Source organism: Umezawaea sp. NPDC059074 (genome assembly GCF_042738955.1).
In the GTDB taxonomy this organism is placed as follows: Bacteria; Actinomycetota; Actinomycetes; order Mycobacteriales; family Pseudonocardiaceae; genus Umezawaea.
In genome coordinates this window covers 1-57,671 of the sequence record NZ_JBHYHC010000029.1, presented here as the reverse complement: position 1 = coordinate 57,671, position 57,671 = coordinate 1, and the positions used below count along the sequence as shown (strand labels likewise).

The window sequence follows — 57,671 nt, the reverse complement described above, 5'->3', positions numbered from 1 at the left end:
GTACTGGTCGAGCGTGGCCTGGAGCAGGCTGATCCGGCCTTCGATGGCCGTGCGCAGGTCCAGGTTGGCCTGGAGGTGGTCGCGTCCCACCTTGTTCGCGGCCAGCGCGTAGACCTCGCTCGGCCGGTCCTTGCCGGGCCCCTTGATCTTCACCAGCGGGTCGCTCTTGGTGTACGCCGTGACCAGCTCGTCGCGGATCGCGGTGTACTCCTTGATGGCGGCCTCGATGACCGCGGGCTCCACCTTCACGGCGTTCATGTGTGGCGTCCCTCCCGGACACGTCGCACGGTTGCGAACCGAGAGTGACGATACCTGGACGGACTGTCGGCTGTTGGTGGAATGGGGAAGGTGGGAAGGCCGTGGTCAGCAACTGAGGATCATTCACAAACTGCGGGAAGCGGTCGAAAGGGATGGCTACTCGCAGTAGGCGAATCGGGCGCTGGTCAGGCTTGTTCGCGGATGCTGGTCAAGGCGAGGTCTGCGGCTTCCCTGGCGACGATGCAGGGTTCGACCACGCGGGGGGCGGGTTTGGCGCCTGTGCGCATCTTGACCGTGGTGGTGAGGATCTGGGTGTCCGAGATGCCGACCACGAAGGCGCACGTGCCCTTCTTGCGGTCGTCCGTCGGGGCGTTGAGCAAGGCCGGGTAGTCCTGGAGCGGCGCTTGCAGTTCGAAGAGCTGGAAGGTGCTCTTCAGCTCGTACACGCGGTCCAGGCCGCCGTTGCCGTTGCCCGTGGTGAAGGTGAAGGTGACGTGCTGGCCGCTCGTGCCGTCCAGGTCGTCCCACGAGCAGATCGGACCGGTCGGGGTCGCTTCCTGGGCGCCGCTGGTGCCCGCCATGCCCAACGTTTTCAGCTGCGCGTCGGACAGCAGGGTGCAGGGTTTCTGGGACGCCTTCGTGGAGTCCAGCGGGGCGTGGACCCTGGGGGCGCCGTGTTGCGTGGTGTCGCCGCCGGTGCCGTTGCCCGCGGAGGCGGCCGGTGTGGTGGTGCCGCAGCCCGTCGCGACCAGGGTGGTGACGGCGAGCGCCGCGAACAGGAGTGGGGTGCGCACAGGGAGATTTCCTCACGGCTTGGGATTCGTGCCGTGGAGCAGTGTGCCTTCAATCGCACCGGGCGATCTACAAAAACTTTTCCACAGCGAGTCGGTGGGCCAATGCGGTGTGTCGTCTACCCGCGCCGACCGTGCGCACCGCCTGCCCGATCGCCTTGCGCGACCCGACCAGCACGACGAGCTTCTTGGCCCTGGTCACGGCCGTGTACAGCAGGTTCCGCTGGAGCATCATCCACGCGCTGGTGGTCAGCGGGATGACGACGCACGGGTATTCGCTGCCCTGTGAACGGTGGATCGTCATCGCGTACGCGTGGGTCAACTCGTCGAGTTCGCCGAACTCGTAGTCGACGTCCTCGTCCTCGTCGGTGCGGATCGTGAGCTTCTGCTCGACCACGTCCAACGCCGTCACGACTCCCATGGTGCCGTTGAAAACACCATTTACACCTTTGTCGTAGTTGTTGCGGATCTGCGTGACCTTGTCGCCGAGCCGGAACACCCGGCCGCCGAACCGGCGTTCCGGCAGGCCTTCACGGGCTGGCGTCAACGCCTCTTGCAGGACCGCGTTCAACGCGCCCGCGCCCGCCGGGCCGCGGTGCATCGGGGCCAGCACCTGGATGTCGCGGCGGGCGTTGAGGCCGAACTTGGCCGGGATGCGGCGGGACACCACGTCCACGGTCATCGCGGCGGCCTCCTCGGACTCCTCCACGGGGAACAGGAAGAAGTCCGGCAGTCCTTGGACTACGGGGTACTCGCCGGAGTTGATGCGGTGGGCGTTGGTGACCACGCCGGACTGCCGGGCCTGCCGGAAGATGTGCGTGAGCCGCACGTTCGGCACCGGGCTGCCCGGCGACAGCACGTCCCGCAGCACCTCGCCCGCGCCGACGGACGGCAGCTGGTCGACGTCGCCGACGAGCAGCAGGTGCGCGCCGGGGGCGACGGCCTTGATGAGCTTGTTGGCCAGCAACAGGTCCAGCATGGACGCCTCGTCGACGACCACCAGGTCCGCGTCCAACGGCCGGTCGCGGTCGAACGCCGCGTCGCCGCCCGGCTTGAGCTCCAGCAGCCGGTGGACGGTGCGGGCCTCGTGGCCGGTCAGCTCGGTGAGGCGCTTGGCGGCCCGGCCGGTCGGCGCGGCCAGCACCACCGAGGCCCCCTTCGCCACGGCCAGCCGGACGATCGACCGCACGGTGAAGCTCTTGCCGCAGCCCGGCCCGCCGGTGAGGACGGCGACCTTGCTGGTCAGCGCCAGTTTCACCGCCTCCTGCTGCTTCTCCTCCAGCGACGCGCCGAGCCACGCGAACGCGCGCGTCCAGTCCACGGACTCGAACGCGGGCATCCGCTCATCCGCTGTGGACAGCAACCTGCGGAGTTGCCCCGCCACCGAGATCTCCGCGCGGTGGAACGGGACCAGGTAGATCGCGGCCACGTCCTCGCCGTCCAGCGGCAGCACCTCGCGGACCACGCCCTCCTCGTCCACCAGCTCGGCCAGGCAGTCGATCACCAACCCGGCGTCGACCTGGAGGATCTTGATGGCCTCGCCGATCAGCGACTGGTCGGGCAGGAAGCAGTTCCCGTTGCCGGTGGCCTCCGAGAGCGTGAACTGGAGCCCCGCCTTGATCCGCTGCGGGCTGTCGTGCGGGATGCCGACGGCCTTCGCGATCACGTCGGCGGTCCGGAAGCCGATGCCCCACACGTCCGAGGCGAGCCGGTACGGCTCCTGGCGAACCACGTCGATCGACCTGTCCAGGTACTGCTTGTAGATCCGCACGGCGAGGGACGTCGACACCCCGACGCCCTGGAGGAAGATCATCACCTCCTTGATCGCCTTCTGCTCCTCCCACGCGGCGGCGATCGCCTTGGTGCGCTTGGGTCCGAGCTTCGGCACCTCGATGAGGCGTTCGGGGGTCTGCTCGATCACGTCGAGCGCGTCCACGCCGAAGTGCGTGACGATCTTGTCCGCCAGCACCGGCCCGATGCCCTTGATCAGCCCGGAGCCGAGGTAGCGGCGGATGCCCTGGATCGTCGCGGGCAGGACGGTCGTGTAGTCGTCCACGAAGAACTGCTTGCCGTACTGGGGGTGCGAGCCCCACCGGCCGCGCATCCGGATCGACTCGCCCGGCTGCGCCCCGAGCAGCGCGCCGACGACGGTCAGCAGGTCGCCGCCGCCGCGGCCGGTGTCGACCTTCGCGACCGTGTACCCGGTCTCCTCGTTGGCGAAGGTGATCCGCTCCAGCACGGCCTCCAGGACCGCTCCCTCGCCCGCCATGCGGCCAGCCTAGGCGCACACCTCCACACGACCTCCACAACTCGCCCCTGACCTCTCCACCTCGCGGGAATACAGTCGCCGCATGACTGGGGGACAACGGCGGGTGCTGGTGGTCGAGGACGACCTGGCCATCGCGGAGTCGGTGGCGGCGCGGCTGCGGGCCGAGGGGTTCGTGGTCGAGCTGGCCCACGACGGCCCGTCCGCGGTCGCGGCGGCCAAGGCCGTGACGCCGGACCTCGTGGTGCTGGACGTGATGCTGCCCGGTTTCGACGGGCTCGAGGTGTGCCGCCGGATCCAGGCGCAGCAGCCCGTCCCGGTGCTCATGCTGACCGCGCGCGGCGACGAGACGGACCTGCTGGTCGGGCTCGCCGTCGGCGCGGACGACTACCTCACCAAGCCGTTCTCCATCCGCGAGCTGGCCGCCCGCGTGCACGCGCTGCTGCGCCGGGTGGAACGGGCGTCGCTGCCCAGGGTCGAGTCCCGGATCGAGCTGGCGGACCTGGAGAGCGACCTGGCGGAACGGCGGGTGCTCCGCGCGGGCGTGGAGGCGCACCTGACGCCGACCGAGTACGAGCTGCTGGTGCACCTCGCCGAACGGCCGCGCGCGGTGCAGCCGCGGGAACGGCTGCTCAGCGAGGTGTGGGGCTGGCACGACGGCACGGGCGCGCGCACGGTCGACAGCCACGTCAAGGCGTTGCGCCGCAAGCTGGGCGCGGACCTGATCCGCACCGTCCACGGCGTCGGGTACGCGCTGGAGGTCCCTCGGTGACGGTGTTCAAGACGATCATCGCGATGCTGGTCGAGGAACTCCCCCGGCCGCTGGACCCGGTGCGGTCGTTCAAGCTCAAGATGGGCATCCTGCTGATCGCGCCCACGACGGCGGGGTGGGCGTTCTTCTGGTCGCAGATCGGCTGGCTGCCGGTCCGCAGCACGATCGGCGTGCTGCTCATCGTGCTGTTCGTGTCGCAGGTGCTGGCGCACGGCATGACCCGGCCGCTGCGCGAGATGACGGCGTCGGCGCGGGCGATGCGGTCGGGCGACTACTCGCAACGGGTCCGCGCGACCGCCAAGGACGAGATCGGCGAGCTGGCGAGCGCGTTCAACCGGATGGCGGCCGACCTCGCGGCGGCCGACCAGCAGCGCCGCGAGCTGATCGCCAACGTGTCGCACGAGCTGCGGACCCCCATCACCGCGTTGCAGGCCGTGCTGGAGAACGTGGTCGACGGCGTGGCCGCCGCCGACGGTCCCACCATGAAGACCGCGCTGGCCCAGACCGAACGCCTCGGCAGGCTGGTCTCCGAACTCCTCGACCTGTCCAAAGTGGACGCCGGGGTGCTCGCGCTCAACCGCGAGGAGTTCGAGGTGGAGCCGCTGCTCGCCGACGTGGTCGCGGAGGCGCAGGTCGCCGCGACGGCGGGCAAGCGCAGCGTGCGCTTCGCCGTCCACGTGAGCCCGCCCGGCGCCACCGCGGTCGCCGATCCCGAGCGCCTGCACCAGGTCGTGGTCAACCTGCTGGACAACGCCGCCCGGCACGGCCCCGCCAACGGCCGGGTGGACGTCCTCGCCCGGTCCTCCGCCGACGGGCTCGTGGTCGAGGTCGTGGACGAGGGTCCCGGCATCGCCCGCGAGGACCGCGAACGGATCTTCGAGCGCTTCACCCGAGGGGAACGGGCCGGTGGCGGCGGCACCGGGCTGGGGCTGAACATCGCCCGCTGGGTGGTCGACCTCCACGGCGGCTCCATCGCCGTGGTCGACGGCCCCGGCTGCCGCATCCGGGTAACGCTGCCCGCGGGCTGAACCTCCCCGTCCCCCGAACGTCCTGTTGCTGAGCCCTGCTCCTCGAAACCGGAGTTGTCCCCATGAACGACAAGCGTGTCGTCGGCATGTCCAAAAAACTGGGTCTGCGCCGCGTCGAGCACCCCGCGAAGCCCGTCCGGGCTTCCGCCGCGGCGGTGGAGGACCCCGAGACGACCGGGAATCCCGCGGCCGACGATCCCGAACCCGAGACTCCGGAACCAGGAAATCCCGAAAGCGGGAATCCCGGAAGTGGGAATCCCACATCCGGCAATCCCACATCCGACGATCCCGAGGCAGGAAATCCCAGTACCGGCGATCCCGCAGCAGGGAATCCCACCGCCGGCAGTCCCGCATCCGGGAATCCCGCGGCTGGAAATCCCGCGGCGGGCCGACCCGTCGAGGAGCGGCCGAGCCCGTCGCACCCGCCCCTGCCGCACGCCCCGGCGTTGTCGGGCCATGCGGCGGCGTGGTCGGGGCCGGTCGTCCACCAGACCAAGCCCCTGTGGCCCGCGCCGACGGCCCCCGCGTCGCGGAACGTCCTGTACGCGGGCGCGGCCGCCGGGCTCACGGCGGCGGCCGTGCTGCCGCTGGACCTGCCCGGTGTCGGCTGGGTGCTGACCGGGATCGTCGGCGTGGTCGGCGTCTTCCTCGCCACCGGCCGCCGTTCGCCCCAGAGCATCGCGTGGGCGGTCGCCGCCCTGCTGCTCCTGGGCGTCTCCACCTTCCTCACGGCCGACTGGCTGTTCAGCCTCTCCCTCCTGGCGGCGAGCGCGGCGGGGTCGCTCGCGGTCACGGACGGCCGGTCGCTGCGAGGAGTTGTGGCGGGGATGGTCGCGGTGCCGATCGCGGCCTTCCCCGCCGTCAAGTGGGCGGTCCGGGGCATGAGGGCGTCCAGGGGGCCGGTCCGCCCGGACCGGCGGCTCGGCCGGACGATCCTGATCAGCGCGGGCCTGCTGCTGGTGTTCGTGCCGCTGCTGGCGGGCGCGGACGCGGCGTTCGCCGAACTGCTGGGCAACCTGGTCCCCACGGTGGACATCGGGTCGCCGTTCGAATGGGTGTTCCTGTTCGTCACGATCGGGCTCGGCACGCTCGGCGCGTGCTACGTGCAGGCCACGACGCTGCCGCTGGACGCCGAGCCCCGTGACCGGCGCACGGTGGCGCGGCGGGAGTGGGCGGTGCCGATCGGCGTGCTGGTCGCGGTGTTCGCCGTGTTCGTCGGCGTGCAGCTCGCCAGCCTGTTCGGTGGCGACGACTACGTGCAGCGCACCGCCCAGCTGACCTACGCCGAGTACGCCCGCGGCGGGTTCTGGCAGCTCTTGGCGGTCACCGTGCTCACGCTCGTGGTGATCGGCGTCGCGACCCGGTTCGCGGCGACGGACACGGCGGCCGACCGGCTGTGGCTGCGGGTCCTGCTCGGCGGGCTGGCCGGGTTGACGCTGGTGATCGTCGCGTCGGCGCTGAGCCGCATGTGGGCCTACCAGCAGGCGTACGGGTTCACCGCGCTGCGGCTGCTGGTGTTCGCCTGCGAGGTGTGGCTGGCCGTGGTGTACCTGCTGGTCCTGGCCGCGGGCGTGCGGCTGCGGGCGGGGTGGCTGCCGCGGTCGGTGGTCGCCACCGCGGTCGCGTCGCTGCTGGTGCTGGCCGCGCTGAACCCCGACCGGTTCATCGCCGAGCACAACGTCGAGCGCTGGCAGGCGACCGGCAAGATCGACCTGCCGTACCTGGGCACGCTGTCCGTCGACGCCGTGCCCGCGTTCGACCCGCTGCCCGCCGACGTGCGCGAGTGCCTGCTCGTGCGGATGAAGTTCCAGGTGACCGACACCGACGACTGGTACGCCTGGAACCTGAGCCGCGAACTGGCCCGTCCGGTGCTCGACCGGGTGTCGTGGGAACGCGGGTGCGACCTCGACTACCCCACGACCAGGTGACGGCGAAGGCGTTCCGGATGGCGGGATGTGCTCACTCGTTCGGGCCATCGGGGGCGTCGACGACCTGTGAGAACAGCCACTGGCGGTATAGGTAGTGGGACGCCGTCCGTTACCCAGAGGTAAAGTCGCAGGTCGAAGGGCTGGCACTGCGGCCGCCCGTGAGCTGCCTGGCCGGGGATCCACCGGGTGCGGAGCAGCTCCCCACCCATCCCGGAGGATGATTTGCGCACGTGCTCTGCTGGCCTGATCCTGTGACCGTCGTGCAGGAAGACCCCATCACCACCGTTGTGCCCGCGCTGTTCGACGCGGCTTCGGCCGCTCCCGAACGGACGCTGGTCGACGTCCTCGCGGCGACCGCGCACGAGTTCCCGCAAGCGTTTGCCCTGGACGACGGCACCACCGCGCTGACCTACCGCGGCCTGCTGGCGGCGGTCGACGAGCTGCGCCAGAAGCTCGCGGCCGACGGCATCGGCATCGGCGACCGGGTCGGCGTGCGGGTGCCGTCGGGCACGGTCGACCTGTACATCTCGATCCTCGCCGTGCTGGCCGCGGGCGCCGCGTACGTGCCCGTGGACGCGGAGGACCCGGACGAGCGCGCGGACGTCGTGTTCACCGAGGCGGACGTGTGCGCGGTGCTCGGCGCGGACCGCCAGCTCACGCTGCGCGGCACCCCGTTGAACCTGGTCGGGGCACCGGACCCGACCGACGACGCGTGGATCATCTTCACGTCCGGGTCGACCGGCAAGCCCAAGGGCGTCGCCGTGACGCACCGCGCGGCGGCGGCGTTCGTGGACGCCGAGGCGCGGCTGTTCCTGGCCGAGGACCCGCTGGGCCCGGACGACCGGGTGCTCGCGGGCCTGTCGGTCGCGTTCGACGCGTCCTGCGAGGAGATGTGGCTCGCGTGGCGGCACGGGGCGTGCCTGGTGCCCGCGCCGCGCTCGCTCGTGCGCACGGGCATGGACCTGGGGCCGTGGCTGGTCGAGCAGGAGATCACCGTCGTGTCGACGGTGCCGACGCTGGCCGCGCTGTGGCCGACCGAGGCGCTGGACGACGTGCGGCTGTTGATCTTCGGCGGCGAGGCGTGCCCGCCCGAGCTGGCCGAGCGGCTGGCCGTCGAGGGGCGCGAGGTGTGGAACACCTACGGGCCCACCGAGGCGACCGTGGTGGCCTGCGCGGCCCGGCTGACCGGCGAGGGGCCCGTGCGCATCGGGCTGCCGCTGGACGGCTGGGAGCTGGCCGTCGTGGACGAGCGGGGCGAGGTCGTGCCGATGGGCGAGACCGGCCAGCTGGTCATCGGCGGCGTCGGCCTGGCCCGCTACCTGGACCCGGAGAAGGACGCCGAGAAGTACGCGCCGCTGCCCGCGCTGGGCTGGGAGCGCGCCTACCGCAGCGGCGACCTCGTGCGCGCCGAGGCCGAGGGCCTGCTGTTCCTGGGCCGCGCGGACGAGCAGATCAAGCTGGGCGGTCGCCGGATCGAGCTGGGCGAGGTGGACGCGGCGCTCCAGGCGCTGCCGAACGTCGCCGGTGCCGCCGCGGCCGTGCGCACGAACAAGGCGGGCACGCAGTTGCTCGTGGGGTACGTCGTTTCCGAGGACTTCGACCAAGCGGATGCCGTGGAACGCCTTCGGGCGGCGCTGCCCGCCGCGCTGGTGCCGCTGCTGGCCGTCGTGGACACGCTGCCGACCAAGACGTCCGGCAAGGTCGACCGCAACGCCCTGCCGTGGCCGCTGCCGTCACTGGACGCCGCGGGCCCGGTCGTGGAGATGCACGGCACGCAGGCGTGGCTGGCGGACCTGTGGGGGCAGCTGCTCGGCTCCCCCGCGACGAGCCCGGCCGACGACTTCTTCGCCTCCGGCGGCGGCAGCCTGGCCGCCGCGCAGCTCGTCTCGCTGATCCGCCTCCGCTTCCCCAGCGGCTCGGTCAGCGACATCTACTCCTACTCGACGCTGGGCGCGATGGCCGCGCGGCTGGACGAGTTCGCCGCCGAGACGGCGTCCGTGCGCGAGGTCGCCCCGACGCCCCGCTCGACGCAGCTGCTCCAGACGTTGCTGATGGTCCCGCTGTTCACGCTGGTCGGTCTGCGGTGGACGGTCGCGCTGGCCGCGATCAACAACGTGCTGGCGCTGACCGGCACGTACACCTGGGCCCCGACGATCTCGTGGGCGTGGGTCGCGGTCGGCTGGGCGCTGGTGATCAGCCCGCCGGGACGGCTGGCCATCGCCGCCGGTGGCGCGCGACTGCTGCTGCGCAACGTCCGCCCCGGCACGTACCCGCGAGGCGGCACCGTCCACACGCGGCTGTGGGCCGCCGAGCGGCTCGCGGAGCTGAGCGGCGCGACGAACCTCGCGGGCTCGTGGGTCACGCACTACGCGCGGGCCCTCGGCGCGAAGGTCGCGCCCGGCGTGGACCTGCACTCGCTGCCGCCGGTCACGGGCATGCTGAAGCTCGGCAAGAACAGCGCCATCGAGCCCGAGGTCGACCTGTCCGGCCACTGGCTGGACGGCGACCGCCTGCACATCGGCAAGATCCGGGTCGGCGCGGGCGCCACGGTCGGCGCGCGCAGCACCCTGTTCCCCGGCGCGCGGATCGGCAAGCGCGCCGAGATCGCCCCCGGCTCCGGCGTGGTCGGCTCCGTGCCGACCGGTCAGCGCTGGTCCGGCGTGCCCGCGATGAAGGACGGCAGGTCGTCGCACCGCTGGCCCAAGGCCAGGCCGCCGCGCTCCCGCCGCTGGTCGCTCGCCTACGGCGTGACCTCGTTCGGCCTGTCCGCCCTGTCGGCCGTCACGGCGCTGCCCGCGCTGCTGCTGGTCGGCTACTTCCTCAGCTCCACCACCGGTTCCGCCGACGCGCTGGGCACCGCGCTGCTGACCGTGCCGGTCGCGACGCTCGCGTGGATGGCGTCGTACGCGCTGGTCGTGCTGGTGTCGGTGCGGCTGCTGAGCATCGGCCTGCGCGAGGGCTACCACCCCGTGCACGGCCGGATCGCCTGGCAGGCGTGGACCACCGAACGCCTGATGAACATGGCCCGAGGCGGCCTGTTCCCGTTGTACGCCAGCCTGTTCACGCCGGTGTGGCTGCGCGCGCTCGGCATGAAGGTCGGCAGGCACGTCGAGGCGTCGACGGTCGTGGCGCTGCCGAAGATGACCACGGTCGGCGACGGCGCGTTCCTGGCCGACGACACCATGGTCGCCTCCTACGAGCTGGGCGGCGGCTGGCTGCGGATCGCCGCGGCCCGCATCGGCAAGCGCGCGTTCCTCGGCAACTCCGGCATGACCGCCCCTGGTCGCTCGGTGCCGAACCGCGGCTTGGTCGGCGTCCTGTCGTCCACGCCGAAGCGCGCGAAGGCGGGCAGCTCGTACCTCGGGATGCCGCCGATCAAGCTGCCGCGCACGGCCGAGACCGGCGACCAGAGCCGCACGTTCGACCCGCCGCGCAGGCTGGTGATCGCGCGGGCGCTGGTCGAGGTGTGCCGGATCGTGCCGGTGATGGCGTCGCTCGCGCTGGCCGTGCTGGCGCTGGCCGGCTTCGAGTTCCTGGCCGCGTACGGCTTCTGGGCCGCGGCGCTCGGCGGCGGCGTGCTGCTGCTCGCCGCGGGGGTCGTGGCGTGCGCGGTGGCGGCCGTGGCGAAGTGGACGCTGGTCGGGAAGTTCCGCGCGCGGGAGTACCCGCTGTGGAGCGCGTTCGTCTGGCGCAACGAGCTGGCGGACACGTTCGTCGAGGTCCTGGCCGTGCCGTGGCTCGTGGGCTCGGTCGCCGGAACGCCGCTGATGAACCTCTGGCAGCGCTCGATGGGCGCTCGCGTCGGACGTGGCGTGTGGTGCGAGACCTACTGGCTCCCGGAGGCCGACCTGGTCCGTTTGGACCAGGGGGCGACGGTGAACCGGGGGTGCGTGGTGCAGACCCACCTGTTCCATGATCGGATCTTGCGCATGGACCAGGTGACGCTCAACGCGGGCGCGACGCTCGGGCCGCACGGGATCGTGCTGCCGGGCTCGACGATCGGCTCGCACACGACGGTGGGCCCCGCATCGCTGGTGATGCGCGGCGAGGACGTGCCCACGGGCACCCGCTGGCTCGGCAACCCGATTTCGGCATGGCGCTGAAGGACTCCTACCTCCCAGCACACGGGAACACGGGATATCGGGTAGCGCACTACGACCTGGAGATCGACTACAAGCCCATCGCGGCCCGGCTGTCGGGGCGGGCGCGGCTGACCGTCGTCGCCGGTGAGGCGCTGACGTCGTTCGCGCTCGACCTCGGCACGTTCAAGGTCGACCGCGTGCTGGTGGAGGGCAAGCCGGTCCGGTACACGCACGGCGGCGGCAAGCTGCGCGTGCGCGCGGGCAAGCCGATCGCGGCGGGCACGCGGTTCACCGTGGAGGTGCGGTACGTCGGGACGCCCCGGCCGATCCGCACGCGCGCGTGGGGCGACCTGGGCTGGGACCAGCTCACCGACGGCGCGATCGTGGCCAGCCAGCCGATCGGCGCGCCGTCGTGGTTCCCGTGCAACGACACCGTGCGGGAGAAGGCGACCTACCAGATCTCGGTCACGGCTCCGTCGCCGTACACGGTGCTGGCCAACGGGGTCCTGGTCGACGGCAAGGTCGGCGGCAGCACCACGACGTGGGTGTACGTGCAGGACGTGCCGATGGCGACGTACCTCGCGACCGTCCAGATCGGGCAGTACGAGGAGCTGGAGCTGGCCGACGGCCAGCCCGCCGCCGTGCCGTCCCGGCTCGTGGCGAAGTTCGCCACGGACTTCGGCCGCCAGCCCGCGATGATGACGCTGTTCGAGCGGCTGTTCGGGCCGTACCCGTTCGGCCAGTACGCGGTGGTCGTCACGGACGACGACCTGGAGGTGCCGATCGAGGCGCAGGGCCTGTCGGTGTTCGGCGCCAACCACGTCGACGGCAGGCGCGGCTACGAACGCCTGGTGGCGCACGAGCTGGCCCACCAGTGGTTCGGCAACAGCGTCGGGCTGGCGGACTGGCGGGACATCTGGCTCAACGAGGGCTTCGCCGCGTACTCGGAGTGGCTGTGGTCGGAGGAGTCCGGCGGCCCGTCCGCGTCGGTGCTCTCCACCAGGGCGCGGGCCCTGCTGAACCGGCAGCCGCAGAACATCAAGATCGGCGACCCCGGCGTGCAGGACATGTTCGACGACCGCGTGTACAAGCGCGGGGCGTTGGCGCTGCACACGTTGCGGACCGCGCTGGGCGACGCGGCGTTCTTCTCGGCGGTCCGCGAGTGGACGCACACCTACCGGCACCGCACGGCCACCACGGACCAGTTCATCGCCGTGGCCCAGCGGCACACGGCCCGCCCGCTGGCGTCGTTCTTCCGGTCGTGGCTGTTCGAGGGCAGGCTGCCCTAGGAGTCCGGCATCCTCGCTCGGAGCACGTCGAACTCGCACCCCGGCTCGTCCGGGTCGAAGCCGTGCTCGATCAGCCAGTGCGACGCCGTGAGGCTGCGCAGCGACCACCACGCGCGGATCACGTCCCGGTCCGCGTCGCCGTAGCCGACGAGCAGGTCGTCCAGGTGTTCCTCGTGCCCGAGCGTCAGGATGGCGAGGTCGAACATCGCGTCGCCGGGAGCGGCCTCCGACCAGTCGATGATGCCGGTGACCCGGTCCTCGTCGTCCACGAACACGTGGGTGATCTGGAGGTCGCCGTGGATGAACGCCGGTGTCCACGGCCGGAGCACGGCCTCGGCGATCTCGCGGTTGCGCCGGACCACCTCGGCGGGCAGCACGTCGTTGGCGAGCAGCCACGCGCACTCGCGGTCGAGTTCCTCGGCCACGTCGTCGAGCTTCCGCCCCGGCCACGGCGGCAGCGGGGCGTCGTGCAGCCTGCGGATGGCGGCTCCCGCGGCGGCCCACGCCGCCGGTGAGGCGGGCGACGGTGCGCCGAGGACGCCGAGCGCCGTGCCGGGAACGGCGGCGATCGCGAGCACGGGCGGCTCGCACCAGAGGACCGCCGGGGTCGGGACGGGCACCATCGCCATCGCCCGCACCTCGACGTCGGCGTGCGCCGGGTCGACGTCGACCTTCAGGAACACCTCGCCGACGCGCAGCGTCGCGCGTTGGCTGTGGGCAACGACGACCTCGACCTCGTCCATTCCGGCCATCCTGGCGGGAACGGCCGCCGCTGTCGCCGGATTTTGCGGGACCTCAGATCACGTCCCACTTCGCGACCGCGCGCAGCGTGGACGGCGCGAAGCGACTGAGCACGCGGGCCGCTTTCGCCTCCGCCGTCACGGGGACGATCGGCTTGCCGGTGCGGACGGCGTGGACGATCTCCTTCGCGACGCCCTCGGGGCCGAAGCCGCGCAACGCGTACAGGCGGGAGGACCGCGCCTGCTTGCGGGCCTGTTCCCGCTCCCCCACGCCGGAGAACGTGGTGGCGGCGGTGATGCCGGTCTTCACGATGCCGGGGCAGATGGTCGAGACGGCGATGCCCGCCGGGGCGAACTCGGCGCGCACGCAGTCCGAGAGCATGAACACGGCGGCCTTGCTGGTGGCGTAAGCGGACAGGACCTTGGACGGCAGGTAGGCGGCGGCCGACGACAGGTTCACGATGTGGCCGCCCTCGCCGCGCTCCACCATCAGCTCGCCGAACGCGCGGCAGCCGTGGACGACGCCCCAGAGGTTCACGTCCATCACCCGGTGCCACTGCTCGGTCGTGGTGCTGAGGAACGAGCCGGAGTGGCCGATGCCCGCGTTGTTCACCACGACGTCCGGGACGCCGTGGACGGCGGCGACCTCCGCGGCCCACTTGCGCACGGCCTCCTCGTCGGAGACGTCGACCTGGTAGGCGTGGCCGCCGACCATCGCGGCGGTCTCCTCAGCCCGGTCGAGGTCCACATCGGACACCACGACGTCGGCTCCCTGCCTGGCGAACGCCACCGCGGTGGCGCGGCCGATACCGCTGCCGCCGCCGGTGATGACGACGAGGTCCCGTTTCGGGGCGGTGTCGTCGATGAACTCGGTGACCATCCGGGCGACGGCGGCCGGGTGGGTCAGCGGGGCCCAGTGGCCCGCGGTCAGGGTGCGGCGGCGCAGGGTCGTGACCCAGCGTTCGAGGTCGAGCGGGCGGGTGTCGACGTAGGAGTCGCGCACCGGCTGGACGACCTGCACCGGGATGTCGGTGCGGCGGGTGCGGGGGTTCCGCAGGCGGGCCCGGATGTTGGCCCGGTACAACGAGATTCCCTGGACGGCGTCGCGCTTGAGGGTCGTGGCCGGGGGGCGTTGGACGCCTTCCGCCTTCTGGAGGACTCGGCCCCAGCGGCGGGCCAGGCCGAGCTTCCACACCAGGGGCGCGAGCACCGGGAGGTGGAACGCGACGATGTACCAGGAGCGGCGGAGTTGCCGGAGGTGGTCGAGCGACGGGCGTTTCCGCAGCCAGTGGCCCAGGTGGTCGAGGCAGGGGCCGGAGAACGAGGTGAACGTGGCGATGCGCGCACCGGGTTCCGCGACGGCCTCCCACGACTGGATCGAGCCCCAGTCGTGGGCGACGAGGTGCACCGGGCGGTCCGGGCTGACGGCGTCGATCACGGCGAACAGGTCCTGCTTCAGGAGGTCCAGCCGGTAGGCGTCCTGCTCGCGGGGCCGGTCCGAGGCTCCCGCGCCGCGCACGTCGTAGGTGACGACGTGGAAGTCGGCTTCGAGGAGGGCGACGACGTCGTCCCACACGGCGTGGGTGTCGGGGTAGCCGTGCACGAGCACGACCGTGGGGGCGGTCGGGTCGCCGTGTTCCTGGACCGCCAAGCGGACGTCACCGGACAGCACGTTCACAGTTCCTCCAGGACGAGTCGGTCACCGGTGGGGCGGTCCACGCAGATCCGGACGCCGCCGACCTCGCACGTGCCGCAGAAACCCTGGCGGCAGGAGTACGGGACGGTCGGGCGCAGGTCGCGGAGCACGTCGAGCGCGGAGCGGTCGGCGGGGACGGACAACGTGACACCGCTGCGGCGCAGTTCGAGGGCGAACGGTCGTCCGTCCACAATGGGCGGTGGCGAGAAGCGTTCGAAGTGCAGGCGCTTGGAGGCGAAGTCGCGGCGGACGGCGGCGAGCATGCCCGTGGGGCCGCAGCAGTAGACCGCGCCGTCGGGGTGGGCGTCGCGGAGGAGGTCGCTGGTGCGGCCGATCCGGACGTCCGCTCCCGGCGGGAGTTCGTCGAGGAACGGCATGGAGCCCGTCGACCGGCCCGTGTAGACCAGACGCCAGTCCAGGTTCCGGCGGTGGGCCTCCAGGACCATCGGCAGGATCGCGGTGATGCCAATGCCGCCCGCGACGAACAGGACCGGGCCCTCGGCGACGAACGGGAAGGCGTTGCGCGGGCCCCGCACGGTGACCGTGCTGCCGGCTTCGAGGGCGTGGACCTCCGTCGAACCCGGTCCGACGCGGCGCACGGCGATGCGGTAGCTCGTGGAGTCGGAAGGGTTGCCGCACAACGAGTACTGCCTGCGCAGGCCGGAGGCGAGGTGCAGGTCCAGGTGGCAGCCCGGCTGCCACGCGGGCAACGGGCCGTCACCGACGAGCCTGAGGGCGACCACGTCGTCGGCGACCGTCCGGCGTTCGGCGACCGTGAGCCGCAACGCCTGGTTCGGGCGGCCCGGTCTGGCCTTTCCCATGAGCGGCAACGACTTCAGGTAGCCGTCGGTGAACCGGGCGAGGCCGCGGAGGAAGCGGTCCATCAGTGGGCGTCCCGCGCGGCGGGCGACGTGGCCAGGTACGCGACGGCCTGGCTGGTCGACCCCTCCTGCTTCGGGTGGTAGCCGCGGTGGAAGTAGCGCAGGAACGCGCGGAACAGGTCGTGGCCCGTCGGCAGCAGGCCGCGGCGGCCCGCGCGGCGGAAGTCCCGCAGCGTCAGGCGGCCCGCCGTGCGGTCGCCCGCCATGAGGAAGCGCGCGCCGTGGATCCACAGCCAGAGCAGCGGCGGGGCGCTGAGCAGCATCGCGCGGGCGCGGCGGGCGTAGCGGCGGTCGAGGTGGCGCATCAGGTCGAACGCGACGCTGCGGTGCTCGACCTCCTCGGCGGCGTGCCAGCGCAGGAGGTCCAGCATGGTCGGGTCGATGCCCGCGCGGTCGAGCGCCGTGGCGTTGAGCATCCAGTCGCCCAGGTAGGCCGTGAAGTGCTCGACGGCCGCCACGATGGCGATGCGCTCGATGAGCTGTTCCCGTTGTCGGTGGGCGGTCAGGTTCGGCCGGTCGCCGAGGATGCGGTCGAACACCCACTCGACCCGGTTCGTGAACGGCCGCGGGTCCAAGCCCTTGGCGAGCAGGTGGTCGAGCACCTCGCTGTGCGCCTCGGCGTGCATCGCCTCCTGCCCGATGAAGCCCAGCACGTCCTCGCGCAGGTCGTCGTCGGTGATCAGCGGCACGGCCTGCTGGAACGTCCGGACGAACCACCGCTCGCCCGCGGGCAGCAGGAGGTGCAGGACGTTCATCACGTGCGTGGTGACCGGCTCCTCCGGCACCCAGTGCATCGGCAGCTCGGCCCAGTCGAAGTGCACGTCCCTCGGTTGCAGCACGAGGTTGTCGGGCTCCATCGCGACCTCCGGCAATTACTACGCCTGCGTAGCTTTGTGAAAGCTACGCCACCGTAGCAATATGGTCGGGTGGGCACAACACGTCGCAAGTACGCCGCCCGACTGCCACCCGAACAGCGCAGGGACCAGCTCCTGGACAGCGCGCTGCACCTGATCGACACCGGCTTCGGCGCGCTGACCATGGAAGCCGTGGCGCGCGAGGCGGGCGTGACCAAGCCGGTCCTCTACGAGCAGTTCGCCAACCGCGGCGAGGTCATCGCCGCCCTGCTGGACCGCGAGGCGTCCCGAGCCACCGACCAGGTGCTCGCGGCCCTGCCCGTGGACTTCGCCGAACGCGGCCCGGAAGACGCCTTCGCCTACGCGGTGGAGGTGTTCGTGCGCGCGGTCATCACCTCACCGGAACGCTGGCGCTTGGTGCTGACGCCCCCGGACGGCACCCCGCCGGAGTTCCGGTCACGGGTGGAGGCGGTCCGAGCGGGCCTGCTGGACCAGGTGGCGGCGTTGGCGGCCCTTGGCCTCCAGACCCGCGGCGGCCCGTCGTCCTTGGACGCCGAGTTGTTGGGTCACGCGATGCTGGCCTTGGGCGAGATGGCGGGCCGCTTGGCGCTGGCGGACCCGACGCGCTTCACCCCGGAGCGCTTGGTGGCGTTCGTCGGCCAGATCGCTCACCTGCTGCCGAACTGAAAGACCCGTTTCGTGGGTACCCGGTGGCACATGCTCGTAACCACGTTGCTCACGTTCGCAGGCTCGGTCGCGTTCGCCCTGCTGGTGGTGGCCCTCGTGCACCGGGCCGCGGTGCGGATCGGCCGGAAGTCCACCCTGTTCGCCCAGTTGGCCCGTGACGCCCACCGCCCGGCCCAGGTGGTGGCGGTGCTGGTCGCCGTGCAGTTCTCGCTCGGCGTCGGCGTGCGCTGGGAGTGGAAGCCCGTCGCACTGCACGGGGTGGGGCTGGCGTTGATAGGGGCCGGGGCGTGGCTGCTGGCGACGCTGCTGACCGTCGCGGAGGACGCGGCGCTGTCGCGGATCCGGGTGGACGTCACGGACAACCGGCATGCCCGCAAGGTCCACACCCAGATCACCCTGGTGCGCCGCGTGACCGTGGTCGTGGTCGGCCTACTGGCGGCCGCCGCGATGCTCATGACGTTCCCCGCCGCCCGCGCCGCGGGCACCAGCCTGCTCGCCTCGGCAGGCGTGATCGGCGCCATCGCCGCCCTAGCGGCGCAATCCCTGCTGGGCAACGTGTTCGCGGGCGTGCAGATCGCGTTCAGCGACGCCGTCAGGCTCGACGACGTGCTGGTCGTGGAAAAGCAGTGGGGCCGCGTCGAGGACATCACCCTCACCTACGTCGTCGTCCACCTGTGGGACGACCGCCGCCTCGTCCTGCCCACGTCGTACTTCCTCAAGACACCGTTCGAGAACTGGACCAAGACGCAGTCCGAGTTGCTCGGGACGGTGGAGTTGGACGTGGACTGGACGGTGCCGGTCGAGGAGATGCGGCAGGAGTTGCGGCGGGCGGTCGAGGGGTTCGACCTGTGGGACGGGCGGGTGTGCGTGTTGCAGGTGACGGATGCCGTGAACTCGTTCGTGCGGGTGCGGGCGTTGGTCAGTGCGCCGGATGCCGGGCGGTTGTGGGATCTTCGCTGTCTGGTGCGGGAGCACCTGGTGGACTGGTTGCGGCGGCGGGAGCCTGGGGCGTTGCCGCAGGTGCGGGTCAACGCCCTGGAGGCGCGGTCGGCGCGGGTCGCTACGCCCCACCGGGATGGGCTCGACGGGGACGCGCGGGTGTTCGGGGAGAGCGTGGACGGGGAGGAGCGCGTGCGGGCGTTCGGGGGGAGTCAGTAGGTCACGCCAACTGGTCGCGGCGGCGGGTCAAGTAGGCGGTTTCGGCGGTGTTGCCCGCCAAGGCGATGGCCTGGTCGTAGGCGGTGCGGGAGTCCTGGCTCCTGCCGAGTCTGCGGAGCAGGTCGGCGCGGGTCACGTGGTAGGCGTGGTAGCCGGACAGGGTGGGTTCTAGGCGGTCGACCGTCGCCAGGGCCACGTCCGGGCCGTCCACCTCGGCCACGGCGATGGCGCGGTTGAGGTGGACGATCGGGGACGGGTCCACGCGGATCAGCTGGTTGTAGAGGGCCAAGACCTGGGACCAGTCGGTGTCGCGCATGTCGCGGGCCGAGGTGTGGACGGCGTTGATCGCGGCGAGGATCTGGTACCGGCCTGGAGGCACCCCGGTTGCCAGGCGTTCGCGGACCAGGTGGTGGCCCTCCGCGATCAGCTCCGTGCTCCACGCCCCGCGGTCCTGTTCGGGCAGGGACACCAGTTCGCCGGTCGACGAGACGCGGGCGGGGCGGCGGGCCTCGATCAGGAGCATCAACGCCAGCAGGCCCGCTGCCTCGCCGTTGTCCGGGAGGAGGGCGCGGATCAGGCGGGTGAGCCTGATGGCCTCGGCGGTCAGGTCGGAGCGGAGCGGGTCGGTGTCGGGGCCGGTGGCCAGGTAACCCTCGTTGAAGACGAGGTAGAGCACCGCCAGCACGCCGGTGACGCGTTCCGGGAGGTCCTCGGCCGACGGCAGCCGGTAGGGGATGCCCGCGGCCTTGATCTTGGCTTTCGCGCGGGTGATCCGCTGGCCCATCGTGCTCTCGGTCACCAGGAACGCGCGGGCGATCTCGGGCATCGTCAGGCCGCCGACCATCCGCAACGTCAGCGCCAGGCGGGATTCCACGGCCAGCGCCGGGTGGCAGCAGGTGAAGATCAGCCGGAGCCGGTCGTCGTCGATGACGCCGAGGGGCTCGGACTGGGCGTCGTGGGTCATCAGAGCCTCCTTGTGCTTGTCGTCGCGCTTGGTCTCACGCCGGATCCGGTCGACGGCCTTGTGGTTCGCGGTGGTGGTCAGCCACGCGCCGGGGTTGGGTGGCACGCCGTCGGCGCGCCACCGTTCGACCGCGGTCGCGAACGCCTCGGCTGCCGCCTCCTCCGCGATGTCGAGGTCCCCGAAACGCCTGGTCAGCGCGGCGACGACCCGCGCCCACTCCTCGTGGTGGACACGGGTGATCGCCTCTTCGACGTCGCTCACTGGAACGGCCGGACCTCGATCTTGCGGTCACAGGCCTTGGACGCCTCGGTGGCGAGCTTGAGCGCCACGTCCAGGTCCGGGCACTCCCACACCCACACGCCCGCCAGGTACTCCTTCGACTCCACGAACGGGCCGTCGCTGATCACGACCTGCTCGCCCCGGCTGTCGACGACCGTGGCCGCGTCGGTGTCCGCGAGGCCGCCGGCGAACACCCAGTAGCCCTCGGCGATCAGCCGGTCGTTGAACTCGCTGATGGCGGGCTGCCGGTCGGTGCTGCCGGGGTTTTCCTTGTCGTCGACGACGGAAACCAGGTAGCGCATGCGAAGCTCCTCAGGGGTGTTGTGGGGTCAGGCCGACACGTACAGGGGACGTCCGGCGGGCCGGAAGGTCTGGATCGTCACGCCCTTCGTGTCCACCTGCGACTCGACGAGGTCGAGCGCGACGTCGACGCCGTTCTCCGGGAACAGCCGCGCGCCTTGGCCGAGGACCACCGGGACCACGATCAGCGTCATCTCGTCGACCAGGTCGTTCGCCAGCAGCCACCGCACCAGGGTGCCACTGCCGTTCACCAGCAGCTCGCCGCCCGGCTTGGCCTTCAGCTCCGCGATGGCCTCGACGAGGTCGCCGGACAGGACGGCCGTGTCGCCCCAGGTCGGCGTGGTGAGGGTGGTCGACGCGACGTACTTGGGCTTCTCCGCCAGCGCCACGCCGACGGGGTGGGCGCGCATCGCCTCGTTCGTCCCCCACGAGCCCGCGAACATCTCGTACGTCCACCGGCCGAACAGGAACGCGTCGGCGTTCTGGTAGGTGCGGGCGATGAACGCCCTGGTCGCGTCGTCGCCCTTGCCGAACGCCCACCCGCCGCGCTCGAACCCGTTCCGGCGGTCCTCCCCCGGCCCGCCGTTGCCCTGCACGACTCCGTCGACGCTGATCTGGGTCATGGTCGTGAGCTTCATGATCGGGGTTCCTCCGCTCTCGGCGCCGCTCCCTGCGGGCCTTTCACCACTGCTACGAACGGCCCCGCCCCGATCCGACAACCCTCGCGGAATTTCTTCCAAGATTTTTTCGAGACCGCCTAGCGGATGGTCTTCAGCACGTCGTCGACCGCCGCGGCGATGACCTCCGGGTGCTCGGTCGCGATCCCCTCGTGCGTGGTGCCCTCGGCGACCACGTGCTTCCGGTTCGGCCCGGCCTTGGCGAAGTGCTCCTGGCCGTCACGCCACAGCCGAGCCCCCTCGGGGCTGTCCTCGAACGGGGTACCAGCGGAGACGATCACGGTCACCGGCACGTCGTTCGGCCAGGTCACCCGGTGGAAGGCGCGGTGGACGGCGGCGTAGTCGACCATCACGGCGAGCAGCTGGCGGTTGTTCTTGGTCGACGGCTGCGCCATCAGGGCGGCCTTCTGCTGGTCGATGACCGGCGCGAACGCCGTCAGCATCTCGTCGGTGAAGAAGTCCGGCACGTTCGCGTCGACGAGGACGGCCCCGGACACCCAGCTGGGGTTCTTGGTCACGAACGTCGTGGCGACCTCGCCCGCGATCGAGTGCGACACGAGCACCACGTCCTTCGTCACCCCCAGCTCCTTGAGCCCGGCCTCCAGGTCCGACACGGCGTTCTCCACCCGCCACGGCCCCGACACCTCGGCGCTCTCCCCCTCGCCCGCCCGGTCGTAGGTGATGACCTTCGACCCGGTGGCCTTCGCCAACCGGGGCGCGAGGTCCTTCCAGTACGACGAGTTCAGGCCGCCGCCCGCGTCCAGGACCAGCGCGGGCAGCTTGCCGTCCACGACGTGGAAGACGAGTTCGTGCTCGGCGTTCACCACCTTGCGCGTCCGGACATCAGCGGGTGCGGCAGTGGACGGCGCCGGGGACGGGCTGCTCGCGGCGCTCGGAGCCGCGCACGCCGTGAGCACGAGGGCCGCGGCGGCGGACAGGGCGATCACCTTGCGGCGCAAGGACGTTGTGTGGTTGACCATGGGGAGAACGGTAGGAATTCCCCGTCCCCCGGACGATCCGGCCAGCCCGCCGATCGGCACGGGGGCTGGCCCACCCCTAGTTCTTCAGCCCCAGCTCGTCGGCGATGCGCTTCGCGACCGCGTAGGTGTCGCCGCTGGGCTTCGTCGGGAACGCCGCGGTCTGCGAGGTCCAGTCGGCCCCGGTGGCGCACCAGTCGATGTTCGGCGGCGTGCCGCTGTCGACGGTGCCCGCCAGTTCGGCGAAGAAGCGCTCCCAGCGGGGCTGGTAGTAGCTCGACACCATGCCGTTCCACTCGCGGTTCGCGTAGTCGCGCAGCACGCCGCAGGCCTTCTCCGACCAGATGCTGATGATCGCGCGGGCGTCGCGTTCCAGCGAGGCCTTCTCGGCGGGGTTCGCGCCCCACGCCTTCGCGTCCTCCAGCCACGTGCCGAGCAGCCAGTCCTTCTGCGTCCCCAGCAGCTCGTCCGTGCTCTTCATGTACCCGAGGAACCGGTCGGTGAGCACGTCCAGCGCCGCCACGTCCTTGGCCGCGTACGCCTTGGCGATCTCGTCCAGCGTGCCGCGGGCGCGGTTCGCGACCACCTGCCGCGTCACGTCGACGAGGTCGTACTTGTACGTCTCCTCCTCGCGCACGGCCGGGTCGGCCTGGAGGAGTTCGCCGAGCACGGGTTCGAACTCCTGCGCGGAGTACCGGGGCTCGGTCGGGCCGAAGTAGGACGACGACGTCACCTTCAGCGCGGGCAGCGCGGTGAAGGGGCTCTCGTACGGGCCCTCGCCGCTCTCGTGGTTGGTCGCGCGGAACGAGTACGCGGTGTTGAGCAGGATCTCCCACGCCTCGCGCACGTGCGGGTCGTCGCCCGCGCCGTAGCGGCGTTTCGCGTACGCCTGGATCCACTGGTCGAGGTCGACGGCCTTGTCGCGCCACACCATCTCGCCGAACAGGTCCTGCACCACGGGGTTCTGGTGCGTGCCCTCCAGCACCATCGCCGTGCCCACCAGGTCGCCGCGGTCGGCCTTCGACATCGCCCGGACCTCCGGCAGGGTCTGCCCCGGTTCGGCCAGGTTGCCGAACGTGCCGAGCCTGCCGCCGAAGTTCTGGATCGTGCCCCACGCCCACGGCGCGCCCCAGAACGCGTCCTTGCGCTTCCACGCGGGCCCGTCGTCGGCGTCCAGGTCGAGCACCAGCACGCGCTTGCGGTCGATGGACTTGATCAGGTCCTCGTACGGGTTGTCCTGCCACGCCTGGAGCACCCACGTCGAGTCCGGGTGCGCCTTGGTCAGCGCGTCCTGCACGGCCTTGCCCGCGTCGCCGATGTCGACGCCGCCGAGCACGCCGCCCTCGTGGATCAGGTCGTTGGAGTAGTGCGTGGTGTCGCCGAAGCGCTTGCTCTGCACCTCGTAGAACTTCGCCGCCACCTTGGCGTACAGCGGGTCCGTCGGCGCGAGCCAGAACGGCCTGGGGTGCCCGGCGTAGTCGTCCTGCGGGATCACGTTCGCGCCGGGGTTGCGGTCGGCGAACACCTGGTCCGGCACGTGGCCCACGAACGCCGGGAACACCGGCGTGATGCCGAGTTCGCGCATCCGGTCGGCCACGCGCTTGCCGAGCGCGGCGCGGCGGGCGATCAGGTCCGCGCTGACCGGGCCGGTGTGCGCGCCGCCGGGGGGCTCGTGGCCGGAGATCTCGCCGTACCACTGCCACGGCTGGAACGAGGGCTGCGCGATCCAGTCGCGCACCTCGGACTCGGACATCCCGAACGACTGGAACGTGTCGTACCAGACGGCCTCCTGGCCGACGAGGACGAGCGCGCGGTTCACGCCGCTGGCCGCGAGGTAGTCGATCTCGCGTTCCCAGTCGGTCCACGTCCAGTACGGCATCGTGTAGCCGTAGACGGTGAAGTTGTAGGCGTAGCGGTCCGTCAGCGTGGTGCGCCTGCTGATCGGCTTCTCCGGGGCGGGCAGCTTCTCCGGCAGGCCGAGGCGGTCGCCGTTGGTCGACAGGTGGCCGCCCGCCACGTACTTGAGCCACCAGTTGAAGCCGGAGATGATCGCGACCTCGCTGGTGCCGGACAGCAGGACGTCGCCCTCCGTGCCGCCGATCTGGAACGAGTCCGCCATGCCGGGGCTCGCCGGGGTCGTGGCCAGCTCGAACTGCGCCGCGCGCACGGTGTCGCCGCCGAGCAGGCGGGTGATCGCCGCTCTCGCCGACGACACGTCGACGAAGGACTTGGCCGTCGTCCGCACGTCCGTGACGACCAGCGCGGCCAGCAGGACGACGACGACAGCACCGGCGAGTGCTCTGCGCTGCACGGGTTGCTCCACTTCGGCGGGTTGTTCCGGATCTTACGGTCGGTGCAACCTCCCGGCCGCCTCACCCCGTCTACGCAGGTGACGGGAAGACAGCGGGTGCCGAGCGCGGTGGTGTTGATCTTGGGGATGGCGGTGGCGGGCGGGTGTGGGCGGGCGGCCGCCCCGCTGTCGGTGAGCACGAGCGCGCCGACGGCGGTGACGACGGTGACGACCCCGTCGGACGCCCAGGTGCTCTCGGTGCCGCCTTCGACGGGCCTACCGTCGAGCCCGGAGACGCCGACGCTGGCCCCGAGGGCCAAGGAGCTGATCGACATGGCCAAGCAGGCCAGGCAGGACGCGGTCGTGCTGACCATCTCCGCGGTCCAGGGCGAGACGGAGGCCACCGCACAGGCCCTCCGGGACCTCGGAGCGACGGTGGAGTCCACCGACGCGACCGTGGGCTACATCCGCGCCAGCGTGCCGGTCGACCTGGCGGCGCGGGCGGCCACGCTCGAGGGCGTGTCCCGCGCCGACGTCGAAGAGCCCATCGGCTTCCCCGATCCGACTCCCTAGCGGGCGCGGCGGCCCCGTGCGCGAAGCACGGGGCCGTCGCTGAATAACGCGGAACGGCCCCGCACCCCTCCAGTGGAGGAGTGCGGGGCCGTTCGTCGAGCAGGAGCTAGACGACCGACTGCACCACGACGGTGCCGCGGCCGACGGTCGCGCCCTCGGCGGTCTGCACGAGCAGCTCGCCGCGCAGGACCCGGCCCGCACCGGGCTGGCTGGCGGCGGTCACCGTGCCGTTGACCGTCCACGTGGAGCCAGCCGGGCGGTCGACCTGCGGGTCGGAGACCGACACCAGGCCGAGCGCCGACGAGGCGTAGAAGTCGATGTAGTCGTACTCGGTCGTGCCCGCGGGCACCGAGTAGCCGTCCACCTCGACCCGCCACAGACCGGCGGCCGGGTTCGGCGTGATGACCGACTCCTCGGAGTCGCCGTCCGCCGACGTCTTCGACACCACGCACGTGCCCGTGGTGCAGTTGTACAGCGTCAGGTCGAGGTCGGCCGTGAGGTCGCTCGTCCTGCCGATGGTCGCGCTGACCGCGCTGGCGCCCGCGGGCACCTGGATGTCGTAGGTCTGCACGGCCGCGTTGGCGATGCTGGGCCTGGCGATCTTGGCGCTGGTCAGCTGACCGCCCACGAGCCCGCCCTTGAACGCGGACAGCGAGTTGGTCACCTGGTAGGTCCGCGCGACCGGCTGGCCGAGCGGGGCGGACGCGATGGTGTCCGGGTTCGGGCTGACGGTGGTGCCCAGCACGGACGCGGTGATCTGGTACGGGGCCTTGTCGACGTCGGACGTGCGACGGGCCTCGACCACGATCTCCCAGACGCCGGGGATCGGGTTGCTGACCGTGCGGCTGGTGGGCGTGCCCGGCGTGCAGCCCGCGCCCGCGTCGGGGTTGTAGCAGGCCGTGGACGCCGTGTTGTCCAGCGGGATGCCGGTCGGGTCGACGCGCAGGAAGCGCACCTGGCCCTTGCCCGCGTCGCCGCCCGCGACCATGTCGACCTTGAGGGCGCTGGCGCCCTGCGGGACCCGCACGAACACGCTGGTGACCTGGTTGCGCGAGATCTCACCGGACTGCGTGACCGCGTACTTGTTGGCCGCGGTGAAGTCGTTCGGCGCGAACACGGTGTTCAGCGTGAACAGGTCGACGCCCGGCGTGGACGGGTTGTCCAGCGTGAGGACGGCCGACTGCACGCCCGCCTTCTTCGGCTTGACCTTGACGTCGAACTTCACCGGGGTGTTCAGCGGCAGCGTGACGCTGCTCGCCGAGTCGAACGACCTGTCGTCGCCCTCCCAGTCGACCTTGTACTTGACCGGCTTCGCCGACCCCGTGGTGCGGGTGAAGGTGTAGGTCCGGGTGTACTCCTTGCCGAGCGTCACGCCCTCGCGGTCGTGGATGCCGACGCCGGTGTTCGCGGGCTTGAGGGCCCCGGACAGCGCGGTGTGCACCTCGACGGAGGACGTGACGACGTCCTGCGCGCCGGTGCGGTTGAGGATGCTGTAGGCCGACTTCACGTCGAAGAGGCCCGCGCCCTGCTCGTAGGCGCCGAACTCCTTCTGGAAGTCCGCGCCGGACTTGATGGCGTTGCGCAGCTTCGCGGCGTTGGGCCGCTCGCCGCCGTGGGTCGCCTTGTACGCGCTGACGAGCAGCGCGGCGGCACCGGTGGCCTGCGGGGACGCCATCGACGTCCCGTTGAACATGGCGAAGCCGGGCGGCAGCTCGTAGGTGCCCGCGACGGGGCCGGGGACCTGCCAGCGGGGCACGGTGGAGATCGCCGAGCCGGGCGCGATGATGTCCGGCTTGAAACCGCCGTCCTCACGCGGGCCGCGCGAGGAGAAGCCGTGCAGGTTGTCGCCCTGCTTGGTGACCGAGCCGTAGTTGGAGAGCCAGGTCTCCTTGGTGATGTACGAGCCGACGCTCACCGCGTCCGTGGCGACCGAGGGGTCGCCGACGGTGTTCGCGCCCGCGCCGCTGTTGCCCGCGGAGATGAAGATCTGCACGTTGTACTCGGCGATCGTGCGGTTGTAGAGCTCCGCGCGGGCGTTGTTGCCGTCGTTGAGCGCCGGGAGGCCGCCGATCGAGATGTTCATGACGTCCGCGCCGTTGCGCGCGGCGTACAGGACGCCCTCGAGCAGGCCGCTGTTGGTGCAGGACGACGAGGTGAGGCAGACCTTGACGGCCATCAGCTTGGCGCCGGGCGCCGCGCCGCTCATCTTGCCGCCGAACATGGCGTTCGCCGCGGTGATGCCCGCGACGTGGGTGCCGTGCGCCGCGCCCGCGATGCCGAGGTTGACGAAGGCGGTGCCGCCGTTGTCGTAGACCGACTTGTCGGTCTGGACGACGAACGCGACCCGCTCGACGATCGGGGTGGCCGCGTTGTCCGTGCCGAAGAAGCCGACGTCCTTCTTGTACTTGTAGTCGATCATCGGCGTCTGGTCGGTGAAGTCGCCGTCCTGGTCGAGGTCGACCCGGACCTCCTTCGTCAGCACGTCCTGGAGCACGGCGAACGTGTCGAGCTTGTCGCCGTCGCGGTTGATGTCACCGCCGACCTCGCTGGTCGAGGCGCCGAGGTCCTTCGCGGTCTCCTTGAACAGGCCGAGCGCGTACGGGCCGCCGGTAGCCGGGGCGGTGTAGTTCACGCCGCCGGACGTGAAGGCGCCGGTGTAGCGCTCCTTGCCCATCGCGACCCACGTGCCGTCGTTCTCGGTCGGCGCGTTGGCGTTGTACCAGTCGACGATCTTGCGCTCACCGGTCGTGGTGGTCGCGAGCGCCGGGGTGTCCAGGTCGACGCCGGAGTCCAGGATCGCGATCGTCGTGCCGCGGCCGTCCCACTTCGGGTGCGACTGGGTGAACGACGCCGCGCCGGTGTCGGCGATCGGCATGTACGGGTTGTCCCTGGGGGTCTTCGCGCCAGGGGCCTTCTGCGGCAGCGGGGTGGCGGCGCCCTCGGGTCGCGGGTTGTCGACCGCGACGAGGCCGTCGACGTCCACGGCGTCGACCGACTTGAGCTTGGCGGCCTTCTCGGCCTGCTCGCGGGGCAGCGTCACCTTGAGGTAGTCGACCGCGCGGTCGGTCGTCTCGACGGTGGCGCCGAGCGCCTTCAGCTCGCTGGTGGCGGCGTCGACCTTGCCCGCCTCGGCGGCGACCAGGAGCGTGACGTCGGCCTTGCCCGCCTGCTCCGCCTCGGCGAGGAGGGCGCGGTCCTGCTTGTCCAGCTGCTTGTCGGCCTGCGCGGGCGGCAGCGGCTGGGCGGTTGCGGGGGTGGCGGCGAAGCCGAACCCAGTCGAACCCAGCACGGCGGCCAGGAGGGCCGCGCTGGTGCGGTGTCTCCACCGAAGTCCTGACTTGATCACGACGCGAAAACCCTTCGTGGGGGAAGAATGGTGGAAGCACACCTCTTCTACGCACGAACGGGCAATAGGACGATCAGCCTATTGAACAGGTCCACATTGGACCGAAAGAACCCTTGTACGAAAGGCTTTTCCAGGCTAGCGACCGTTTTTCCGATAACGGTTGAAGCACCGGAACTCCAGTCAAGGGCTGATGGAATGGAATGTCAACCCCTGTCAACGGTGAATACGACGTCCTTCGGTTTCGCCGGTAACGAATTCATCCGGCGGCCGATGCCCGCATTTCAGGGGTTCGGCGGGGAGTGATGCCGGACACCAGGGGAACATCCGCGTGGTACCACCCGTTCTACCAGTGGTCGGCACCAGGGCGCGGCGCACGGCGTCGGTTCGCCCGGACGCACCCCTCGGCCGGAGCGGACCCTCCCCGAGACGCCCGTAGCGCGCCCCTACCCGCCGACCGCCGTCGGCCGGACCGGAAATCCCCCCTTCCGCACCCGGCCGACGGTCTCCCACCTCCCCGGATAACGCGAAGAACTTTCGTGTCCCGTGGCCCGCCTGCTGCGCGGCCGACCCCTGGACTCCTAGACTGCGCCCCATGGCACAGGACGCGGACGTCATCGTGGTCGGCGCGGGTCTGGCGGGGCTGGCAGCCACCGCGGAACTCGTGGACGCAGGTCGCAAGGTCATCCTGCTCGACCAGGAACCGGAGGCGTCGCTCGGCGGCCAGGCCTTCTGGTCGTTCGGCGGCCTCTTCCTGGTCGACAGCCCCGAACAGCGCAGGCTGCGCGTGAAGGACTCCGCGGAACTGGCGCTCCAGGACTGGCTGGGCTCGGCCGGGTTCGACCGCGAGAGCGACCACTGGCCGCGCAAGTGGGCGGAGGCGTACGTCGACTTCGCCGCGGGCGAGAAGCGCTCCTGGCTGCACGCGATGGGCGTGCGCTGGTTCCCGTTCGTGCAGTGGGCGGAACGCGGCGGCTACCTGTCCGACGGCCACGGCAACTCCGTGCCGCGCTTCCACGTCACGTGGGGCACCGGCCCCGGCATCGTGGCCCCGTTCGAGCGCCGCGTCCGCGAAGGCGTGGCCAAGGGCCTGGTGACGCTCAAGTTCCGGCACCGCGTGACCGAGCTGACCACGACCGGCGGCAAGGTCGACGGCGTCCGCGGCGAGGTGCTGGAGCCCAGCACGGTCGCCCGCGGCGTCAAGAGCTCCCGCGAGGTGACGGGCGACTTCGAGCTGCGCGCGCAGGCCGTGGTCGTCACGTCCGGCGGCATCGGCGGCAACCACGACCTCGTGCGCAAGGCGTGGCCCGCGCGCATGGGCACCCCGCCGGAGCACATGCTGTCCGGCGTCCCGGACCACGTCGACGGCAAGATGCTCGACGTCGTCGGCAAGGCGGGCGGCGAGCTGATCAACGGCGACCGCATGTGGCACTACCCCGAGGGCATCGCCAACTACGACCCCATCTGGAGCAGGCACGGCATCCGCATCCTGCCCGGCCCGTCGTCGCTCTGGCTGGACGCGACCGGCAAGCGCCTGCCGATCCCGCTGTTCCCCGGCTTCGACGCGCTCGGCGCGCTCGACCACATCGTGCGGTCCGGCCACCAGCACTCGTGGTTCCTGCTGAACCAGCGGATCATCGGCAAGGAGTTCGCGCTGTCCGGGTCGGAGCAGAACCCCGACCTGACCGGCAAGGACGTGAAGCTCGTGCTGAAGCGCGCGCTGCCCGGCGCGGTCGCGCCCGTGGAGGCGTTCGCCAAGCGGTCGAAGGAGTTCATCTTCGGCCGCACGATCGCCGACCTCGCCAAGGGCATGAACGCCCTGACCGGCAGCGACATGATCGACGCGACGGACCTCGAACGCATCGTCGTGGAGCGCGACCGGCAGGTCACCTCGGGCCTCGGCAAGGACATGCAGGTCAACGCCATCTCGGCGGCGCGGCACTTCCTCACCGACAAGCTCATCCGGGTCGTGGAGCCGCACCGCATCCTGGACCCGAAGGCAGGGCCGCTGATCGCCGTGCGCCTCTCCGTGCTGACCAGGAAGTCGTTGGGCGGCCTGCACACCGACCTGTCCAGCCGGGTCCTCAAGGACGACGGCCGGCCGTTGGAAGGCGTCTACGCCGCGGGCGAGGCCGCCGGCTTCGGCGGTGGCGGCGTGCACGGCTACCGCGCGCTGGAGGGAACGTTCCTCGGCGGCTGCGTGTTCTCGGGCCGCACGGCGGGTCGAGCGGCCGCCGCCGCGACCGCCTGACCCGAAGTCCCGCCGACTGGACGTCCTTGACGCGGCGGCGCGGTCACCGCAGGCTCGGAGGGGTGAACCGAGCCGAGTTCCTGACCCGCCGCCGCCACGTGGACTTCGCGCGCACGTGTTCGGACCGCTGTCCGTAACCCGGACCACTCGGCCCAGTTCCCGTTGCGCCCCAAGGAGTCATCGATGTCCGCACTGATCGGCACGCTCGTCGGCAACCCCCGCCCGGCGTCCAGGACCCTCAACGCCGCGCTGGCGCTGCGCGAGGCGGTCAAGCGCGTCCTGCCGGGGTCGCGGGACGGTGCCGTCGTCGACGCCGCCGACCTGGCCCAGGACCTGTTCGCGCCCGGCTCGACGAAGGTCAAGGACGCGCTGGCGTCGTTGGAGCTGTCGAACGTCCTGGTCATCGCCTCGCCGACCTACAAGGCCACCTACACCGGCCTGCTGAAGTCCGTGCTCGACCAGGCGCCCGGCGGGTGGCTCAAGGGCAAGACCGCCATCCCGTTGCAGGTGGCCGCCTCCGACAGGCACGCGCTGGCCGTGGAACTGCACCTGCGCCCGGTGCTCGTCGAACTGGGCGCGCACATCCCCGGCCCCGGCCTCTTCCTCAACGAAGCGGTGCTCGCCGACCACGACGCGCTGATCGAGAGCCTCGTGGAGCAGCTCACCGCGAACGGCACGGCATCCGTCCTCACCGCACTGGGGGTTCCCGCATGAGCGTCGTACCGCACCAGTCGAAGCGCGACCTGGCCACCGACCTCAAGGGCGCGCTGCGCGACCATCCGCAAGCGGTCACCATCGTCACCGCCCAGGGCCCCGAGGGGCCGGTGGGCGTGACGGTCAGCTCGTTCACCTCGGCGAGCATGAACCCGCCGCTCATCGTCGTGTGGATCGGCGACGGCGCGTCCGCGTGGCCCGTGCTGCGCACCGCGCCGCTGTTCGCCGTGCACCTGCTGCACGCGGGCCAGAGCGACCTGTCGGACCTGTTCGCCAAGACGGGCTCCGACCGCTTCGGTGAGGCCACGAACTGGCAGCCGGACGACGACGGCGTCCCGCACCTCTTGGACGCCCCGCTCCGCCTGCGCTGCCGCACGGCCCGCCGCATCGCCGTGGGCGACCACATCGCGCTGGTGGGCGAGCCCTTGGAGATCCAGCACACGGCGGGGAACCCGCCCCTGGTCAGGTTCCAGGGGCGGTACACCTCGATCGGCTAGAGGCGCTGACCGGCTGTGGCCGCCCGCCACAGCCGGTCAGGCCACGTTGTCAGCCCGCTTCGCGCTTTCGTCGGCGAGCAGCTGGAGCAACGACCGCGCCACCCCGTCGTTCTGGCGGAAGCCCGGCGCGTTGGTGCCCGGTCGGGCGAACGCGGCGAACGCGCGGCCCGTGGTGAACGGGCCCAGGGCGAACCGTCGTGGGTGTGCCAGGCCGTCCCGTCCGATCAGCCGGTTGTCGGGCGAGACGCGCACCAACCCCGTGGAGCGCCCATCCGACAGCTTCTCCTCGACCACGTCACCGGCACCGCGCAACGCCCGCAGCACCGGGTCGGCCGTCCGCTCCAGGCTGTGGGTGGGCAACCGGGCCTCGACCAGACCGGTGGCGCGCACGACGTCCGGCGTGCTCGCGCTCCCGGCCAGGAACACGCCGTCCTCGGCCCGGACCCACAGGTCGGCCCCGAGGAACCGCACGATCCCGGCCCGCGAGAGCGCCAGCAGCTCCTCCAGGCGGTCCGGCGGCGGCCCGCTGGCCAGGAAGCTGAAGAACCCGCCCCACCACCCGTCCGCGTGCGCCAGCCGGGACGACGGCGACAGCTTCGGCGCGGTCAGCACCCGCGGCAGCTGCCCGTAGATCGACAGCAGGGCCATGAACGCCCCCAGGTCGGCGCTGAAGGCCGGATCGGCCCGCCGGGCCAGGTCGGCCTCGACGTAGGCCGTCAGGTGCTCCTGGAACTCCTCACCGGACGCGAACGCCTTCCCGGCGAGCGGCCGGTCGATCCGCTCGAAGTCGATCCGGTCCTCCTCGCGCGGCACCGACGACTCGACCAGCGCGGTCATCCCCGCGCTGTACCAGTCCAAGTCGGCGTACTCGGCGGCGAACTCGGCCCACGGCCGCGACACCCGGTCGGGGTGGCCGGTGAACAGCTCGTGGAAGTAGCCCCAGGCGATCTCCTTGGCCAGCAGCGGCCACACGTCCGCCCGGAAGTCGAACTCCTCGGTCGCCGCGAGCAGCCGGTCGACCACCTCGCCGCCGAAGAACCGGGGCAGCGGCAGCGGGTCGCCTTGCAGCCGGTACCCGGTCTTCGAGTGGTACGGCACCCCGCGCCGCGACCCCACGTGGATCCGCGGCTCGTTGCCGGACGCCGTGTACCGCAATTCGCCGTCGACCCGCTCGAACTTTCCGCCGCGCCCTTGGGTGAGCAGCACCATCAGGTCGATGAACGCCAGCCCGAACCCGCGCAGCACCACGTCCGCGCCCGCCTCCACGGCCGACAAGTCGCTGTCGGCCGAGTAGTCCGGCGGCAGGTAGGTCAGCCCGTTCTCGGCCGCGTAGGAGGCCAGTTCCCGTTCCTCCGCACCGGTTTCCGCGTCCAGGTGGCCCAGCGTCAGCACCACGGCGTCGGCCACCAGCGGCGAGGTCCGGTCGGCGAGCCACACCCGTTGCCGACCGTGCACCGAGCCGGACATCCGCACGACCGTCGTCCGGTGCTGCCGGACGGTGATCCCCGGCGGCAGCGCGGCCACCGCGTCCCGGAAGAACCAGCCGAGGTACGCGCTCTGCAAGCGCCTGCTGGGAAACGTGGTCGGCTCCAACCGGCCGACCTCGGCGCGCACGTCGTCCGGGAGGTCCACATCGGACGGTGCGACCTTCTCGGCCCACTCCGCCAGCGACGGACCCGGCCGCACCGGGCCGTCGCAGACCACGCTGGCGTCGGTGAACATCGTGACGTCCACGGCCATGGAGTTCATCCGCAGCAGCTCGGACTGCTCGTACCGCCACACCCGCCCCGCGCCGACCGGGTGCGGGTCCACGACGTGGACCTCCAGCGCCGCGCCGGGGAACAGCTCCGGCGCGTTCACCGCGATCCGCTCGATCAGCCCGGCCGCTCGCGGACCGCCGCCGACCAGCACGAGCACCACCGGCTCCGAGGTCACAGCACCCTCGCCAGGAACTCGCGGGTGCGGGCGTGCCGGGGGTTGACCAGCAGCTCCCCCGGCGGACCGGACTCCACGACCTGACCCTCGTCCAGGAACACCACGGTGTCGGCGACCTGCCGGGCGAACGCCATCTCGTGCGTGACGACCACCATCGTCATGCCCGCCTCGGCGAGGTCGGCGATCACGGCCAGTACCTCACCGACCAGTTCGGGGTCGAGCGCGCTGGTCGGCTCGTCGAACAGCATCAGCTTCGGCTCCATCGCCAACGCCCGCGCGATGGCGATCCGCTGCTGCTGCCCGCCGGAGAGCTGCCGCGGGTAGGAGTCCTCGCGGCCCGCGAGCCCGACCCGTGCGATCAGCTCCCTGCCCAGCGCCACGGCGGCCGCGCGCCCGAGACCGCGCACGCCGATCGGCGCCTCCACCACGTTCTCCAGCACGGTCAGGTGCGGGAACAGGTTGAAGTTCTGGAACACCATGCCGATCGTCGCCCGCTGCCGGGTGATCGCCCGGTCCTTCAGCTCGTGCAACCGGCCCTTGTGCCTGCGGTAGCCGATCAGCTCGCCGTCGACCTCGATCTCGCCCGCGTTGATCTTCTCCAGGTGGTTCACGCACCGCAGCAGGGTGCTCTTGCCCGACCCGGACGGCCCGATCACGCAGGTGACCTCGCCCTGCCGCACCTGGAGGTCCACGCCCCGCAGCACGGGTGTCGTGCCGTAGCTCTTGTGCAGGTCGCTGATCCGCACGAGCGTCGCCGCGCTCATCGCAGCCGTCCCTTCAGCCTCTGCCACGGCGTGGGCGGCAGGGCGCGCGCCGCACCGCGCGCGTAGTACCGCTCCACGTAGTACTGCCCGACGCTCAGGACGCTCGTCACCACGACGTACCAGATGGTGGCGACCAGCAGCAGCGGGATGATCAGGTAGTTCCGGTTGTAGATGAGCTGCACCGAGAACAGCAGGTCCTGCACGGCCAGCACGCTCACGATCGACGTGCCCTTGAGCGTGCCGATCAGCGAGTTGCCCGCCGCCGGGATGATCGAGCGCATCGCCTGCGGCAGCACGATCCGCCGCAGGATCCGGCCGCGGCCCATGCCCAGTGCCAACGCCGCCTCGACCTGTCCTTGTTCCACGGACAGGACACCGCCGCGGACGATCTCGGCGGCGTAGGCGGCCTCGTGCAGCGTGAGGCCGATGATGACGGCGGCGGTCGGCCCGATGAGGTTGATCGAGCTGAGGCTGACGAAGTCCGGGCCGAACGGGATCCCGAAGGACAGCGTCGGGTACAGCGCGCCGATGTTGAACCAGAACAGCAGCTGCACGAGCAGCGGCACGGAGCGGAAGATCCAGACGTAGCCCCAGCTCACGCTGACGAGCACCGGGTTGCCGGACAGCCGCAGCACCGCGAGCAGCGTGCCGAGCGCGAACCCGAGCACGAGCGTCAACGCGGTCAGCCACAGCGTCAGGCCGAGGCCGCGCAGCACGACGTCGGCGGTGAAGTACTCGGCGACGACGCTCCACTGGAACGCCTCGTTCGTGACGACCGACCGCACGGCGGCGGCGAGCATCACCAGCACCACCACGGCGGAGATCCACCGGCCGGGGCGGCGCAGCGGGACGACCTCGGCGGGCGCGGTGCGGGCGGTGGACGGTGGTTGGAGATCGGTGGAAACGCTCACTGAAGGTCTCCGGAGGGCGAGGGACAGCACGGGAAACGGGTGCCGCGTCCCTCAACGCCGCTCCCCGATGAGAACTCCGCCACCACCGGGAAGTCAAGGGATTCCGAGGGTTGGACGCCCGTTCCACGTCTCGTTGACGAACTCCGGAACCGCTGGTCCACTGGGACCGTGGAAAGCCTGCGACTGGTCACCCGTGACCACATCGACCTCGGTCGGGTGTGGTCCGCCTCCTGTCCGCGCTGAGACCCACCACCGAGCGCGTCTCCCTCAACGCCTGACTCGGCCCCCTTCCTTCTCCTTGCCCGGCAACGGGTTTCCCGCACGCCCGCGCCGCCGCGGGCGTCTTTCCCGCACCACCACTGGGGAGTACTGACGTGCCTGTTGAATTCCTGGGTATCGGTGGCACCAACGACGGGTCGGAGACGAGCCCGCGCACCGGCGCCTCCTTCGACAAGGACTACACGCTGCGGCTGGCCCGCGCGCACGAGGACAACGGCTGGGACCGCGTGCTGTTCGCGTACGGCTCCGGCTCGCCGGAACCCGCGCAGGTGGCGGCTTTCGTGGCCACGAAGCTCGACAAGCTGCAGATCCTGCTGGCGCACCGGCCGAACGTGTCCTACCCCACCTTCGCCGCGAAGACGTTCGCCACGCTCGACCGGATCAGCGACGGCAGGCTCACCGTCCACTTCATCACCGGTGGCACGGACCACGAGCAGCAGCGCGAAGGCGACTACCTCACCAAGGACGAGCGCTACGACCGCACCCGCGAGTACATCGGCATCGTGAAGAAGGCGTGGACCTCGCGCGAGCCGTTCGACCACGAGGGCGCGCACTACCGGTTCGCCGACTTCGTCAGCGACACCTTCCCCGTGCAGCAGCCGCGGCCGAACGTGTCGTTCGGCGGCTCCTCGCCCGCCGCGTACCGGGCGGGCGGCGCGGAGGCGGACATCTACGCGCTGTGGGGCGAGCCGCTGGCCCAGACGGCGGAGCAGATCGAGTCGGTGAAGCAGGCCGCGCGGGACGCGGGACGCACGGACGTGCCGCGCATCCAGGTCGCGTTCCGCCCGATCCTCGGCGCGACCGAGGACCTGGCGTGGGAGAAGGCCCACCGCACGGTCGACGCGATCAAGCAGCGCACCAAGGGCGGCACCGCGGCCCTGACCAGGCGGCACTCGTTGACGAACCCGGAGAACACCGGCTCGCAACGGCTGCTGGCGCTGGCGGAGCAGGGCGAGCGCTTCGACCGCGCCCTGTGGACGCCGACCGCCGCGGCGACCGGCGGCGCGGGCAACTCCAACGCCCTGGTCGGCACCCCGGAAACCGTGGCGCAGGCGCTGCTGGACTACTACGACCTCGGCGTGGACATCCTGTCCGCCCGCGGCTACCACATCCTGAACGACGCGATCGACTTCGGCCGCTACGTGATCCCGATCGTCCGCGAGGAGGTCGCCAAGCGCGACCGCGACCGCGCGGCGGCCGAGGCCAAGGCGCAGGAACCGGTGCGCGAGTCGATCTCGGTCGACGGATGACGGTCGACCAGTTGGAGGTGCGGCGGGTCGATCCGACGGACCCGCTCACCGCGCCGATGATGGCCGAGCTGACGCACGAGTACGTGACCCGCTACGGCGAGGAAGCGCTCCAGGAGATGTCGCGCTACCCGACGGAGCTGTTCCGGCCGCCGGACGGGACGCTGCTGCTCCTGCTGGAGGACGGCGCGCCCGTGGCGGGCGGGGCGTTCAAGCGGTTCGACGGCGAGACGGCCGAGTTGAAGCGGATCTGGACGAGTGCCGGGCACCGGCGGCGCGGGCTGGGCCGCCGGGTCGTCGCCGAGCTGGAGCGCGAGGCCGTCGACCTCGGGTACCGGCGGCTCTACCTGACCACCGGGCCGCGCCAGCCGGAGGCCAAGAACCTCTACCTGGTGCTGGGCTACACGGCCCTGTTCGACGTGAGCGAGCCACCGACCGCCGGGCCCCTGCCCTTCGAGAAGTTCCTGCCGTCCGAGGAGACGTCGACGTGAAGAGACCCAAGCGCGGCAAGCTGTACTCGCTGCTGATGCTGTCGTTCGCCCTCTCGTTCGCCACGGCCGCCTGCGGCACCGGGTCCGCCGATGCGGGCGGGGCGTCGAAGTCCGCGGCCCCGACCGCGGACGTGCTGTCCGGCGTGGCGAAGGACGACGCCATCGCGGCGCTGCTGCCCGACGCCACCAGGCAGGCGGGCGTGGTCAAGTTCGCGTCGTCGGTCGGCAGCACCCCGCCGTCGGCCTTCTACGCCGAGGACAACAAGACCGTCCAGGGCGTGGACATCGAGATCGCCGCCGCCGTCGGGCAGGTGCTCGGGGTGAGGATCGACCGGGAGGTCGCGAGCTTCGAGGCGATCCTGCCCGCGTTGAGCAGCGGCAAGTACGAGGTCGGCACCGGCAACTTCGGCGTGACCGAGGCGCGGAAGAAGACGATCGACTTCGTCACCTACATCAACGACGGCCAGGGCTTCGCCGTCCGCAAGGGCGACGACCGGGTCAAGGAGGTCAAGAAGCTCGACCAGCTCTGCGGGCTGAAGATCGGCACGGGGGCCGGGACGACGTTCGAGGCGACCCTGGAGAAGGAGAAGCACGTGTGCGCGGACGCCGGGAAACCGGCGTACGAGGTGTCGAGCTTCGGCGACAACGGCGCGATCTACCTCGGACTTCAGCAGCAGCACATCGACGTGATCATGAGCACCATCAACGGGCTGCGGCACGCCGCCGCCGAACAGCCGAACCTGCAATTCCTGAACGAGTTCAAACGGCTCGACGTCGGATTCGCGTTCAAAAAGGGTTCACCGCTCGCGCCCGCGTTCCAGGCCGCGGTGAACAAGCTCATCAAGGACGGGACGTACGGGAAGATCCTGGACAAGTGGGGCACCAAGGACTCCGCGATCCCGGAATCGCGGATCAGCCCGCCCGAACTCACCTGAGCACCGCTCGCACCGGGGCCGGGTCTCCCCTCGTGGAGGCCCGGCTCAACGCGTTTAGCAGCCTACCGGCGAGTAGGCACGCACCACTTCCGCGTGACGCGCATCCGGACGAAATCCGGGTGCTCGGGTTGGGGAGGGCGCGCGGGATCAGTAAGCTCACTCGTAGCCAGCGACCTATGACTGAGTGTGCCGCGGTGGAACTGCTCCACCCGTCGACCGCGACCCCCGAACGAGTGAAATTGGAGCGTCCGTGCACAGCGCCTGCCGGGGCGGTAGCCACGATGTGCGCTTTCGCCGAACACGGAGAACGACCAGTACCCATTCCGCGAATGGGCCGCGGGTCTGAATGGCGATGGTCGATCAGCACGGGACGACTCCCGAACCTCGGACAACGCTCGACGAGTTCCCGCTCGTCCGGGAGGATTTCGCGCACCGCTGGACCGCGCTGATCAGCAGCACCGTGTTGGCGAACATCACCAGGCCGGAACTCGAACAACTGCTCGCCGTGTTCACGACCCAGGTCCTCCAGGCGGTCTCCGCCGACCCGCACGACCCCGAACTCGGCCGCCGACTCGGCCGGAGCATGGTCGAGCACGACTTCATCTCCTCCGAGACCCTGGAACGGACGATCGCGTTCCTGGGCGAGTCGCTGATCCCCCACTTCCACCTGCCGCCGACGTGGTCGGGCAGGCTCGTCCGGGTCCTCGGCGGGCTGGCCGCCGGGTACAGCGACGGGCTGCGCGACCGCACGCTCGACGAGCAGGAGCTGAGCAAGACCGCCGCCGTCATCGCCACCCGCCGGGCCGAGGCCGCCCACTACGACAGCGAGACGAAGTTCCGCGCGATCTTCAACTCCTCGGCCATCAGCATGGCCGTGCTCGGCCTCGCCGACGAGATGCTCGACTTCAACGAGGCGCTGCTCGGCCTGCTGCACTACGAGCGGTGCGACCTGCGGGCGGTCAAGGCCCGCGACCTGCTGCACCCCGGCGACCGCGAGTCGATCCAGAACGTGATCGACCAGCTCGCGTCCGGGGCCGTCGAGCACCACCGCAGCGAACGCCGGATGCTGCGCAGCGACGGCGAGGTCGTGGAGACGCTGCTCGCGTTGTCGCTGGTCCGCAAGCCGACCGGTGAGCCCGCGTACTACGTGGCGATGATCGAGAACATGAACGAGCTGCGGGCGTTGCAGACGCAGCTCGTGCGGCAGAGCCTGAACGACGTGCAGACCGGTCTGGCCAACCGGCAGCAGTACCTCGGCTGGCTGGAGAACGCGGCGGGCACCCAGGGCCCGGCGAGCCTCGCGCTCGCGCACTTCGACATCGACGGGTTCCGCGTCATCAACGACGCGTTCGGCCACGACGTCGGCAACCGGATCCTGGTGGACGTGGCGAACCACCTGCGCGCGGTGTTCGACGGCGTCGGCCAGATCGCCCGGATCGGGCCGGACGAGTTCGGCGTGCTGGTGAAGGACCCCAAGGACACCCCGGCCGTGATCGCGCTGGTGGACGAGGCGCTGGAGCTGCTGACCGAGCCGGTGTACGTCGACGAGCACGGCATCGGCGTCACGGCCAGCGTCGGCGTCGTCGCCCGCCAGTCCAGGGGTGTCGACGCCTCGGAGCTGCTGCGCTGCGCGGAGATCACGGTCGGCTGGGCGAAGGCCGACGGCAAGGCCCAGTGGGCGCTCTACGACCGTGACCGCGACCTGCGCGACCGTGAGCTGTGCGTGCTGGCCGCGTCCATCCCCGGCGGGTTGGAGCTGGGCGAGTTCCGCGTCGACTACGAGCCCGTGGTGTCGCTGGCCGACGGCGGCCTGGTCGCCGTCGAGGCCAAGCTCCGCTGGGACCACCCCGAACGCGGTCTGCTCGACCCCGAGCAGTTCCTGCCGTTGACCAGCAGCACCGGCATGGTGCTGAGGCTGAGCCGCTGGGCCTTGGAGCGGGCCTGCGAGGACGCCGGCCGCTGGTTCGCCGCCTTCGGCGACCGCGCCCCCGTGCTGAGCATGGACCTGACCGCCAGGCACTGCCAGGAACCGGAGCTGGTGACCGAGATCGGCCACCTCCTCCAGCGCACCGGCCTGCCGGCGAAGCTGCTCCAGTTCGAGCTGCACGAGGCCCTGCCCGCGCTCATCACCGACGACCAGGCCGACGAACTGGACATCCTCGCGGGCCGAGGCGTGCGCCTGATCCTGGACAGGCTGGCGGGCGGCAACATCTCCAGCGAACGCATCCGCCAGATCCCGTTGGGCGGCCTGAAGTTCGCGGGCTGCCTGGTCCACGGCCTGGACGACGGCGCGAACCTCATCGACGAGAGCGCGGCGACCGCGCTGATGAAGTGGTCGGGCATCCTGCGCATGCCGCTGATGGCCGAGGGCGTCCGGTCGGAGACCGAGGCCAAGCGCCTGGCCGAGCTGGGCATCCGCTGGGCGCAGGGCCCGCACTTCGGCGAGGCCGTGTCGGCGGACGAGATCCACACCAGGCTCGAGGCGACCGGCGGCTGATTCTCTTGGGAAGTCCTGGGTGTTCGCTCAGGTTCCTCACAACCTCGGGGGCGACAGTGGAGCCATGACCGAGACGCGACAGGATTTCCCCGCGATGAGCGGGTCGTTGAACGACGAGGCCAAGGCGCCGGGGTTCTGGCGCCGCACCTCCACCAAGCTGACCGCGGCGGCGTTCGCGGCGGCAGTGGTCGCCGGGACCGCGGGCGGGCTCATCGGAGCCGCGAGCGTTCCCTCCGCCGTGAGCGCGTCGGTGACCAGTTCCCCCGTTGTGAAGACCTCGACAGGTTCGTCCACAGAGGACGTGAGCGCCATCGCGTCCTCCGTGCTCCCCAGCGTGGTGCAGGTGAACACGACCGTGGCGCAGGGCAGCGGGATCGGCTCCGGCGTCGTGCTGAGCGCGGACGGCAAGATCCTGACCAACAACCACGTGATCTCCGGGGCGCAGCAGATCTCCGTGACCACCAACGACGGCAAGGAGTACGCCGCCACCGTCGTCAACGCCGACCCGACCAGCGACCTCGCCGTCCTCAAGCTGACCGGCGCGAGCGGCCTCACCCCCGCCACGTTCGGCGACTCGTCCACGGTCGCCGTCGGCGACCAGGTCGTGGCGATCGGCTCGCCGGAGGGCTTGCAGGGCACCGTGACGTCCGGCATCATCAGCGCGCTCGACCGCACGGTGAACGTCCCCGGCGAGACCCGCCGCTCCGCGGGCACGAGCTACCAGGCGATCCAGACCGACGCGTCGATCAACCCCGGCAACTCCGGCGGCCCGCTGCTCAACTCGTCGGGCCAGGTGATCGGCATCAACTCGGCGATCTACTCCCCCGCCAGCGGCGCCGAGCAGGCGGGCAGCGTCGGCATCGGCTTCTCCATCCCGTCCAACCAGGCCATGCAGATCGCGAACCAGCTGATGGCGTCGACTAACTGAGTCCGGTGAGGACGGACACGCGCACGTGTTCGGCAAAGGGCCCGAGGTGTTCCAGTGACCGGCGGATCCGCTCTTCGAAGAGCGGCCGCCGGTCCTTCGTCGGCAGCTTCGCCAGCGGCAGCGCCGAGTAGACGCCGCCGATCACGTGCTCCAGGTCCAGCTCGTCGGTGTACTCGACGGTGGTGTGCCCGACCTCGTACCCCGCCCCGCTCAACGCCTCGGCGTACCGGTCCCGATCGGCCTCCGCCGTCCCGCAGGTGTTCTTGACCTCCGTGCCCAACCAGTCCTCCAACACCTTGCGGAGGGCCCGTGACCACTCGGTTTCCTGGAGCCACAACGGAGTCCCGTTGGCCACCACGGCGATCCCGCCGCCCGGCCGGAACCTCGGCCCCAGCTCGCGGAACAGGCGCACGTGGTCCATCCAGTGCAGGGCCTGCCCGATCGTCACGGCCCCGAGCCCGTCCACCTCGGGCAACTCGGTGTCGGACCCCAGCTGCCAGGTGATGTTCGCCTTCCGCGCCCCTTTGGCCAGCATGTCCGCCGACGGGTCCACGCCGATGACGCGCCCCACCCGTTCCGCCATCGGCACCGTCAACTGGCCCGTGCCGCACCCCAGGTCGAGGACCGTGTCGTCGCCGGTCAACCCGAACGTGGTCACCAGGTCGTCGAACACCTCGGCCGGATACCCGCGCCGGTACGCCGCGTAGAAGTCCGCCACCTCACCCGCGAATCCCAGATCCATGGCGTCCACCATGCCGCGCGCCCCACCGGCCCCGACAGGCTTTCCGCTCTCAGCGCACGACCCGGTACCGCAGGTGCGTGACCCCGTCGGACGCCACGACCCTGGTCTGCTCCAGCACGACCGGCCCGTCCCCGAAGTGCTCCAACAACCGCACCCCGCCACCGAGCAGCAGCGGCGTGACGCTCACCTGGATCTCGTCCAGCTTCCCCAGCCGCAACAACTGCTGAGCGGGCGAAGCACCGCACACCGACACGACCTTGTCCCCGGCCGCCTCCTGCGCCAACTCCAACGCCCGCTCGATCCCCTCGGTCACGAACGACACGCGAGGACTCCACCGCCCTTCGGTCGGCGGCTCGTGCGTCAGCACGAAGATCGGCACGTCGATCGGATGCCCGTCAGCCCACCCACCGGCGATGTCGAACGTCCGCCGCCCACTGATGATCGCCCCACCCTCGCTCATCCACTCGTCGACCACGGGCTTGCTGGCGTCGGGAGGCCGCAACCGCCGCTCGACCTGATTCCCCTCAGGGCCCGCGCTCATCCACGCGAACAGCCCTTCCCCGCCCCGCCCGAGCGGCGACTCCAGCCCGTCACCGGGCCCGGCGATGAACCCGTCGAGCGAGATGCTGAGGTCGACGATGACACTGCCCATGACTCCTCCAAGCAACGGCGACAGAGGTGAGACCGCCTTGGGCCGTCGAACTCATCGCGCCACGCGCAAACACGCGGACCACCCCCGAAAGGGTGATCCGCGTGCGGGTGGAGCGAGTCAGGCCCAGTCCGGCCTGAGGGGCATCTTGGCGTTGCCCCGGTCGAGTTTCACGCCAAGGACCTGGTGGAGCTGGATGTTGTTGCGGTCGAAGCCGAGCCTGCTCGCGGCCAGGTACAGGCGCCACACGCGGGCCCTCGCCTCGCCCACCTCCTCGACCGCCTCGTCCCAGTGGTCGTCGAGGTTGCGGCCCCACGCCGCCAGGGTGAGGGCGTAGTGCTCGCGGATGTTCTCCTCGTGCCTGACCTCGAAGCCGGTGTCGGTCATGAGCGACACGATGTGGCCGGGGCCGACCAGTTCGCCGTCCGGGAACACGTAGCGGTCGATGAAGCCGCCCGTCCGTGCCCGCTGGAGGTTGTTGGGCCTGGTGATGCAGTGGTTCAGCATCCTGCCGCCCGGCTTCAGCTTCCCGTACAGGGACTTGAAGTACGACGGCAGCTTGGCCTTGCCGATGTGCTCGGTGAGGCCGATCGAGCTGATCGCGTCGAAGCCCTCCTCGCGGACGTCGCGGTAGTCCAGGAAGCGGACCTCGGCCAGCTCCGACAGACCCGCCTCGACGATGGCCTTCTGCGCCCACTCGGCCTGGTTGCGGGACAGCGTCACGCCGACCGCGCGCACGCCGTAGTGCTTGGCGGCGTGCATGACCATGCCGCCCCAGCCGCAGCCGACGTCCAGCAGCCGCATGCCCTCCTTCAGCCCCAGCTTGCGGGCCACGAGGTCGTGCTTGGCGAACTGGGCGTCCTCCAGCGTGGCGTCCGCCGTCGGGTAGACCGCGCAGGTGTAGGCCATGGACGGGCCGAGCACCCACTCGTAGAACTTGTTGGACACGTCGTAGTGGTGCGCGATCGCCTCGCGGTCGCGGGCCTTCGAGTGGCGCATCCCGTGCAGGCGCCGCTCCTGGGCGGGCACCTCGACCTTGTTGTTCACCCGGACGCGGCCGAGCATGGCGAGCAGGTTGAGCCGCTGCGACCACGGCACCTCGCGCAGGCTCAGCTCCGACAGGTGCGCGAGCGCCCCGTGGACGTCGCCGATGATCTCCAGGTTCCCCGTCACGTAGGCGCGGGCGAGTCCCAGCTCCCCCGGCGCGGACGCCAGGTAGGACAACGCCATGGGCGTGCGCACCTCGATGCGCATGCCCGCCCCCTCCGGACCGGCGTGACTGCCGTCGTAAGCGCTGAACTCGACGGCCTGGTCGCTGCCGACCACTTGTTGGAACACCTCCGCCAACCGCATGGGCCCCGGCTCCTTTCTACCTTCGGAGAACACACTTGGCGTACAGGTCGGGGAGGCGACTCCCCTTGTCGTACCGCCCCTTCAAGGCCAGGTAGGCCTCGCCGTTGTAGTGCCGCCAGAACTCCTCCTCCTCGTAGTACGAGTCGGAGTACAGCGACTTGTGCCCACCCAGCTCGGACACCTTCGCCTCGATCAACCTGTTGCGGCTGCCCATTTCTTCCCCCGGTCGCAACGAGACCGACGACCAAAACCCCACGTTCACGTACAGCGTGTCCGCGTCCATGGGGTAGAGGGGCCATCCGCCGCGGTCGCGCAGCCGAACGGGGCACAGCCACACGGGGCTGATGCCGATCTCGCGCTCGAAGAAGTCGAGGAACTCCGGCAGCTCGTCGACCGGGATCTCCACGTCCTGGATGACCGGCTCCTGGACGGCCTTGGACAGCCGGTCGGAGAAGCCGTGCCGCCGGTCGAACGCGACGATCTTCCGGTAGACATCGGACCGCAGGTACTTCTTCGGCCACAGCCTGCGGACCACCGGGTGCTGGGCGCCGAACGCCCGCGAGCACCAGAACCAGTCGGTGTCCCAGCGCCAGATGTAGTCCCGCACGGTCAGGTAGTCCGTCCGGTTCGACTGGATCGACCGGTAGAAGATGGTGTTGCCGGTGTAGTCCGACGTGCCCGGAGCCTCGTCCACGAAGTCCGCGAGCGTCAGGTACATCTCGGTCCCGGTGAACACCGTGCCGTCGATGAAGTCGACCCGTTCGCCCTGGTACTCGCCGTCCGCGCAGACGCCCGCGATGACCTCGGCGCACTCGCGCGCGCTCCCGAAGGGAACGTGCCGCAGCCGGACGTACGGCTTGACCCGCTCCAGCTCGATCTCGAGCCGCAACGTGTAGCCGAGCGTGCCGTAGGAGTTCGGGAAACCCCGGAACAGCGGGTCTTCCGGGCGCACGACGACGACCTCGCCGTCGCCGGTGAGGACCTCCAGCTCCTTCACGGACTCGTGCGGGAGTCCGTTGCGGAAGGAGCTGGACTCGATGCCGAGGCCCGCGACCGCGCCGCCGAGCGTGATCGTCTTGAGCTGCGGGACGACCAGCGGCATCAGTCCGTGCGGGAGGGTCGCGTCGACCAGGTCCTCGTAGGTCGTCATGCCCTGGACCTGTGCGGTGCGGGCGTCCGGGTCGACGGACAGGACCCGGTTGAAGCGGGCGACGTCGAGCCCGCCCGCCTGGTCCTGGCGGAAGCGGAAGAGGTTGGAGGTGGGCTTGGCGAGGCGCACGGGACTGCCCGCGGGGATCGCGGCGTACTGCTGGCGCAGTGCCGCTACGGCCTCGGAGTGGGCTCCTGCCGGAGCCGCCTGCGCAGGGTGGCTGCTCACAGGTCCGACGTTAGGCCGATCAATCGTTCTCGGCATCCCCAAATCACCCGACTGATGCGGGTTGATCCCACTCTGTGGTCGAACGAAACCTCCGAGCAACGAAGAACCGGACATTACCGACGAGTAGAACCGGTCTAGGCTGGCGGCATGACCCACGCCACACACGAGGTCACCAACCAGGTGCCGCCGCTGTCCGGCCACGACGTCGCGGCCGATCCCGCGCTGCTCGACGCGCTGCACCGCGGCGGCGCGGGGTGGGCCGAGGCCGAGGTGCACGAGCTCGGCAGGCTCGCCGGCCGCCAGGACACGATCGACCTCGCCCGGCAGGCCAACGAGCACCCGCCGGTGCTGCGGACCCACGACCGGTACGGCCACCGGATCGACGAGGTCGAGTTCCACCCGGCGTGGCACCGGCTGATGGAGACCGCGGTCGGCCACGGCCTGCACGCGGCGCCGTGGCGCGACGAGCGGCCCGGCGCGCACCTGGCCCGCGCGGCGAAGATGTTCGTCTGGAACCAGGCCGAGGCGGGGCACGGCTGCCCGATCTCGATGACCTACGCCGCAGTCCCGGCCCTGCGCACCACCCCTGAGCTGGCAGAACGGTTCGAGCCGCTGCTCGCCTCGACGGAGTACGACTTCGGCCTGCGCGCCCCCGAGGGCAAGCGCGGGCTGATCGCGGGCATGTCGATGACCGAGAAGCAGGGCGGATCGGACGTCCGGGCGAACACCACCACGGCCCGCCCCGCGGGCGACGGCACGTACCTCCTCACCGGGCACAAGTGGTTCACGTCCGCGCCGATGTCCGACCTGTTCCTCACGCTGGCGCAGGCGCCCGGCGGCCTGTCGTGCTTCCTGCTGCCCAGGGTGCTGCCGGACGGGACGCGCAACGCGATGTTCCTCCAGCGCCTCAAGGACAAGCTGGGCAACAAGTCCAACGCGTCGGCCGAGCTGGAGTACGACGGCGCGGTCGGCTGGCTCGTCGGTGAGGAGGGCAGGGGCGTGCGGACCATCATCGAGATGGTCAACATGACCAGGCTGGACTGCGTGGTCGGCAGCGCGTCCGGGATGCGGTTCGGCCTCGCGCAGGCCACGCACCACGCGGCGCACCGCAAGGCGTTCGGGAGCTACCTGGTCGACCAGCCGCTGATGCGCAACGTGCTGGCGGACCTGGCGGTCGAGTCCGAGGCGGCCACGACCGTGGCGATGCACCTGGCGGGCACGACGGGCGCGTTCCGCAGGCTGGCGCTGGCCGTGACGAAGTACTGGGTGTGCAAGCGCGGTCCCGTGCACGCGGCCGAGGCGCTGGAATGCCTGGGCGGCAACGGGTACATCGAGGACTCGGGGATGCCGAGGCTGTTCCGGGAGTCGCCGCTGATGTCCATCTGGGAGGGGTCCGGCAACGTCGCCGCGCTGGACGTGCTGCGCGCGATGGGCCGGGAACCCGAGTCCGTGCAGGCGTTCTTCACCGAGCTGGACACCGCGCGCGGCGCGGACCGGCGGCTGGACGCGGCGGTCGACGGTCTGCGCGCGGACCTGGCGGACACGGCCGACCTGGAACTGCGGGCTCGACGGCTCGTGGAGCGGATGGCGTTGGTGTTGCAGGGTTCCCTGCTCGTGCGGTTCGGTCACCCGGCCGTGGCGGACGCGTTCACCGCGTCGCGGCTGGCGGGTGACTGGGGTGTCGCGTTCGGCACGCTGCCCAGGGGCGTCGACACCGGCGCGATCGTCGAACGCGGCCTGCCGAAGCCTTGACCGTGGACAGCGGGAGACTGCTGGGGATCTTGGCGGACGAGGTCCGCCGCCTGCGCGTGCTGGCGGGCGGCGACCTCACCGCGCCCGTGCCGACCTGCCCCGGCTGGACGGTCGGCAATCTCGTCGCCCACGTCGCCCGCGGCTTCCGGACCGTGGTGGGCAAGGAGGCCGAACCGCCGGACACCACGGCGGTCACGGCACTCGACCAGGCCTACGCGGCGCTCTCGGCGGCGTTCGCCGACCGCCCGGACCGCTTCTGGATCCGCCGGATGGCCCAGGAGGCGGCGATCCACCGGTTCGACGCGGAGGTGGCACTGGGCACCCCGCTGACCCCGTTCCCCGAGGACTTCGCCGCGGACGCGATCGGCGAGATGCTGGACGTCTTCCTGCACCGCGAGACCCGCACCTGGCCGGAGGACTACGCCCCCGACCTGACCGAGTGGGGCACGCACTGGCTGCGGGTGGCCGACTGGCGGGTCGACGTCCACCCCACGGGCGTGGACGTGACCCCGATCGAGTCGCTCGACGCGGACGCCTCGGTGTTGGGGCGGCCCGGCGCGGTGCTGCTGTGGCTGTACAACCGGGGCGAGGACGTCCAGGTGAGCGGCGACCCCGAGCGGATCGCCCAGGTGCGACGGTTGTTGACGACGGCGATGAACGTGGTGTGACAACCGCGGACTCCGGTTTCGGCCGGAGTCCGCGGAGCGCTACAGCCCCAGTTCGCGGGCGATCAGCATGCGCTGCACCTCGCTGGTGCCCTCGCCGATCTCCAGGATCTTCGCGTCGCGGTAGAAGCGGCCCACGGGGTACTCGTTCATGAAGCCGTAGCCGCCGAAGATCTGCGTCGCCTCACGGGCGTTGTCCATCGCGGCCTCGGAGGAGACGAGCTTGGCGATGGCTGCTTCCTTCTTGAACGGTTCGCCGCGCAGCATCTTCGCCGCCGCCGCGTAGTACGCCAGGCGGGCGTTGTAGGCGCGGACCTCCATGTCGGCGATCTTGAACTTGATCGCCTGGTACTCGCCGATCTTGTGGCCGAACGCCTCGCGCTCGCCCACGTACTTCAGGCTCTCGTCCACGCAGCCCTGCGCCAAGCCGACGCCGAGCGCGGCGATGGCGATCCGGCCCTCGTCCAACGTCTGGAGGAACTGGGCGTAGCCGCGGCCGCGTTGGCCGAGCAGGTTGGCCTCGGGCACCTTGCAGTCCACGAAGGACAGTTCGCGGGTGTCGGAGGCGTTCCAGCCGACCTTGGAGTACTTCTTCGACACGGTGAACCCCGGCGTGCCCGTGGGCACGATGATCGCCGAGATCTCCTTGCGCCCGTCGGGCTTCGTGCCGGTCACGGCCGCCACGGTCACCAGGCCGGTGATGTCGGTGCCGGAGTTCGTGATGAACGCCTTGGTGCCGTTGAGCACCCAGTGCCCGTCCACCAGCTTCGCGGTGGTGCGCAACGCGCCCGCGTCGCTGCCGCCGCCGGGCTCGGTCAGGCCGAACGCGCCGAGCACCTCGCCGGAGCACATGCCCTCCAGCCACTGGGCGCGCTGCTCGTCGGTGCCGAACCGGAAGACCGGCATCGCACCCAGCGACACCCCGGCCTCCAGGGTGATGGCGACGGACGAGTCGACGCGGGCCAACTCCTCCAAGGCAAGGCAGAGGGCGAAGTAGTCGCCGCCCATGCCGCCGTGCTCCTCGGGGAACGGCAGGCCGAACAGGCCCATGCGGCCCATCTTGGCGACGATCTCGTACGGGAACTCGCACCGCTCGTAGAGGTCGCCGATGACCGGGGCGACCTCGTCGCGGGCGAACTCCTCGACGGTCTTGCGCAGCGCTTCGTATTCCTCATCGAGGCGGAAGTCCAACATCGGTCACTCCTGGTGGGGGACTACGACGGCTAGGGTCTGGTCCAGCGCGACCTGGTGGCCCGCCTGGACGTTCACTTCGGTGAGCACGCCGTCGACGGGTGCGACCACGGAGTGCTCCATCTTCATCGCCTCGACGACGAACAGCGCTTGGCCCTTGACGACGGAGTCGCCAAGGGACGCCCGGACCACCAGCACGGTGCCGGGCATCGGGCTCGTGACCGGCCCGGCCGCGCCAACCGCACTCCGCCCGGCGGACTCCAGCGGCTCGGTCTCGGTCAACGCCCACGAGCGCCCCTCGGCCCCCAGCCACAGCACGCGCCCGTCGCGGGCCATCGCGTACCGCCGGGTGCCCACGACCAGGTCGCCGTCCCGCACCTCGGCCCGGAGCCGCACCGGTTCCGCCGAACCCACGGCCACCTCCGCGCCCCGGACCCGCACCTCGGTCGTCTCCCGGCCCGCCACGTCGACGCGCACGGCGGTCCACGCGTGCTCGCCGACCCGCCACCCGCCGACCTGGTCCCACGGGTCCGTGCCGCGCGGCGCCAGCTGCCGTTCCAGCGCCGCGGCCGCCAGCACCTCGTCCGGCACGTCGTGGGTCACCAACTCGTCCAGCTTGCGCTCGACCAGCCCGGTGTCCAGCAGCCCGGCGCGAACGTCCACATCGGACAGCAGCGACCGGAGGAACGGGATGTTCGTGGTGACGCCGAGCAGCACCATCCGGCCCAGCGCGGAGCGCAGCTTGCGCAGCGCCTCCTCGCGCGTCCGGCCGTACGCGATCACCTTGGCCAACATGGGGTCGTAATCGCTGCCGACCGTCAACCCCACCTGCAACGCCGAGTCGATCCGCACGTCGTCCGGCTCGCTCAGCGCCAACACCCGGCCACCGGTCGGCAGGAAACCGCGGGCGGGGTCCTCGGCGTAGATCCGCGCTTCGACGGCGTGACCGGTCAACGAGACCTCGGTGAAGTCCAGCGGCTCGCCGGACGCCACGCGGAGCTGCCACTCGACCAGGTCGACGCCGGTCACCAACTCGGTCACCGGGTGCTCGACCTGGAGCCGGGTGTTCATCTCCATGAAGAAGTAGTCGCCGGACGTGCCGTCGACGATGAACTCGACCGTGCCCGCGCCCAGGTAGCCGACGGACTTGGCCGCGTCGACCGCCGCCTGCCCCATCGCCGCTCGGGTCTCCGGGTCCAGCAGCGGGGACGGGGCCTCTTCGATGATCTTCTGGTGCCGCCGCTGGAGGCTGCACTCGCGCTCGCCGAGGTGGACGGCATTGCCGTGCGCGTCGGCCAGCACCTGGATCTCGATGTGCCGGGGGTTGGTCACGAACCGCTCGATCAGCAGCGTGTCGTCGCCGAACGACCCGCGCGCCTCGCGCCGGGCCGACTCGATCGCGTCCCGCAGCGCCGACTCCTCGTGGACCAGCCGCATCCCCTTGCCGCCACCGCCCGCGGACGGCTTGAGCAGCACCGGGAAGCCGATCTCCAGTGCGGCGTCCACCAGCGCGTCGTCGGTCATGCCGGGCTCGGTGCGCCCCGGCACCACCGGCACGCCCGCCGCCCGCACGGTCAGCTTCGCGCGGATCTTGTCGCCCATCGCCTCGATCGCGTCCGGGCTCGGCCCGATGAAGACCAGCCCGGCCTTCTCGCAGGCGCGGGCGAACTCCGCGTTCTCCGCCAGAAAGCCGTAGCCGGGGTGCACGGCCTGCGCGCCCGACGCCAGCGCGGCGTCCACGATCCGCTCGATCGAGAGGTAGCTCTCCCGCGCGGCGGCGGGCCCGATCCGCACGGCGACGTCCGCCTCACGCACGTGCCGCGCGTCGGCGTCGGCGTCGCTGTACACCGCGACGGACCGGATCCCCAGTTCCCGCAAGGCCTTGACGACGCGGACCGCGATCTCGCCGCGGTTGGCCACCAGCACACTGTCGAACATGCCGCTCACATCCGGAAGATGCCGTAGGAGACCGGGTCCAGCGGCGCGTTGGCCGCCGTCGACAGCGCGAGTCCGAGCACCTGGCGGGTGTCCATCGGGTCGATCACGCCGTCGTCCCACAGCCGGGCCGTGGAGTAGTACGGGTTGCCCTGCTCCTCGTACTGCGCGCGGATCGGCTCCTTGAACGCCTCTTCGTCCTCGGCCGACCACTCGTCGCCGAGCTGGTCGCGGCGCACGGTCGCGAGCACCGACGCCGCCTGCTCGCCACCCATCACCGAGATCCGGGCGTTCGGCCACATCCACAGGTAGCGCGGCGAGTACGCCCGGCCGCACATCGAGTAGTTGCCCGCGCCGAACGAGCCGCCGATGACCACGGTGAACTTGGGCACCCGCGCGCACGCCACCGCGGTCACCATCTTCGCGCCGTGCTTGGCGATGCCGCCCGCCTCGTACTCGCGGCCGACCATGAACCCGCTGATGTTCTGGAGGAACACCAGCGGCACCGACCGCTGGTCGCACAACTCGACGAAGTGCGCGCCCTTCACGGCCGACTCGCCGAACAGGATCCCGTTGTTCGCCACGATCCCCACGGGGTGCCCGTGGATGCGCGCGAAACCGGTGACCAGCGTCGAGCCGTACTCCTTCTTGAACTCCTGGAACCGGCTGCCGTCGACGATCCGCGCGATCACCTCGCGCACGTCGTACGGCGTCCGGCTGTCCGTCGGCACGACCCCGTAGAGCTGCTCCGGGTCGACCGCGGGCTCCTCGGACGGCTCGACGTCCCACGGCCTCGGCGCGCGCGGCCCCAGCGTGCTGATGATCGACCGGACCATCCGCAGCGCGTGCGGGTCGTCGTCGGCCAGGTGGTCCGTCACGCCGGACGTGCGCGAGTGCAGGTCGCCGCCGCCCAGCTCCTCGGCGGTCACGACCTCGCCCGTCGCGGCCTTCACCAGCGGCGGGCCGCCCAGGAAGATCGTCCCCTGGTTGCGCACGATCACGGCCTCGTCGCTCATCGCGGGCACGTACGCGCCGCCCGCGGTGCACGACCCCAGCACCGCGGCGATCTGCGGGATGCCGCGGCTGGACATCGTGGCCTGGTTGAAGAAGATCCGACCGAAGTGCTCGCGGTCGGGGAACACCTCGTCCTGGCGGGGCAGGAACGCCCCGCCGGAGTCGACGAGGTAGACGCACGGGAGGTTGTTGTGCAGCGCCACTTCCTGGGCGCGCAGGTGCTTCTTGACGGTGATCGGGTAGTACGTGCCGCCCTTGACCGTGGCGTCGTTGGCGACGATCACGCACTCGCGCCCGGACACCCGGCCGACCCCGGTGATGATCCCGGCGGCGGGGGCCTCGTCGGCGTACATGCCGTCGGCGGCCAGCGGCGACAGCTCCAGGAACGGCGACCCCGGATCCACCAGCGCGTCCACCCGGTCGCGGGGCAGCAGCTTGCCGCGCGCCACGTGCCGCTCGCGCGACTTCTCCGGACCACCCCGCCCGGCCTTCGCGAGCTTCGCCCGCAGCTCGTCGACGAGGGTGGCGTGCTCCTTCGCGTAGCGCTGGAACGCCTCACCGGAGGGATCGGCGGCGGTACGCAGGACCGGGGCGTCCATGGGCTCCTCGCGAGGGTGGTTAGCAGCCGTTAACTCCCCCGATGTTAGCGCCTGTTAACACGCCCGTCCACCGGACGCCCTTCACCATCGCAGGTTCTCGGCGACCACACCTGACGAGGCCGTCCCGACATGCGGGAGCACGGCTCCCGCGGCCCGACCCTCACCGAGCCGCGGAAGCCGCAGGCCTCAGCCCGTCGCCGCCGTCAGGGCGGGCAGGTAACCGAGCTTCTGGCCGTTCTTGTTCGGGTGGTAGGACTCGTCCACCGGGAAGCTCAGGCTGTTCAGCCACCAGTCGCCCGAGCAGATCTCGTGCCCGGTGAACGCGCTCCGCACGTCCTGGTAGGCGAACGCCCTCGCCCCGGCCCGCCCGGAGATGACCGAGGCCAGCACGTCGGACGCGGAGTTGATCGCGGCCCGCTTGGTGTCGCTCAGCCCGACGTTGCAGGAGCCGGGCACCTTGTAGATGCGCGGGTAGCCCATGACGACCACCTTCGCCGAGGGCGCGCGGTTCCGGATCTGCGCGTACACGCCGTCGAGCAGGCCCGGCAGGGTGTTCTGGGCGTACGCCTTCGCCGTGTTCGTGCGGTTCACGCAGTCCTGGTCCGACCCGAAGGTGCAGGTCGTGATGACGTCGGTGAACCCGGCGTCGTTCCCGCCGATCGAGATGGTCGCCAACGTGGTGGACGCGCTCAACGAGCCCACCTGGTTGTTGAGCACGTCACCCGTGCGCGCACCCGAACAGGCCACGAAGGTGAATGAGGTGACGGAATGCGCGGCGGCCCACAACGCCGGGTAGGAATAGTTGCTGCGTTTGCAGGAACCGCTCGACGAAATGTACGAACCCGTCCCCAATCCGGACGAGTACGAGTCACCGAGAGCGACGTAGTTGACGGCCGCGGGGGCGGCAGCCGCAGGTAGGGCGGTTGACAGGACAGCGGCGGCGGCCAGTGCCGCGATTGCCAGGAAACGCGCAGGGCGCATCGAGGTCTCCCCAGGAGAAGCAACGCAGGGTGTGATGCCGAGCACAACGATTGTTACCAGGGGAGTCGTCTATATAAACAGATCAGGTCAAAAGTCAACGGATCGTGTACCGATCTTGTCGATCTCCACCCACCGCGTCCGCTCCCGAGCGAGGTTCACGTTCGCTAACCCGGTGGACCTAGGATGGTGGACGTGCCGGACACCGACCCCGTCAAGCCGACCCGCCGCGAGCAGATCCTCACGGCAGCGGCCGAGCTCTTCGCCCGCCACGGCTTCCACGGCGTGGGCATCGACGACATCGGCGCGGCCGTCGGCATCTCGGGCCCCGCGCTCTACCGCCACTTCCGCAGCAAGGACGCGATGCTCGGCGAGATGCTGACGTCGATCAGCGAACGCCTGCTCGACGGCGGCCAGGAGCGGGTGGAGGCGTCGACCGGTCCGGACGACGCGCTGCGCGCCCTCGTCGGCTGGCACGTCGACTTCGCCTTGGACGACCCGGCGCTCATCACGGTCCAGATCCGGAACCTGGCGAACCTGACCGACCCGGACCGCCGCCGCGTGCGGGCGTTGCAGCGGCGGTACGTCGAGGTGTGGGTGGAGACCATCCAGCGGACCGTCACGACCGTGGACGAGCCGACCGCCCGCGCCGCCGCGCACGCGGTGTTCGGGCTGATCAACTCCACGCCGCACAGCGCCCACCTCGACCGCGCCCAGATGGCCGCCCTGCTGACCAGGATGGCGCTCGCCTCGCTGACCACCGCGGGCGCTCTCGAGGAAACCCCGGTCCCCTGACCTGCGGCTAAACACCCGACTAGCGATCGAGCGTTGTCATTCCGTAACCTGGCTTGCCAATGGGCGAAGCACCGGCAAACAACAGCGCGCACGAAGGCGGGTGGCCGGGCTTCCGGCTCCTCTCCCGCTTACCGGCGTGGTTCCGATTCCTCCTGGTGGCGCTCGCCGTGTTCGTCTGCGGCGTGATCGCCTCCCGACCGGCGGGCGCGACCGACGACCGGCCGATGAGCGCGGACGTGGCGGCGGCGGCCAAGGCCGTCCAGTCCATGACCAACCCGAGCAGGACGCACAACCCGCTCGACGACTTCCCGAAGGACTTCGGCCAGGTCCAGGGCCGCAACCCGCAGGTCACCACGACCGCGGACGGCACCGTGCGCGCCTACCACCCGGACGGCGAGTGCTCCGGCCCCGCCGGTGAGACCGAGTGGAACTTCGGCCTGGCCTGCAAGGCGCACGACCTCGGCTACGACCTCCTCCGCTACGCGGAGAACAAGGGCCAGCCGCTCGGCCCGGACGCGCGCAGGTCCATCGACGCGCAGCTGTCCCGCGACATGCACGCCCAGTGCCACAACAACCCCCGCGACTCCGAGGCCCAGTGCCACGCCGTGGCGCAGCTCTACGCGGGCGGCCTCGGCTTCAACTCGTGGCGCCAGCGCTGGGGCCCGCCGGGCCACGAGCCGGTGCTCGCCTGGGGCTTCGGCAGCGCCGTGGTCGTGTTCCTCCTGCTGGCCCGCCTGCCGGGCCGCAAGCGCGACAAGGTCACCAAGCTGCCGGTCGACTTCGTCCCGCGCCCCGCGAAGCAGGACCGCTACGCCACGTTCCTCCGCCTGGCCAGCCTCGGCCTCGTCGTGCTCGGCCAGTCCGTGCTCACGGTCATGCACTGGGCGGGCGTGAGCGCCAACTGGCTGTGGCTGCTGACGTGGGTCCTCCAGGCCATCCCGATCTTCTTCTTCGCGGGCGGCCACGCCAACATGCTCGCCTGGCAGGAGATCAAGTCCGACCACGGCGGCTACGGCCGCTACCTGTCCAGCCGCATCGCCTGGCTCCTGCGCCCCGTGCTGGCGTTCGTCCTCGCCTGGCTCGTCCTGCCGCTCCCGCTGGAGTTGCTGGACGTCCCCAAGGTCCGCGTGGAGGCGTTCGGCAGGCTCATCGCGTACCCGCTGTGGTTCCTCGGCGTGTACCTGGTCGCGGTAGCAGTGACCCCGCTGATGGCCTGGCTGCACAGACAACTCCGCCTGGGCACCCCCTTGGTGCTGACCGTCGTGATGGTCACCGTGGACGGCGTGCGGGTCATCTTCGACTGGCGCACGGGCGGCTACCTGAACCTCATGCTCGGCGCGCTGCTGCTCCAGCAGTTGGGCTTCTTCTACGCCGACGGCAGCCTCCAACGGGTGTCCCGCAAGGTCCTCAGCGTCCTCGCCTCCTTGACCGTCCCCGCCCTGCTCGGCCTGATCACCTACGGCGGCTACCCCCGCACGATGATGGCCATGCCCGGCGAGGCGGGCTCGAACCTCAGCCCACCCACCGTCTGCCTGCTCGTCTTGGGCCTGGGCCAGATCTGCCTGGTCGCCCTGTTCCGCGAACGCACCACCCTCTGGCTGTCCGGCAGACGTCAGTGGAGCGTGGTCACCTTCGCCCGCACCGCCCCGATGACCGTGTACCTCGGATACCTCACCGTGCTGGCAGCGGTGGTCGGCGTCCTGGGCCTCCTGGACGCCCCCGACGCGGCCGCGTTCACCGTCGCCGACTGGCTCGCCCGCCCCCGCTGGCTGGCCGTCCTGGTCCTGCTCCTCATGCCGGTCCTGCTGGTGTTCCACCGGTTCGAAAGCCACGCCTCCCGCTCCCCCGGCTTCCACTGGACCTCAGCCGAATCCCACCGCTCCCGCCTGGCGGCCACCCTGGGCGTCGCCTTCGGCGCGTTCGGCGTACTCGGCTTCGTGGCAACGGGTTTCGCGGGCACCACCGCCACCCTGATCGTCTTGCAGGTCGACCCGTTGCAGAACCTGATCCACCTGCTGCTCGGCTGGTACCTGCTCCACATGGCCAGAGCGGGCACATGCCACGGCAGACGCTCGTGGCTGCTCGCCGCGATGGCCTGCGTGCCCCCGCTGCTGGTGCTGGAACCGAACACGCTCGGCGTGGTCCTCCACGTGAGCACGATCGCCTTGGCGCTGCTGGCGGCGGTCGCGAAGCAACACCCAAGTCACCAGGCCGAACACCGGGAGCCAGAGAAGGCGCTCGCCTAGCCAGGCCGGGGTTGTGGGTGCGGTGTGGAGGCCTGGGAGAGGCGCGATCGCCGAGGCGATGAGGGTGACGGCCAGCAGGGCGCTCTGGTGGGTGAGGAAGATCGGGAGCGCTTTTTTGTTGATGTGGCTGGTGTTGGGGAGTTTGGGCTGGATCAGCAGGACCAGGCCGATTTGCGCGATGGCCAGGGATAGGGCTGCCGGGGTGGGTGGGGCGAGGTTCGAGCGTTCGCCTGGCATGCCCACTGCGCTGATGGAGTAGCCGAAGTAGTGGATGGATGCCGCTAGGGCCGCTGCACCGGTCAGGAAGAGGATCAGGCCCCAGGAGCGGCGCATTCCTGTTCGGGCGATGGCTATGCCGAGTTGCCACGGGGCCCACCAGACTGCCAGGACGTTCAGGGAGCCCAGGTTCAGGAGTAGGACGAGGGCGATGGGGATTAGGGCTGCTGCTGTGCCGAGGTGGCGGTCCAGATAGCGGAAGGCCGGGGTTAGGGCTGATAGCAGGATGTAGACGCCGATGAACCAGAGCGGCGTGATTATCAGGTGAACGATTACCAGGAACGTGGTTTGCGGTATCCCTCGAAACCACAGGCCGGCTAGCACCAGGAGCCAGATGCCGAGTAGTGCCCCTACGGCAATGGCTACTCGTTTGACGCGGGCCAGTAAGGGCGAGTGGGAGCGAGCTGCGGAGAAGCCGCCTACGAAGAAGAACAAGCCCAGTGTTTGCAAGACCCAGGAGACCGGGGCAAGAGACGACATGGAACGCAACGGACTGTCGATGGTCATACCGTTCGGGCCAGCCACGAGTGACGTGACCAGCCAGTGGCCCACCACTACGCCGACCACCGCTATTGCCCGGACCGTGTCCACCACCGGATCCCTACCTGGCGCCACGGGACTCACTCTCCTTTGCTTCTCGTTGTTTTAAAATGGCTCGGCATCACCGGCCCCGCACCAAAAACGGGAGCACGCAACCTGGACGACACCCAGACCCCTGGCACCACCCCGATCCTAAGCGCAGTTCGTGCTTTTCAAAGTTTGTCAAGGCGTCTTTCCAGCCTTGACAAACTTTGAAAAGCATCGAAATAATTTGCG

General features: G+C 70.8%; 44 protein-coding genes and 1 pseudogene (1 of these 45 running past the window's edge). 20 read left to right on the top strand and 25 right to left on the bottom strand.

The annotated features are described in order from the left end of the window. The 3 genes from ACFWW9_RS15910 to ACFWW9_RS15900 form a co-directional block, all read right to left on the bottom strand. A protein-coding gene (locus ACFWW9_RS15910) for a PE domain-containing protein (RefSeq protein ID WP_390377255.1) crosses the window boundary here: on the bottom strand, nucleotides 1-258 show its 5' portion. The gene continues 48 nt to the left of window position 1, outside the view; the window shows 258 of its 306 coding nt (coding positions 1-258); the start codon lies at nucleotides 256-258; the stop codon falls past the left edge of the window. 185 nt (nucleotides 259-443) lie between these two features. Next, nucleotides 444-1,052: a DUF3558 domain-containing protein gene (locus tag ACFWW9_RS15905; RefSeq protein ID WP_390377253.1), complete on the bottom strand. Its 609-nt coding sequence runs from the start codon at nucleotides 1,050-1,052 to the stop codon at nucleotides 444-446. 67 nt (nucleotides 1,053-1,119) lie between these two features. Then, on the bottom strand, nucleotides 1,120-3,318 hold the full coding sequence (locus tag ACFWW9_RS15900; protein WP_390377250.1) for an ATP-dependent RecD-like DNA helicase: 2,199 nt from the start codon (nucleotides 3,316-3,318) through the stop codon (nucleotides 1,120-1,122). Between the two features lie 82 nt (nucleotides 3,319-3,400). Between ACFWW9_RS15900 and ACFWW9_RS15895 the strand changes: the two genes are divergently transcribed. From ACFWW9_RS15895 to ACFWW9_RS15875, 5 genes are all read left to right on the top strand, one after another. Next, the gene (locus ACFWW9_RS15895) at nucleotides 3,401-4,087 is read left to right on the top strand and encodes a response regulator transcription factor (RefSeq protein WP_390377247.1); all 687 of its coding nucleotides are present in this window, start codon (nucleotides 3,401-3,403) and stop codon (nucleotides 4,085-4,087) included. A gap of 23 nt (nucleotides 4,088-4,110) precedes the next feature. Continuing rightward, entirely contained in the window at nucleotides 4,111-5,115 is a 1,005-nt protein-coding gene (locus ACFWW9_RS15890; RefSeq protein WP_390377328.1) for an ATP-binding protein, read from the top strand. A 446-nt stretch (nucleotides 5,116-5,561) separates the two neighbouring features. Then, nucleotides 5,562-7,043: a DUF4153 domain-containing protein gene (locus tag ACFWW9_RS15885; protein ID WP_390377245.1), complete on the top strand. Its 1,482-nt coding sequence runs from the start codon at nucleotides 5,562-5,564 to the stop codon at nucleotides 7,041-7,043. A 251-nt stretch (nucleotides 7,044-7,294) separates the two neighbouring features. Then, nucleotides 7,295-11,146, top strand: a complete 3,852-nt coding sequence (locus tag ACFWW9_RS15880; RefSeq protein WP_390377242.1) for a Pls/PosA family non-ribosomal peptide synthetase — start codon at nucleotides 7,295-7,297, stop codon at nucleotides 11,144-11,146. Beyond that, nucleotides 11,137-12,414 carry a M1 family metallopeptidase gene (locus ACFWW9_RS15875; RefSeq protein ID WP_390377239.1) on the top strand — a complete coding sequence of 426 codons (1,278 nt, stop codon included), beginning with the start codon at nucleotides 11,137-11,139 and terminating at the stop codon, nucleotides 12,412-12,414. Before ACFWW9_RS15880 ends, ACFWW9_RS15875 begins: the two co-directional genes overlap by 10 nt. Here ACFWW9_RS15875 and ACFWW9_RS15870 read toward each other — a convergent pair. Genes ACFWW9_RS15870 through ACFWW9_RS15855 form a run of 4 tightly spaced genes read right to left on the bottom strand, consistent with a single transcriptional unit; the run spans nucleotide 12,411 to nucleotide 16,588 of the window. Beyond that, nucleotides 12,411-13,157 carry a phosphotransferase family protein gene (locus ACFWW9_RS15870; RefSeq protein WP_390377236.1) on the bottom strand — a complete coding sequence of 249 codons (747 nt, stop codon included), beginning with the start codon at nucleotides 13,155-13,157 and terminating at the stop codon, nucleotides 12,411-12,413. The two genes, ACFWW9_RS15875 and ACFWW9_RS15870, sit on opposite strands and share 4 nt — an antisense overlap. 52 nt (nucleotides 13,158-13,209) lie before the next feature. After that, nucleotides 13,210-14,832, bottom strand: a complete 1,623-nt coding sequence (locus tag ACFWW9_RS15865; RefSeq protein WP_390377233.1) for an SDR family oxidoreductase — start codon at nucleotides 14,830-14,832, stop codon at nucleotides 13,210-13,212. Beyond that, nucleotides 14,829-15,734 (bottom strand): PDR/VanB family oxidoreductase, encoded by a 906-nt coding sequence (locus ACFWW9_RS15860; protein ID WP_390377230.1) that lies wholly within the window; start codon nucleotides 15,732-15,734, stop codon nucleotides 14,829-14,831. The genes ACFWW9_RS15865 and ACFWW9_RS15860 overlap by 4 nt, the downstream gene beginning before the upstream one ends. After that, nucleotides 15,734-16,588, bottom strand: a complete 855-nt coding sequence (locus ACFWW9_RS15855) for a metal-dependent hydrolase (RefSeq protein WP_390377227.1) — start codon at nucleotides 16,586-16,588, stop codon at nucleotides 15,734-15,736. Before ACFWW9_RS15855 ends, ACFWW9_RS15860 begins: the two co-directional genes overlap by 1 nt. Nucleotides 16,589-16,657: 69 nt before the next feature. Here ACFWW9_RS15855 and ACFWW9_RS15850 point away from each other — a divergent pair, with 69 nt between their 5' ends. Together ACFWW9_RS15850 and ACFWW9_RS15845 are read left to right on the top strand one after the other, a co-directional pair. Further along, complete coding sequence (locus tag ACFWW9_RS15850; RefSeq protein WP_390377224.1) at nucleotides 16,658-17,272, top strand: TetR/AcrR family transcriptional regulator; 615 nt, start codon at nucleotides 16,658-16,660, stop codon at nucleotides 17,270-17,272. 30 nt (nucleotides 17,273-17,302) lie between these two features. Beyond that, on the top strand, nucleotides 17,303-18,430 hold the full coding sequence (locus ACFWW9_RS15845) for a mechanosensitive ion channel family protein (RefSeq protein ID WP_390377221.1): 1,128 nt from the start codon (nucleotides 17,303-17,305) through the stop codon (nucleotides 18,428-18,430). Nucleotide 18,431: 1 nt separating this feature from the next. Here the strand turns inward: ACFWW9_RS15845 and ACFWW9_RS15840 are convergent, their stop codons facing one another. The 5 genes from ACFWW9_RS15840 to ACFWW9_RS15820 form a co-directional block, all read right to left on the bottom strand. Further along, nucleotides 18,432-19,655, bottom strand: coding sequence for an RNA polymerase sigma factor (locus tag ACFWW9_RS15840; RefSeq protein WP_390377218.1), 1,224 nt, complete (start codon nucleotides 19,653-19,655; stop codon nucleotides 18,432-18,434). Next, nucleotides 19,652-19,975 carry a YciI family protein gene (locus tag ACFWW9_RS15835; protein WP_390377215.1) on the bottom strand — a complete coding sequence of 108 codons (324 nt, stop codon included), beginning with the start codon at nucleotides 19,973-19,975 and terminating at the stop codon, nucleotides 19,652-19,654. The genes ACFWW9_RS15840 and ACFWW9_RS15835 overlap by 4 nt, the downstream gene beginning before the upstream one ends. A 27-nt stretch (nucleotides 19,976-20,002) precedes the next feature. After that, complete coding sequence (locus ACFWW9_RS15830; protein WP_390377212.1) at nucleotides 20,003-20,611, bottom strand: dihydrofolate reductase family protein; 609 nt, start codon at nucleotides 20,609-20,611, stop codon at nucleotides 20,003-20,005. Nucleotides 20,612-20,730: 119 nt separating this feature from the next. Further along, nucleotides 20,731-21,630 (bottom strand): alpha/beta fold hydrolase, encoded by a 900-nt coding sequence (locus ACFWW9_RS15825; RefSeq protein WP_390377209.1) that lies wholly within the window; start codon nucleotides 21,628-21,630, stop codon nucleotides 20,731-20,733. Nucleotides 21,631-21,706: 76 nt separating this feature from the next. Beyond that, nucleotides 21,707-23,938 carry an alpha-N-acetylglucosaminidase gene (locus ACFWW9_RS15820; protein WP_390377207.1) on the bottom strand — a complete coding sequence of 744 codons (2,232 nt, stop codon included), beginning with the start codon at nucleotides 23,936-23,938 and terminating at the stop codon, nucleotides 21,707-21,709. A 78-nt stretch (nucleotides 23,939-24,016) separates the two neighbouring features. Here ACFWW9_RS15820 and ACFWW9_RS15815 point away from each other — a divergent pair, with 78 nt between their 5' ends. Continuing rightward, nucleotides 24,017-24,490 carry a hypothetical protein gene (locus tag ACFWW9_RS15815; RefSeq protein ID WP_390377204.1) on the top strand — a complete coding sequence of 158 codons (474 nt, stop codon included), beginning with the start codon at nucleotides 24,017-24,019 and terminating at the stop codon, nucleotides 24,488-24,490. A 106-nt stretch (nucleotides 24,491-24,596) separates the two neighbouring features. Here ACFWW9_RS15815 and ACFWW9_RS15810 read toward each other — a convergent pair whose 3' ends face one another. Further along, nucleotides 24,597-27,836 (bottom strand): S8 family serine peptidase, encoded by a 3,240-nt coding sequence (locus tag ACFWW9_RS15810; protein ID WP_390377201.1) that lies wholly within the window; start codon nucleotides 27,834-27,836, stop codon nucleotides 24,597-24,599. Between the two features lie 592 nt (nucleotides 27,837-28,428). On the opposite strand from ACFWW9_RS15810, the gene ACFWW9_RS15805 reads away from it, so the two are divergent. The 3 genes from ACFWW9_RS15805 (at nucleotide 28,429) to ACFWW9_RS15795 (ending at nucleotide 31,295) form a co-directional block, all read left to right on the top strand. After that, nucleotides 28,429-30,084 (top strand): FAD-binding dehydrogenase, encoded by a 1,656-nt coding sequence (locus tag ACFWW9_RS15805; protein WP_390377198.1) that lies wholly within the window; start codon nucleotides 28,429-28,431, stop codon nucleotides 30,082-30,084. A gap of 183 nt (nucleotides 30,085-30,267) precedes the next feature. Beyond that, on the top strand, nucleotides 30,268-30,798 hold the full coding sequence (locus tag ACFWW9_RS15800; protein WP_390377195.1) for an NADPH-dependent FMN reductase: 531 nt from the start codon (nucleotides 30,268-30,270) through the stop codon (nucleotides 30,796-30,798). Beyond that, nucleotides 30,795-31,295 (top strand): flavin reductase family protein, encoded by a 501-nt coding sequence (locus tag ACFWW9_RS15795; protein ID WP_390377192.1) that lies wholly within the window; start codon nucleotides 30,795-30,797, stop codon nucleotides 31,293-31,295. Before ACFWW9_RS15800 ends, ACFWW9_RS15795 begins: the two co-directional genes overlap by 4 nt. A 36-nt stretch (nucleotides 31,296-31,331) precedes the next feature. Here the strand turns inward: ACFWW9_RS15795 and ACFWW9_RS15790 are convergent, their stop codons facing one another. From ACFWW9_RS15790 to ACFWW9_RS15780, 3 genes are read right to left on the bottom strand one after another with little or no spacing between them, the layout of a single operon-like run. After that, nucleotides 31,332-33,230, bottom strand: coding sequence for an FAD/NAD(P)-binding protein (locus ACFWW9_RS15790; protein ID WP_390377189.1), 1,899 nt, complete (start codon nucleotides 33,228-33,230; stop codon nucleotides 31,332-31,334). After that, entirely contained in the window at nucleotides 33,227-33,994 is a 768-nt protein-coding gene (locus tag ACFWW9_RS15785; protein ID WP_390377186.1) for an amino acid ABC transporter ATP-binding protein, read from the bottom strand. The genes ACFWW9_RS15790 and ACFWW9_RS15785 overlap by 4 nt, the downstream gene beginning before the upstream one ends. Continuing rightward, entirely contained in the window at nucleotides 33,991-34,905 is a 915-nt protein-coding gene (locus ACFWW9_RS15780; RefSeq protein ID WP_390377183.1) for an amino acid ABC transporter permease, read from the bottom strand. The genes ACFWW9_RS15785 and ACFWW9_RS15780 overlap by 4 nt, the downstream gene beginning before the upstream one ends. Nucleotides 34,906-35,279: 374 nt before the next feature. On the opposite strand from ACFWW9_RS15780, the gene ACFWW9_RS15775 reads away from it, so the two are divergent. The 5 genes from ACFWW9_RS15775 (at nucleotide 35,280) to ACFWW9_RS15755 (ending at nucleotide 41,282) form a co-directional block, all read left to right on the top strand. Beyond that, the gene (locus tag ACFWW9_RS15775; RefSeq protein ID WP_390377180.1) at nucleotides 35,280-36,434 is read left to right on the top strand and encodes an LLM class flavin-dependent oxidoreductase; all 1,155 of its coding nucleotides are present in this window, start codon (nucleotides 35,280-35,282) and stop codon (nucleotides 36,432-36,434) included. Continuing rightward, complete coding sequence (locus tag ACFWW9_RS15770) at nucleotides 36,431-36,922, top strand: GNAT family N-acetyltransferase (RefSeq protein ID WP_390377177.1); 492 nt, start codon at nucleotides 36,431-36,433, stop codon at nucleotides 36,920-36,922. The genes ACFWW9_RS15775 and ACFWW9_RS15770 overlap by 4 nt, the downstream gene beginning before the upstream one ends. Further along, nucleotides 36,919-37,857, top strand: coding sequence for an ABC transporter substrate-binding protein (locus ACFWW9_RS15765; RefSeq protein WP_390377174.1), 939 nt, complete (start codon nucleotides 36,919-36,921; stop codon nucleotides 37,855-37,857). Before ACFWW9_RS15770 ends, ACFWW9_RS15765 begins: the two co-directional genes overlap by 4 nt. A 346-nt stretch (nucleotides 37,858-38,203) precedes the next feature. After that, nucleotides 38,204-40,354, top strand: a complete 2,151-nt coding sequence (locus ACFWW9_RS15760; protein ID WP_390377171.1) for a putative bifunctional diguanylate cyclase/phosphodiesterase — start codon at nucleotides 38,204-38,206, stop codon at nucleotides 40,352-40,354. A 64-nt stretch (nucleotides 40,355-40,418) separates the two neighbouring features. Then, nucleotides 40,419-41,282, top strand: a complete 864-nt coding sequence (locus ACFWW9_RS15755) for a S1C family serine protease (protein WP_390377168.1) — start codon at nucleotides 40,419-40,421, stop codon at nucleotides 41,280-41,282. On the opposite strand, the gene ACFWW9_RS15750 is transcribed toward ACFWW9_RS15755, so the two are convergent. From ACFWW9_RS15750 to ACFWW9_RS15735, 4 genes are all read right to left on the bottom strand, one after another. Beyond that, nucleotides 41,275-42,024, bottom strand: a complete 750-nt coding sequence (locus tag ACFWW9_RS15750) for a class I SAM-dependent methyltransferase (RefSeq protein ID WP_390377165.1) — start codon at nucleotides 42,022-42,024, stop codon at nucleotides 41,275-41,277. The two genes, ACFWW9_RS15755 and ACFWW9_RS15750, sit on opposite strands and share 8 nt — an antisense overlap. Nucleotides 42,025-42,073: 49 nt before the next feature. Further along, a complete protein-coding gene (locus ACFWW9_RS15745; protein ID WP_390377162.1) occupies nucleotides 42,074-42,676 on the bottom strand; it encodes a dihydrofolate reductase family protein in 603 nt (200 codons plus the stop codon). A 117-nt stretch (nucleotides 42,677-42,793) separates the two neighbouring features. Further along, a complete protein-coding gene (locus ACFWW9_RS15740; RefSeq protein WP_390377159.1) occupies nucleotides 42,794-44,026 on the bottom strand; it encodes a class I SAM-dependent methyltransferase in 1,233 nt (410 codons plus the stop codon). A 16-nt stretch (nucleotides 44,027-44,042) separates the two neighbouring features. Next, on the bottom strand, nucleotides 44,043-45,440 hold the full coding sequence (locus ACFWW9_RS15735) for an FAD-dependent oxidoreductase (RefSeq protein ID WP_390377156.1): 1,398 nt from the start codon (nucleotides 45,438-45,440) through the stop codon (nucleotides 44,043-44,045). A gap of 111 nt (nucleotides 45,441-45,551) precedes the next feature. Between ACFWW9_RS15735 and ACFWW9_RS15730 the strand changes: the two genes are divergently transcribed. Together ACFWW9_RS15730 and ACFWW9_RS15725 are read left to right on the top strand one after the other, a co-directional pair. Next, entirely contained in the window at nucleotides 45,552-47,156 is a 1,605-nt protein-coding gene (locus ACFWW9_RS15730) for an acyl-CoA dehydrogenase family protein (protein ID WP_390377153.1), read from the top strand. 2 nt (nucleotides 47,157-47,158) lie between these two features. Beyond that, on the top strand, nucleotides 47,159-47,824 hold the full coding sequence (locus tag ACFWW9_RS15725) for a maleylpyruvate isomerase N-terminal domain-containing protein (RefSeq protein WP_390377150.1): 666 nt from the start codon (nucleotides 47,159-47,161) through the stop codon (nucleotides 47,822-47,824). 39 nt (nucleotides 47,825-47,863) lie between these two features. Here the strand turns inward: ACFWW9_RS15725 and ACFWW9_RS15720 are convergent, their stop codons facing one another. The 4 genes from ACFWW9_RS15720 to ACFWW9_RS15705 form a co-directional block, all read right to left on the bottom strand. Then, nucleotides 47,864-49,015 carry an acyl-CoA dehydrogenase family protein gene (locus tag ACFWW9_RS15720; RefSeq protein WP_390377147.1) on the bottom strand — a complete coding sequence of 384 codons (1,152 nt, stop codon included), beginning with the start codon at nucleotides 49,013-49,015 and terminating at the stop codon, nucleotides 47,864-47,866. A gap of 3 nt (nucleotides 49,016-49,018) precedes the next feature. Beyond that, nucleotides 49,019-50,950 (bottom strand): biotin carboxylase N-terminal domain-containing protein, encoded by a 1,932-nt coding sequence (locus ACFWW9_RS15715; RefSeq protein ID WP_390377144.1) that lies wholly within the window; start codon nucleotides 50,948-50,950, stop codon nucleotides 49,019-49,021. 5 nt (nucleotides 50,951-50,955) lie between these two features. After that, a complete protein-coding gene (locus ACFWW9_RS15710; protein WP_390377141.1) occupies nucleotides 50,956-52,560 on the bottom strand; it encodes a carboxyl transferase domain-containing protein in 1,605 nt (534 codons plus the stop codon). A 186-nt stretch (nucleotides 52,561-52,746) separates the two neighbouring features. Further along, nucleotides 52,747-53,541 (bottom strand): SGNH/GDSL hydrolase family protein, encoded by a 795-nt coding sequence (locus ACFWW9_RS15705; protein ID WP_390377138.1) that lies wholly within the window; start codon nucleotides 53,539-53,541, stop codon nucleotides 52,747-52,749. 192 nt (nucleotides 53,542-53,733) lie between these two features. On the opposite strand from ACFWW9_RS15705, the gene ACFWW9_RS15700 reads away from it, so the two are divergent. After that, nucleotides 53,734-54,333, top strand: coding sequence for a TetR/AcrR family transcriptional regulator (locus ACFWW9_RS15700; protein ID WP_390377135.1), 600 nt, complete (start codon nucleotides 53,734-53,736; stop codon nucleotides 54,331-54,333). A 155-nt stretch (nucleotides 54,334-54,488) separates the two neighbouring features. Further along, on the top strand, nucleotides 54,489-56,579 hold the full coding sequence (locus tag ACFWW9_RS15695; RefSeq protein WP_390377132.1) for a phospholipase A2: 2,091 nt from the start codon (nucleotides 54,489-54,491) through the stop codon (nucleotides 56,577-56,579). A gap of 18 nt (nucleotides 56,580-56,597) precedes the next feature. On the opposite strand, the pseudogene ACFWW9_RS15690 reads toward ACFWW9_RS15695, so the two are convergent. Next, nucleotides 56,598-57,407 (bottom strand): annotated as a pseudogene (locus ACFWW9_RS15690) (acyltransferase family protein); the annotation flags it as partial. Between the last annotated feature and the right edge of the window lie 264 nt (nucleotides 57,408-57,671).

Excerpts from the sequence above, each read along its gene's own strand:
- ACFWW9_RS15750 (WP_390377165.1), bottom strand. The coding sequence starts at position 42,024 with ATGGATCTGGGATTCGCGGGTGAGGTGGCGGACTTCTACGCGGCGTAC.
- ACFWW9_RS15805 (WP_390377198.1), top strand. The coding sequence starts at position 28,429 with ATGGCACAGGACGCGGACGTCATCGTGGTCGGCGCGGGTCTGGCGGGG.
- ACFWW9_RS15755 (WP_390377168.1), top strand. The coding sequence starts at position 40,419 with ATGACCGAGACGCGACAGGATTTCCCCGCGATGAGCGGGTCGTTGAAC.
- ACFWW9_RS15835 (WP_390377215.1), bottom strand. The coding sequence starts at position 19,975 with ATGCGCTACCTGGTTTCCGTCGTCGACGACAAGGAAAACCCCGGCAGC.
- ACFWW9_RS15890 (WP_390377328.1), top strand. The coding sequence starts at position 4,111 with ATGCTGGTCGAGGAACTCCCCCGGCCGCTGGACCCGGTGCGGTCGTTC.
- ACFWW9_RS15845 (WP_390377221.1), top strand. The coding sequence starts at position 17,303 with ATGCTCGTAACCACGTTGCTCACGTTCGCAGGCTCGGTCGCGTTCGCC.
- ACFWW9_RS15705 (WP_390377138.1), bottom strand. The coding sequence starts at position 53,541 with ATGCGCCCTGCGCGTTTCCTGGCAATCGCGGCACTGGCCGCCGCCGCT.
- ACFWW9_RS15715 (WP_390377144.1), bottom strand. The coding sequence starts at position 50,950 with ATGTTCGACAGTGTGCTGGTGGCCAACCGCGGCGAGATCGCGGTCCGC.
- ACFWW9_RS15760 (WP_390377171.1), top strand. The coding sequence starts at position 38,204 with ATGGCGATGGTCGATCAGCACGGGACGACTCCCGAACCTCGGACAACG.
- ACFWW9_RS15785 (WP_390377186.1), bottom strand. The coding sequence starts at position 33,994 with ATGAGCGCGGCGACGCTCGTGCGGATCAGCGACCTGCACAAGAGCTAC.
- ACFWW9_RS15875 (WP_390377239.1), top strand. The coding sequence starts at position 11,137 with ATGGCGCTGAAGGACTCCTACCTCCCAGCACACGGGAACACGGGATAT.
- ACFWW9_RS15855 (WP_390377227.1), bottom strand. The coding sequence starts at position 16,588 with ATGGAGCCCGACAACCTCGTGCTGCAACCGAGGGACGTGCACTTCGAC.
- ACFWW9_RS15730 (WP_390377153.1), top strand. The coding sequence starts at position 45,552 with ATGACCCACGCCACACACGAGGTCACCAACCAGGTGCCGCCGCTGTCC.
- ACFWW9_RS15710 (WP_390377141.1), bottom strand. The coding sequence starts at position 52,560 with ATGGACGCCCCGGTCCTGCGTACCGCCGCCGATCCCTCCGGTGAGGCG.
- ACFWW9_RS15740 (WP_390377159.1), bottom strand. The coding sequence starts at position 44,026 with ATGCGGTTGGCGGAGGTGTTCCAACAAGTGGTCGGCAGCGACCAGGCC.
- ACFWW9_RS15720 (WP_390377147.1), bottom strand. The coding sequence starts at position 49,015 with ATGTTGGACTTCCGCCTCGATGAGGAATACGAAGCGCTGCGCAAGACC.
- ACFWW9_RS15770 (WP_390377177.1), top strand. The coding sequence starts at position 36,431 with ATGACGGTCGACCAGTTGGAGGTGCGGCGGGTCGATCCGACGGACCCG.
- ACFWW9_RS15830 (WP_390377212.1), bottom strand. The coding sequence starts at position 20,611 with ATGAAGCTCACGACCATGACCCAGATCAGCGTCGACGGAGTCGTGCAG.
- ACFWW9_RS15825 (WP_390377209.1), bottom strand. The coding sequence starts at position 21,630 with ATGGTCAACCACACAACGTCCTTGCGCCGCAAGGTGATCGCCCTGTCC.
- ACFWW9_RS15800 (WP_390377195.1), top strand. The coding sequence starts at position 30,268 with ATGTCCGCACTGATCGGCACGCTCGTCGGCAACCCCCGCCCGGCGTCC.
- ACFWW9_RS15745 (WP_390377162.1), bottom strand. The coding sequence starts at position 42,676 with ATGGGCAGTGTCATCGTCGACCTCAGCATCTCGCTCGACGGGTTCATC.
- ACFWW9_RS15900 (WP_390377250.1), bottom strand. The coding sequence starts at position 3,318 with ATGGCGGGCGAGGGAGCGGTCCTGGAGGCCGTGCTGGAGCGGATCACC.
- ACFWW9_RS15870 (WP_390377236.1), bottom strand. The coding sequence starts at position 13,157 with ATGGACGAGGTCGAGGTCGTCGTTGCCCACAGCCAACGCGCGACGCTG.
- ACFWW9_RS15895 (WP_390377247.1), top strand. The coding sequence starts at position 3,401 with ATGACTGGGGGACAACGGCGGGTGCTGGTGGTCGAGGACGACCTGGCC.
- ACFWW9_RS15860 (WP_390377230.1), bottom strand. The coding sequence starts at position 15,734 with ATGGACCGCTTCCTCCGCGGCCTCGCCCGGTTCACCGACGGCTACCTG.
- ACFWW9_RS15735 (WP_390377156.1), bottom strand. The coding sequence starts at position 45,440 with ATGCCGAGAACGATTGATCGGCCTAACGTCGGACCTGTGAGCAGCCAC.
- ACFWW9_RS15795 (WP_390377192.1), top strand. The coding sequence starts at position 30,795 with ATGAGCGTCGTACCGCACCAGTCGAAGCGCGACCTGGCCACCGACCTC.